The sequence below is a fragment of the Cupriavidus plantarum genome, assembly GCF_905397285.1.
GTDB classification, from domain to species: domain Bacteria; phylum Pseudomonadota; class Gammaproteobacteria; order Burkholderiales; family Burkholderiaceae; genus Cupriavidus; species Cupriavidus plantarum.
Genome location: NZ_CAJPUX010000008.1, coordinates 1 through 57,337 on the forward strand (window position 1 = coordinate 1; position 57,337 = coordinate 57,337).

General features: G+C 66.1%; 51 protein-coding genes (1 of these 51 cut by a window edge). 24 read left to right on the forward strand and 27 right to left on the reverse strand.

Features of this window, described 5'->3' with window-relative positions:
- Window positions 1–2,802 (reverse strand): DUF748 domain-containing protein (locus KHP16_RS24760; protein WP_211961344.1); only part of this gene is annotated, 2,802 nt, incomplete at its 3' end.
- Window positions 2,803–3,115: 313 nt separating this feature from the next.
- On the opposite strand from KHP16_RS24760, the gene KHP16_RS24765 reads away from it, so the two are divergent.
- Complete coding sequence (locus KHP16_RS24765) at window positions 3,116–4,417, forward strand: MFS transporter (RefSeq protein ID WP_109584952.1); 1,302 nt, start codon at window positions 3,116–3,118, stop codon at window positions 4,415–4,417.
- Between the two features lie 124 nt (window positions 4,418–4,541).
- Here KHP16_RS24765 and KHP16_RS24770 read toward each other — a convergent pair whose 3' ends face one another.
- The 5 genes from KHP16_RS24770 to KHP16_RS24790 all read right to left on the reverse strand — a co-directional run bounded on the left by KHP16_RS24770 (window position 4,542) and on the right by KHP16_RS24790 (window position 8,933).
- Window positions 4,542–5,657 (reverse strand): extracellular catalytic domain type 1 short-chain-length polyhydroxyalkanoate depolymerase, encoded by a 1,116-nt coding sequence (locus KHP16_RS24770; RefSeq protein WP_109584951.1) that lies wholly within the window; start codon window positions 5,655–5,657, stop codon window positions 4,542–4,544.
- A gap of 181 nt (window positions 5,658–5,838) precedes the next feature.
- Window positions 5,839–6,657, reverse strand: coding sequence for a DUF2950 family protein (locus KHP16_RS24775; RefSeq protein WP_121492246.1), 819 nt, complete (start codon window positions 6,655–6,657; stop codon window positions 5,839–5,841).
- 114 nt (window positions 6,658–6,771) lie between these two features.
- Entirely contained in the window at window positions 6,772–8,163 is a 1,392-nt protein-coding gene (locus KHP16_RS24780) for a DUF3300 domain-containing protein (RefSeq protein ID WP_179594394.1), read from the reverse strand.
- Window positions 8,164–8,236: 73 nt separating this feature from the next.
- Window positions 8,237–8,605 carry a hypothetical protein gene (locus KHP16_RS28475; RefSeq protein WP_244836027.1) on the reverse strand — a complete coding sequence of 123 codons (369 nt, stop codon included), beginning with the start codon at window positions 8,603–8,605 and terminating at the stop codon, window positions 8,237–8,239.
- Window positions 8,595–8,933, reverse strand: coding sequence for a transposase (locus KHP16_RS24790; RefSeq protein ID WP_211961345.1), 339 nt, complete (start codon window positions 8,931–8,933; stop codon window positions 8,595–8,597). Before KHP16_RS24790 ends, KHP16_RS28475 begins: the two co-directional genes overlap by 11 nt.
- A gap of 516 nt (window positions 8,934–9,449) precedes the next feature.
- Between KHP16_RS24790 and KHP16_RS24795 the strand changes: the two genes are divergently transcribed.
- From KHP16_RS24795 to KHP16_RS24805, 3 genes are all read left to right on the forward strand, one after another.
- Window positions 9,450–10,409 (forward strand): LysR family transcriptional regulator, encoded by a 960-nt coding sequence (locus KHP16_RS24795; protein ID WP_115954152.1) that lies wholly within the window; start codon window positions 9,450–9,452, stop codon window positions 10,407–10,409.
- A gap of 205 nt (window positions 10,410–10,614) precedes the next feature.
- Entirely contained in the window at window positions 10,615–11,400 is a 786-nt protein-coding gene (locus KHP16_RS24800) for a response regulator (RefSeq protein ID WP_115954151.1), read from the forward strand.
- A 139-nt stretch (window positions 11,401–11,539) separates the two neighbouring features.
- Complete coding sequence (locus KHP16_RS24805; RefSeq protein ID WP_244836028.1) at window positions 11,540–12,895, forward strand: cobyrinate a,c-diamide synthase; 1,356 nt, start codon at window positions 11,540–11,542, stop codon at window positions 12,893–12,895.
- Between the two features lie 28 nt (window positions 12,896–12,923).
- Here KHP16_RS24805 and KHP16_RS24810 read toward each other — a convergent pair whose 3' ends face one another.
- The 6 genes from KHP16_RS24810 to KHP16_RS24835 all read right to left on the reverse strand — a co-directional run bounded on the left by KHP16_RS24810 (window position 12,924) and on the right by KHP16_RS24835 (window position 23,424).
- Window positions 12,924–13,385, reverse strand: coding sequence for a MarR family winged helix-turn-helix transcriptional regulator (locus KHP16_RS24810; protein ID WP_109584945.1), 462 nt, complete (start codon window positions 13,383–13,385; stop codon window positions 12,924–12,926).
- Window positions 13,386–13,403: 18 nt separating this feature from the next.
- On the reverse strand, window positions 13,404–15,017 hold the full coding sequence (locus KHP16_RS24815; protein ID WP_415831413.1) for an MFS transporter: 1,614 nt from the start codon (window positions 15,015–15,017) through the stop codon (window positions 13,404–13,406).
- 162 nt (window positions 15,018–15,179) lie between these two features.
- Entirely contained in the window at window positions 15,180–17,471 is a 2,292-nt protein-coding gene (metE, locus tag KHP16_RS24820; RefSeq protein ID WP_211961346.1) for a 5-methyltetrahydropteroyltriglutamate--homocysteine S-methyltransferase, read from the reverse strand.
- A gap of 113 nt (window positions 17,472–17,584) precedes the next feature.
- On the reverse strand, window positions 17,585–19,042 hold the full coding sequence (locus KHP16_RS24825; RefSeq protein ID WP_211961347.1) for an efflux transporter outer membrane subunit: 1,458 nt from the start codon (window positions 19,040–19,042) through the stop codon (window positions 17,585–17,587).
- A 15-nt stretch (window positions 19,043–19,057) separates the two neighbouring features.
- Window positions 19,058–22,219, reverse strand: a complete 3,162-nt coding sequence (locus KHP16_RS24830) for an efflux RND transporter permease subunit (RefSeq protein ID WP_211961348.1) — start codon at window positions 22,217–22,219, stop codon at window positions 19,058–19,060.
- The gene (locus KHP16_RS24835; RefSeq protein ID WP_211961349.1) at window positions 22,219–23,424 is read right to left on the reverse strand and encodes an efflux RND transporter periplasmic adaptor subunit; all 1,206 of its coding nucleotides are present in this window, start codon (window positions 23,422–23,424) and stop codon (window positions 22,219–22,221) included. The genes KHP16_RS24830 and KHP16_RS24835 overlap by 1 nt, the downstream gene beginning before the upstream one ends.
- Window positions 23,425–23,646: 222 nt before the next feature.
- On the opposite strand from KHP16_RS24835, the gene KHP16_RS24840 reads away from it, so the two are divergent.
- Genes KHP16_RS24840 through KHP16_RS24850 form a run of 3 tightly spaced genes read left to right on the forward strand, consistent with a single transcriptional unit; the run spans window position 23,647 to window position 25,945 of the window.
- A complete protein-coding gene (locus tag KHP16_RS24840; protein ID WP_211961350.1) occupies window positions 23,647–24,360 on the forward strand; it encodes a response regulator transcription factor in 714 nt (237 codons plus the stop codon).
- A 4-nt stretch (window positions 24,361–24,364) separates the two neighbouring features.
- Window positions 24,365–25,693: an ATP-binding protein gene (locus KHP16_RS24845; RefSeq protein ID WP_179594114.1), complete on the forward strand. Its 1,329-nt coding sequence runs from the start codon at window positions 24,365–24,367 to the stop codon at window positions 25,691–25,693.
- A gap of 39 nt (window positions 25,694–25,732) precedes the next feature.
- On the forward strand, window positions 25,733–25,945 hold the full coding sequence (locus KHP16_RS24850; RefSeq protein WP_211961351.1) for a hypothetical protein: 213 nt from the start codon (window positions 25,733–25,735) through the stop codon (window positions 25,943–25,945).
- Window positions 25,946–26,625: 680 nt separating this feature from the next.
- On the opposite strand, the gene KHP16_RS24855 is transcribed toward KHP16_RS24850, so the two are convergent.
- Both KHP16_RS24855 and pcp read right to left on the reverse strand, forming a co-directional pair.
- Window positions 26,626–27,972 (reverse strand): YbfB/YjiJ family MFS transporter, encoded by a 1,347-nt coding sequence (locus KHP16_RS24855; protein WP_211961352.1) that lies wholly within the window; start codon window positions 27,970–27,972, stop codon window positions 26,626–26,628.
- On the reverse strand, window positions 27,972–28,619 hold the full coding sequence (gene pcp, locus KHP16_RS24860; protein WP_211961353.1) for a pyroglutamyl-peptidase I: 648 nt from the start codon (window positions 28,617–28,619) through the stop codon (window positions 27,972–27,974). Before pcp ends, KHP16_RS24855 begins: the two co-directional genes overlap by 1 nt.
- A gap of 94 nt (window positions 28,620–28,713) precedes the next feature.
- Here pcp and KHP16_RS24865 point away from each other — a divergent pair, with 94 nt between their 5' ends.
- On the forward strand, window positions 28,714–29,664 hold the full coding sequence (locus KHP16_RS24865; protein ID WP_211961354.1) for a LysR family transcriptional regulator: 951 nt from the start codon (window positions 28,714–28,716) through the stop codon (window positions 29,662–29,664).
- A gap of 35 nt (window positions 29,665–29,699) precedes the next feature.
- On the opposite strand, the gene KHP16_RS24870 is transcribed toward KHP16_RS24865, so the two are convergent.
- Window positions 29,700–30,884 (reverse strand): SGNH/GDSL hydrolase family protein, encoded by a 1,185-nt coding sequence (locus KHP16_RS24870; RefSeq protein ID WP_415831414.1) that lies wholly within the window; start codon window positions 30,882–30,884, stop codon window positions 29,700–29,702.
- Between the two features lie 197 nt (window positions 30,885–31,081).
- On the opposite strand from KHP16_RS24870, the gene KHP16_RS24875 reads away from it, so the two are divergent.
- Window positions 31,082–32,062 (forward strand): Bug family tripartite tricarboxylate transporter substrate binding protein, encoded by a 981-nt coding sequence (locus tag KHP16_RS24875; protein WP_109584937.1) that lies wholly within the window; start codon window positions 31,082–31,084, stop codon window positions 32,060–32,062.
- Window positions 32,063–32,390: 328 nt separating this feature from the next.
- Here KHP16_RS24875 and KHP16_RS24880 read toward each other — a convergent pair whose 3' ends face one another.
- From KHP16_RS24880 to KHP16_RS24890, 3 genes are all read right to left on the reverse strand, one after another.
- The gene (locus tag KHP16_RS24880) at window positions 32,391–32,723 is read right to left on the reverse strand and encodes a hypothetical protein (protein WP_415831412.1); all 333 of its coding nucleotides are present in this window, start codon (window positions 32,721–32,723) and stop codon (window positions 32,391–32,393) included.
- 155 nt (window positions 32,724–32,878) lie between these two features.
- Window positions 32,879–35,665 (reverse strand): M16 family metallopeptidase, encoded by a 2,787-nt coding sequence (locus tag KHP16_RS24885; protein WP_211961355.1) that lies wholly within the window; start codon window positions 35,663–35,665, stop codon window positions 32,879–32,881.
- Between the two features lie 149 nt (window positions 35,666–35,814).
- The gene (locus KHP16_RS24890; RefSeq protein WP_109584934.1) at window positions 35,815–36,573 is read right to left on the reverse strand and encodes an SDR family NAD(P)-dependent oxidoreductase; all 759 of its coding nucleotides are present in this window, start codon (window positions 36,571–36,573) and stop codon (window positions 35,815–35,817) included.
- A 169-nt stretch (window positions 36,574–36,742) separates the two neighbouring features.
- Between KHP16_RS24890 and KHP16_RS24895 the strand changes: the two genes are divergently transcribed.
- Window positions 36,743–37,363, forward strand: a complete 621-nt coding sequence (locus KHP16_RS24895; protein WP_115954142.1) for a TetR/AcrR family transcriptional regulator — start codon at window positions 36,743–36,745, stop codon at window positions 37,361–37,363.
- On the opposite strand, the gene KHP16_RS24900 is transcribed toward KHP16_RS24895, so the two are convergent.
- Window positions 37,364–37,588: a LysR substrate-binding domain-containing protein gene (locus tag KHP16_RS24900; protein WP_211961371.1), complete on the reverse strand. Its 225-nt coding sequence runs from the start codon at window positions 37,586–37,588 to the stop codon at window positions 37,364–37,366.
- A gap of 12 nt (window positions 37,589–37,600) precedes the next feature.
- Here KHP16_RS24900 and KHP16_RS24905 point away from each other — a divergent pair, with 12 nt between their 5' ends.
- The 7 genes from KHP16_RS24905 to dmeF all read left to right on the forward strand — a co-directional run bounded on the left by KHP16_RS24905 (window position 37,601) and on the right by dmeF (window position 42,644).
- The gene (locus KHP16_RS24905) at window positions 37,601–38,500 is read left to right on the forward strand and encodes a helix-turn-helix domain-containing protein (protein ID WP_244836029.1); all 900 of its coding nucleotides are present in this window, start codon (window positions 37,601–37,603) and stop codon (window positions 38,498–38,500) included.
- A gap of 152 nt (window positions 38,501–38,652) precedes the next feature.
- The gene (locus tag KHP16_RS24910; RefSeq protein WP_121492234.1) at window positions 38,653–39,627 is read left to right on the forward strand and encodes a Bug family tripartite tricarboxylate transporter substrate binding protein; all 975 of its coding nucleotides are present in this window, start codon (window positions 38,653–38,655) and stop codon (window positions 39,625–39,627) included.
- A 35-nt stretch (window positions 39,628–39,662) separates the two neighbouring features.
- Entirely contained in the window at window positions 39,663–39,980 is a 318-nt protein-coding gene (locus KHP16_RS24915) for an NIPSNAP family protein (RefSeq protein ID WP_109584930.1), read from the forward strand.
- A gap of 79 nt (window positions 39,981–40,059) precedes the next feature.
- Window positions 40,060–40,512, forward strand: a complete 453-nt coding sequence (locus KHP16_RS24920) for a MarR family winged helix-turn-helix transcriptional regulator (RefSeq protein ID WP_109584929.1) — start codon at window positions 40,060–40,062, stop codon at window positions 40,510–40,512.
- 90 nt (window positions 40,513–40,602) lie between these two features.
- Complete coding sequence (locus KHP16_RS24925; protein WP_109584928.1) at window positions 40,603–41,313, forward strand: hypothetical protein; 711 nt, start codon at window positions 40,603–40,605, stop codon at window positions 41,311–41,313.
- Between the two features lie 77 nt (window positions 41,314–41,390).
- Window positions 41,391–41,654 carry a metal/formaldehyde-sensitive transcriptional repressor gene (locus tag KHP16_RS24930; RefSeq protein WP_115954138.1) on the forward strand — a complete coding sequence of 88 codons (264 nt, stop codon included), beginning with the start codon at window positions 41,391–41,393 and terminating at the stop codon, window positions 41,652–41,654.
- A 15-nt stretch (window positions 41,655–41,669) separates the two neighbouring features.
- Window positions 41,670–42,644, forward strand: coding sequence for a CDF family Co(II)/Ni(II) efflux transporter DmeF (dmeF, locus tag KHP16_RS24935; protein WP_211961357.1), 975 nt, complete (start codon window positions 41,670–41,672; stop codon window positions 42,642–42,644).
- Between the two features lie 69 nt (window positions 42,645–42,713).
- Here dmeF and katG read toward each other — a convergent pair whose 3' ends face one another.
- The gene (gene katG / locus KHP16_RS24940) at window positions 42,714–44,969 is read right to left on the reverse strand and encodes a catalase/peroxidase HPI (protein WP_109584925.1); all 2,256 of its coding nucleotides are present in this window, start codon (window positions 44,967–44,969) and stop codon (window positions 42,714–42,716) included.
- A 298-nt stretch (window positions 44,970–45,267) separates the two neighbouring features.
- Here katG and KHP16_RS24945 point away from each other — a divergent pair, with 298 nt between their 5' ends.
- From KHP16_RS24945 to KHP16_RS24955, 3 genes are all read left to right on the forward strand, one after another.
- Window positions 45,268–45,750 (forward strand): aminoacyl-tRNA deacylase, encoded by a 483-nt coding sequence (locus KHP16_RS24945; RefSeq protein ID WP_109584924.1) that lies wholly within the window; start codon window positions 45,268–45,270, stop codon window positions 45,748–45,750.
- Window positions 45,751–45,843: 93 nt separating this feature from the next.
- Complete coding sequence (locus tag KHP16_RS24950) at window positions 45,844–46,479, forward strand: CGNR zinc finger domain-containing protein (protein ID WP_109584923.1); 636 nt, start codon at window positions 45,844–45,846, stop codon at window positions 46,477–46,479.
- A 138-nt stretch (window positions 46,480–46,617) separates the two neighbouring features.
- A complete protein-coding gene (locus KHP16_RS24955) occupies window positions 46,618–47,496 on the forward strand; it encodes an alpha/beta fold hydrolase (RefSeq protein ID WP_121492229.1) in 879 nt (292 codons plus the stop codon).
- 32 nt (window positions 47,497–47,528) lie between these two features.
- Here the strand turns inward: KHP16_RS24955 and KHP16_RS24960 are convergent, their stop codons facing one another.
- A complete protein-coding gene (locus KHP16_RS24960; protein WP_115954133.1) occupies window positions 47,529–48,197 on the reverse strand; it encodes a dihydrofolate reductase family protein in 669 nt (222 codons plus the stop codon).
- A 273-nt stretch (window positions 48,198–48,470) separates the two neighbouring features.
- Window positions 48,471–48,935: a RidA family protein gene (locus KHP16_RS24965; protein ID WP_109584920.1), complete on the reverse strand. Its 465-nt coding sequence runs from the start codon at window positions 48,933–48,935 to the stop codon at window positions 48,471–48,473.
- Window positions 48,936–49,190: 255 nt separating this feature from the next.
- Here KHP16_RS24965 and KHP16_RS24970 point away from each other — a divergent pair, with 255 nt between their 5' ends.
- Together KHP16_RS24970 and KHP16_RS24975 are read left to right on the forward strand one after the other, a co-directional pair.
- Window positions 49,191–49,430, forward strand: coding sequence for a hypothetical protein (locus KHP16_RS24970; RefSeq protein WP_109584919.1), 240 nt, complete (start codon window positions 49,191–49,193; stop codon window positions 49,428–49,430).
- Window positions 49,431–49,600: 170 nt separating this feature from the next.
- On the forward strand, window positions 49,601–50,539 hold the full coding sequence (locus tag KHP16_RS24975; protein WP_115954131.1) for a transcriptional regulator GcvA: 939 nt from the start codon (window positions 49,601–49,603) through the stop codon (window positions 50,537–50,539).
- A 27-nt stretch (window positions 50,540–50,566) separates the two neighbouring features.
- Here KHP16_RS24975 and KHP16_RS24980 read toward each other — a convergent pair whose 3' ends face one another.
- From KHP16_RS24980 to KHP16_RS25000, 5 genes are all read right to left on the reverse strand, one after another.
- Complete coding sequence (locus KHP16_RS24980; RefSeq protein ID WP_167468482.1) at window positions 50,567–50,974, reverse strand: thioesterase family protein; 408 nt, start codon at window positions 50,972–50,974, stop codon at window positions 50,567–50,569.
- A 25-nt stretch (window positions 50,975–50,999) separates the two neighbouring features.
- Window positions 51,000–51,911 carry an amidohydrolase family protein gene (locus KHP16_RS24985; RefSeq protein WP_115954130.1) on the reverse strand — a complete coding sequence of 304 codons (912 nt, stop codon included), beginning with the start codon at window positions 51,909–51,911 and terminating at the stop codon, window positions 51,000–51,002.
- Window positions 51,912–51,922: 11 nt separating this feature from the next.
- Entirely contained in the window at window positions 51,923–52,921 is a 999-nt protein-coding gene (locus KHP16_RS24990) for a tripartite tricarboxylate transporter substrate binding protein (RefSeq protein ID WP_211961358.1), read from the reverse strand.
- Window positions 52,922–52,988: 67 nt separating this feature from the next.
- Window positions 52,989–54,245 (reverse strand): CaiB/BaiF CoA transferase family protein, encoded by a 1,257-nt coding sequence (locus KHP16_RS24995; RefSeq protein ID WP_244836031.1) that lies wholly within the window; start codon window positions 54,243–54,245, stop codon window positions 52,989–52,991.
- A 31-nt stretch (window positions 54,246–54,276) separates the two neighbouring features.
- The gene (locus KHP16_RS25000) at window positions 54,277–55,056 is read right to left on the reverse strand and encodes an enoyl-CoA hydratase/isomerase family protein (RefSeq protein WP_109584915.1); all 780 of its coding nucleotides are present in this window, start codon (window positions 55,054–55,056) and stop codon (window positions 54,277–54,279) included.
- Window positions 55,057–55,311: 255 nt separating this feature from the next.
- Between KHP16_RS25000 and KHP16_RS25005 the strand changes: the two genes are divergently transcribed.
- Both KHP16_RS25005 and KHP16_RS25010 read left to right on the forward strand, forming a co-directional pair.
- Window positions 55,312–56,451, forward strand: a complete 1,140-nt coding sequence (locus KHP16_RS25005) for an iron-containing alcohol dehydrogenase (protein WP_211961359.1) — start codon at window positions 55,312–55,314, stop codon at window positions 56,449–56,451.
- Between the two features lie 104 nt (window positions 56,452–56,555).
- Window positions 56,556–57,337, forward strand: partial view of a Bug family tripartite tricarboxylate transporter substrate binding protein gene (locus tag KHP16_RS25010; RefSeq protein WP_115954128.1) — the 5' portion only. The gene runs 202 nt beyond the window's last position; 782 of the gene's 984 nt are visible here — the first part of the coding sequence; its start codon is at window positions 56,556–56,558; its stop codon lies beyond the right edge, outside the window.

Consider the following 57,337-nt stretch of genomic DNA (forward strand, 5'->3'; position numbering starts at 1 on the left):
GGGGGCGGGGGCGGGCCCGGGCGCCGCCGCCGCGGGAGCGGACGCTGCGCCCGGACTCGCCTGCGTGAGGCTCGTCGACGGCGCGGGCTGGCCGCGTTCGCTGCCGCCCGCCATGACGTCCTGCAGGTTCAGGCGGCCGTTCGCATTCAGGATCACACGCGCATAGAAGTCCGACAGCGCGACGTTGTTGATGCCGACGCGCATGGGTCCCTTCGCCTCGTCCATCGCGAAGTCGATGCCCGTTACGGCAAGCGAGCGCCAACGCAGGAAATCGTCGCCCGTGATGCGATCCACCGTGCGCACGTTGCCCGCCAGCGCATTGCCCGCGAAACGCGCGACGATCGGCTTGCCGGCCGGGGCATTGAAGTCCAGCTTGCCTTTGACCGTCATCGTGCCGCCGCGCAGCGCCGCATTGAAGCGATCGGCGATATACGGCTGCAGCGGCGCGATGTCGATGTCGCGCAGATCGAGCTGCATTTGCGCGCCGGGCGCCGCTGGCATCAGGCTGCCCTCGAGGCCGATCACGCCCCGGCGGCCGGACTCCGCGTGCAGCGTCACGGGGATGGCCGCGTTGGCGAGCGGCCACGTCACCGTGCCGCCGGTAAAGCCGATATTGCGATACTGGTGAATCACGGGCCGGCCGCGATTCGCTTCCGCCGGCTCGTAGTCCGCCAGCCGCGCGGTGCCGCCCGCGACGTTGATCTTGCCGAGGCGGACTTTCCACCCGGGCGGGGCCGCGCCGTTTGCTGCCCCGTTCGCCGTCCCGTTTGCCACCCCGTTAGCACTCGCGCGTGCCGTCCCGTTCGCCCGCGCGGGCGCGGTCTTCTCCTGTGCCGACTGCACGGCCCAGATGCGCGCCGTCTCGAGCAACTGCCCTTTGCGATCCCGCGTCGCCGCGATCTGCGGCTGCACGAGCGACACACCGCTCGCCTCGAACGTCTGCTTCGCGAGATCGAGGTTGATGTCCTCGAGCACGAGCTTCTCCGCGCGCACGAGCGGCAGCCGCGCCCCCTCGGTGTCCGCCACGCGCCGCTGCGAAGCGTCCGCCCGCTTGCCCGCTTCGATCCGCACACCATTGCGCTGCGCCCGCGCGGCCACCCGCGAACTACCACGGCCATCCTCACGCGCGCGCTCGCCCACGCGGTCACCCGCGGCCGCGTCATCGGCCTGCGTGCCCGACGACGCTGGCAACGCGATGGGCTCACGCGTCGCCACATACACCGGCGACAATTCGAGCCGAGACTTTTCGAGCACGAACTGGAACACGGGCTGCGTCCACGCCATACGATAATTCAGCTCGGCATTGACGCCCGTATCGCCGAACTGGCTCTGCAGTTCCCGCGGCCACCACGCGGAAAACCCCTGGGGACGCAGGCCCGTGGTCTTCAGCGTGCCCACGAGCGTCCCCTGCCGCAGCGCAAGCTGACCGGTGTGGTCGAGCGTCTGCCCATTGGCGATCGTCACCCTGGCATTCAACTGCGCAGGTTTGTCCCCGGCGCTCGCCAGATCCGCGATTTCCACGTTCACGGGTCCGATGTCGAGCTTTCCCGGCCCCGAGGGCGCGAGTTCGTCCTGAAAACCGACCTTCGCGTCCTTTAGCGTAATGCGCTGGATCGCATAACTGAACGGCTCCGCTGGCGCCGCAGCCGGTGCCGGGGCCGCCGCCGGTGCGGATGCCGCCGCGGCAGGCGCTGCCGCCGGGCCGGCCTTGGGCACCGGCGCGCTCTCTGGCAGAAACGCCGTCGCAAGGTTCAGCGACCCATCCGCGCGCCGTAGCGCCTGCAACACGAGCCCCTCGAGATCGATGCCGCGGATCGCCGCGCGATTGGCCAGCGGCTCCACGCGTTCGAGGTCGACCGCGAGCCGCCCCGCCTTGACGATCGGCGCTCCCGCATGGGTCACCACATCGGCATCGCGCAGGACCACGGTGCCCGAGACGAACAGGTCCTGCTTGTCCTTGTCCTGCCGAAAGCCCACGACCAGCCGCGTGTCGACGAGCCCGCCCTTGACCTCGGCATCCTTGAGGCGCGGCACGAAGGCCATGTACGTCGGCACCTCGAGCGCATCGAGATTGACATTGAGGTTCGTCTCGCGCGTGTCGGCAAACGGTTGCGACGTGCCGTCGAGCGACAGAGGCGAGCCATTGATCTTCGCGAACAACGTCGGACGCGTGTTGATCGTCGCGTCGTGCGGCAGGTTCGACAGGAACGGCAGCGTCAGCGTGAAATTCTCGACGCGCTGCGTGGTATTGCGTGGCTTGTCCTCGTAGACGAAAGTCGAGTTCGTCACCGCGATATTGCTGATCGAGAACCGCGCCGGCTTGCTGTCGGCTGGCTTCGGCGGCGCCGCCGCGAAGCGCTCCTCGACGTCGGCGAAGTTCATGCGGCCCTGCGCGTCGCGCACCACGCGCACGGAGAGCTTGTCCACGTGCAGGCTGTGGACCACCGGCGCGAGATGCCACAGCGAGGCCATCGAGGCGTCGGCATCCACCTCGCCTAGCGTCAACATCGGCGTGGTGCCATCGGGTTCGAAAATCGTCAGGTCATTGAGCGTGGCCGCGAGTTCGAATGGCCGCACCTGCGCCGCCCCGAGCGTGACCTTGCGTCCCAGCGCCTCGGTCGCCTGCTTTTCGACGAGATACTTGACGAGCGGCGGACCGCCGAAATATCCCGCCAGCCCGAACAGCGCCACGGCGATCACGATGCCGCCGAGCACGCGCAATGCGAGTCTCCTGCGCGGCGTCGCCTGCGCCCGCTCGCCGGCCATCCTGGCGGCAGCCCCGATGGAATCCTTGAATGACATGGTTACCCAGAAAAGAAGACCCCTGTGCGTCGAAAATCACTAGAGCGTGGTGTGCCCCGGATTTCACTTTTTTTTAGCATTATGGCAACGGATTATGGCAAGGCAAAGGACCATTTCAAAACATTCCGGCATTACCAAAAAGCGGGGGCGGCGGTTCTGGTATCGTTACGCCTTTCGCGAAGCGACCCATATTCAGGCCGGCCGGCATATCCGCCGCCGCGCGCCTGGCTCGGCACGCCATCCTCCGTGCCCCTCCGCCCCACGCCATCCGTGTAGCGCGCTTCGTGTGTGAATTCACTATGCGAGCTTTTTCATGTCTACCACCAGCAGCACTGCCGGGGCAGTGGGCGCGGCCGGTCATTCCGCGCGTCCCCTGACCGGGCAGGATTACAAGACGCTTGCGCTTGCCGCCCTCGGCGGTGCGCTCGAGTTCTACGACTTCATCATCTTCGTCTTCTTCGCCACGGTCATCGGCCAGCTGTTCTTCCCGCCGTCGATGCCCGACTGGCTCCGCCAGTTCCAGACCTTCGGCATTTTCGCCGCAGGCTACCTGGCCCGCCCGCTTGGCGGCATCATCATGGCGCACTTCGGCGACCTGCTCGGCCGCAAGAAGATGTTCACGCTGTCCATTCTGCTGATGTCGGTGCCGACGCTGGCGATGGGCCTGCTGCCCACTTACCACTCGATCGGCCTGCTTGCGCCGCTCGCGCTGCTGCTGCTGCGCGTGCTGCAGGGCGCGGCGGTCGGCGGTGAAGTGCCGGGAGCATGGGTGTTCGTGTCCGAGCACGTGCCCAATCGGCATGTGGGCTATGCGTGCGGCACGCTGACGGCGGGTCTGACCGCCGGCATCCTGCTGGGCTCGCTGGTTGCCACGGGCATGAACTCGCTGTTCACGCCCGCCGAGCTCACCGACTGGGCGTGGCGTGTGCCGTTCCTGCTGGGTGGGGTGTTCGGGATTGCGTCGATGTACCTGCGGCAGTGGCTGCATGAGACGCCCGTCTTCGCCGAGCTCCAGCAGCGCAAGGCGCTGGCCGCCGAAATGCCGCTGAAGTCCGTGGTACGCGACCATCGGGGCGCGGTGGCCATCTCGATGCTGCTGACGTGGATGCTGTCCGCGGGCATCGTGGTGGTGATCCTGATGACGCCGACGTTCCTGCAGAAGCTGTTCGGCTTCGACGGCCGCACGGCGCTGATCGCCAACAGCTTCGCCACGCTGACACTGTCCATCGGCTGCGTGGTCGCGGGCATTCTTGCGGACCGCTTCGGCGCGCGGCGGACACTGTTCGTTGGGGGGCTGCTTCTGGCGGGTACGGCGTATCTGCTGTACACCACGGTGGGGACGCACCCGCATCTGCTGATTCCGCTGTACGCGCTGGCGGGCTTCATGGTCGGCACGGTCGGGGCGGTGCCCTACGTGCTGGTGAACGCCTTCCCGGCACAGGTCCGCTTCTCGGGGCTTTCGTTCTCGTACAACGTGTCCTATGCGATCTTCGGCGGTCTGACGCCGATGATCGTGACGCTGATGCTCAAGAACAACCCGCTGGCACCGGCCCACTACGTCATCGCGGTCTGCCTGATCGGCATCGTCACGGCGTTGTTCGTAAAGAAGGCCTGAAGGGGGCCGGAATAAGGAACCCGGGGGACTTGGCGATCAGCCCCGGCGGGGGCGCAGCGCCTTCATGACTTTCCCCTCTCCCCGGGGGAGAGGGGTCAGGGGAGGGGGCGGTATTCCCCCCTCTTCAAACTTTCCCTCTATGGTGCCCCCGAAAGAACTCCCACATCATCGCACTCGCATCCGGCCCCGTGCCGCTGTGATACTCCACGCGCTCGTCGCCGCCGCTCCAGGCGTGATCGAGCCCCGCGACCTCCACCAGCTTCACCAGATCCCGGTTCCACCGCCCGAACCGCGCCTCGCGATAGTTGCCGCGGGGTAGCGAGGCACCGTCGTTGCCCGCCGCCTCCCCCGCCGGCACCGCGACCGACAGGCGGTCGTCCATCCCGTTGTAAGCCAGGAACTGCCGCGCCAGCAGCCGCCCGTTGACCGGGTGCACCGCCTTGTCCTCCAAGCCATGCATGATGATCGCCGGCATCGTCGGCCCACGAGGCGTCACCCCCGCGGCATCCAGCAACACCAGCGGATCGGTCGCCGAGCCGTGCTCCATCGCCCGCAACCCCGCCCGCGGCGAATCGGCAGCCCCCACCACCACCCCGGAATGCAGCCCAACGGCCGCGACCTTCTCCGGATAGCGCAACGCCACCAGCGCCGCCATCGTGGCCCCGGCGGACAACCCTGCCAGATAGATCTCGCCGGCTCGCACATCGGGCCGCGCGGCAAGCTCGTCGATCAGCGCGGCTACGGCCTGCGCTTCACGTCCGCCCTCCTCGGCCCCAAGGTCGAACCACTGCCAGCACCGATGCACCGACCGCCGCAACGGCTGCTGCGGATACGCCACCATGAAGCCTTCCCGTTCGGCGAGCGCGTTCATGCGCGTGCCCTCGGCCAGCGCCTCGGGCGTTTGCCGGCAGCCATGGAGCATCACAACCACGGGCATCGGGCCGTTCGTGCGCGACAAGGCGCCGGACGGAATGTAGAGACGGTACGAGAGCTGCGGCACGAGTTCGCCAGGCAGCGGCGCCAGGCCGAGCCGGTGGGATTCCCATGCACCGGGCAGCGACTCGGGTGCATGCTCGCCGACTGGCGGGACCGGCCGGAGCGGGGGGGTGGGCTGGAACGCATCGAAGCGACGCAGCCAGGTTTTGAAATGCTTCGCGGCCTGGGATTGCACGTTGCCGATTGGCGCATGGCCGATCTGGCGCCATTGCGTTTCCCAGTCCGAGGACAGGCTTTTGGCCATTAGAGACTCCTGCTCGACTTTGGAACGGATCTCCTCCTATCTTTGTGCGATGCAGCATAACACAAGCGCGGCGGCGGATTGCTCACTCGAGCGCGGCAATGTCTGCACGATACAACATTAAAAGACCCGCGAGAAAATGCCTCGCGGGTCACGTCGCCACTGGTGATAGTGGCGATAACGGCTATTTATCGGCCACCCGGCGCCACCCCGTCGTCGAAAACGCCCGCATTCCCGCCGCGCGAGCCGCCGTCGAGGGACCGAGATCGCGTTCGTAAAAATTCTTTTCAGCGTCGATCAAAAAGGTGTGTACGCCACTTTCGCCGTAACGAGCCGGCCACGCGATGAATGCAAAGCGGGGATTGACCGGGCCCGTGCCCGGGTGGAGGACGCGAAACCGGTAGCCGTAATAGGCGTCTTCGGGCGGCACGTCGGGCCCCATCACGAGCGCGTCGGGACCGATCGGGCTGGCATCGGCATCCGTGTCGGCGGGCCAGTAGAGGCCATCGGTGCGGCCGCGCGAGCTTACGATCCGCATGGCGAACCTGCCGCCGCCGACCTGTTGCGCATACCGCTGCTGGGCGTCCGCCAGCTGCAGTAGCGATTCCATGGCCACCAGTTCGTTGCGCGCGATGCGGCGGTCGCGCACCGCCCGCTGACCAGCCTGGATGTCGAACTGCCAGCCGGCCGCGCGTTTGACGATCGGCACCGGAAAGGTCCAGCCGCTGTCGCCCACGGCGATGCGCGTCGTGCCGTCAGTCCCGGGCTCGAGCGCGTGGTGCGCGGCCCACGCGCCGAGGAAGTCGTAGATATCGTCCTGCGTGATGCCTTCGGGTGGGAGCAACGTTCGATACTGGTTGCCGAGCACCTTGCGAAGCGCGTCCTGGTCGCTGCGCGCGATCGCATCGCCGAGCGCGGTCGAGGCGGCTTCGGCGCTGGGGTAGATCTGCTGCGCGGTGGCCGGCGGTGCGAGGGTCAGGCACACGCCCAAGATGAGCGCCATGGCCGTCGTGGCCGGCCTGCTATCCGCGGTCCTCGTCCGTGCCGCGAGCGTCCCGCCGAACGGAAACGTTCCCGCCCGCGCGCCGCCGCGCCTCATTGTCGCTCCGAACATCGCTCACCTCCGCCCGTGTCCGCCATGCCCCATCACCGCGCCGTGCGCGGGCGCGCCGCCGGTCCGCTGGAAGCCGCCTTGCTGCTGGCCCATGCGCGCGCCCTGCTGCTGCAACCGCTGGCCGTTCCCCGCGTCACGCAGCGCGCTGTCGCGGTTGGCGATCTGCGAACGGTTCCGCGCCGTGGCCGCATCGGCCCGCTGCCGATCCGCACCCGCCGGGCGCGGGTCGGCGGTCATCCCACCGCCGTGGCCGGCGATCGATTGACCGGTATGCCCTTGAAACGACTGCGCCGCCCGGTCTCGCGCACTGTCTCGCGCACTGTCTCGCGTCCCATCGCGCGCCCCCGGCTGCGCCTGCATACCGCCCCCGCCCGCGCCAAGCCGTTGCTGCCCGCTGGCCGGTTGTTGCCCCGCGCCGCCCTGCCCGAGCTGGCGCCCGGCTTGCTGTCCCGCCTGCTGTCCGGCCCCGCCCTGGCCCAGCCGCTGCCCAGCCTGCTGCCCGCCGCCGCCTTCACCGAGCCGTTGCCCCGCCTGCTGCCCAGCCTGCCCCCGGTTCGCCAGCGCCTGCTGACGCTGCCCGTCATAGCGATTCGCCACGGCCGGGTTGCTGTACGGAACGTTGCCGCGCGCCGCAGGGTTGTGCTGCCAGTTCACGTTTGACCGGTTGACATCGAGCTGCCGGTTCACGTTGATGTTGTTGTACCGGTTCACATTGATATTCACGTCATGGTGACCCCAGTCACACCCGCCCCATAACGAATTCACCGCCGCCACCCCGAGCCCAAACCCGATGCCGGCCACCAGCGACGTCGCGAATACGGACCCCGGCGGCGGCGGGTAATACGCAGGCGGATACGCCGGATACGGCCACGTCCCATACACGACCGTCGGGTTATACGACGGCACATACACCACCTGCGGATCCGCGGGCTCGATCTGCACGATCGTCGTCCCGCCACTCTGCTGCGTCACCACCTTCTGCTGGGGTGTCGTCTTCAGCGAGCCGGCCTTCTGCGCCTGCACCCGCAGCCGCTGCACGCCATTCATGACATCGTCCGGCTGCGCCAGAAACGCGTCGCCGACGGACTGCACCCATTGCGGCTGCCGTCCCATCATGTCGATGACCGAGGGAAAGGCCACGAGCGACTGCACGCTCGGATCCCACGTCTCGCCCTGCACCGCCTTGACTGCCGCATCCCCCGACAGCGACGCATTGGACTTCGACCATTGCGCCGCCGCCGCGACGTCCGACGGATAGGTCGAGGCCATCAGCACCTGCGACAGCAGCGCATCGGGATAGAGCGCGATCGGCGCCAGCAGTTGATCGATCTGCCCGTTGTCGAGCTTCGCCTGCGCATGCGCAGGCCCCACGGCCAACGACACCGCCATCGACATCAGCAGCGGCAACACGACACGCATCAGACGATGTGACATCTCCGGTCCCCCAGCAAAGCGGTCAGCGCATGCGTCATCGAGCCGCCTGCGCGCACTCCTTTCGATACGTCTCTTCCACGCGGCTCCGATCTGGCGCCGCCGCCGGCAATGCCTCGATGCGTTGCATAAGGCCAAGGCAATACTCGCGCTGCGAGGTCGCCGGCCTGCCGTCCCCTTCGGCCGAAGCCGTGCCGGGCTCGAGCATGCGTGGCGGCGGCGGAATATCGGGCAGCCCGCCCGGCGCATTCCCCCGGCCGCCGCCGTACACTGGCGGCGCGGATGGGGACGGCGCGGCCACCTGCGCCGCCGCATCGCCTGCCGAGATGGCGGATATCGCCGTCACGACGGCAATGCCAGCCATCATCGGCGCCCCCCACCGGGCACGCGCGACACTAGTCGTCATTCTCGCTGCCCACTTCCCGCACTTCCCTGTTTTCCCGTTCGTCATGATGTCTGCCGCTGCGCTGGCGGGTCGTGCGGTGGCGCAGTAATTCGAGCCTGAGCAACGCATCCGCAAGCAGGTTTCTGAGTCGTGCGTTCTCTTCCTCGAGTTCCCGCAACCTGCGGCGTTCCGACCCCGCCGGCACGCCGGGCGCGCCATAACGGGCGCGCCATCCGTAGAACGAAGCATCGCTGAAACCATAGCGCGCGCACAGCTCTCGTACGGGGACTCCCCGGGCGGCCTCGGCGAGGTACATGCGGATCTGCTCTTCCGAATACCGTCTGTTCACGCTCCGCCTCCTCCCGCCCGAGATGGCGCAGGCTCGCGCCCGACCTGTGCCGTACGTTAACCACCCCCCGCGCGGAAGGCAATTCAGTGTGTTCGCACCGCGAGTTAAGCAATTTGATGCGCCTAAAAAAATTCTAATTTCGTTGTTCCAAATTGGAAAAATCCAAGGACCAGCATCTGCCGAAGCAGTGTCGAACCGGGAAATCTCGTGCAAAATAAAATGCCGAGCGGTTCACGCCGCCAAAGCTTCATTCGCCGGAAAGCCGCCTCCACGCTGGCCTGCCGGGCGACAGGTCTGTCCGTACATTGTCACGATACCGCCCCCCGCATTGTGATAATCCGCACCTCCTTCCTAGGAAGTTTCAAATTCATGTATTAACATGGCTCGGACAAACTAAATTTAGAAGAAGCTTTGCCGCCGCGCGTGAGGTCCTTTGCGTTCGCGCAGTGCGCAGGCCGTGTGCCCCAAACCATAAAAAACAAAGAACGGAACGATCATGGACAGGGAGAATTCAGCATGCGGCACGTCAGCACCAAGCTATTGCACGTCTTCGTGCTTTTGATGGAGTATCGCGATCTCAATGCCGTGGCCGCATGTACGCAAGGACGGGTCCCCACCGTGGCGTACGGTCTGGCAAGGTTGCGAGAAATCACCGGCGACCCGCTGTTCATCAAGCGCAATGGCCGGCTCGAACCCACTCCGCATGCGTTGAGACTCGAACACACCGCGCGACAGATTCTGACCCGGTGGAATCAACTCGTGCGGCCCCAGCGCGCCACAGCGACGCGCCGGGCCCAGGGCCGCCGCATCTCGATCGGCTTCTCTTCTTCGATCGGCGATCCCGTCATCACCGAGATCCTCACCACGCTGTGCGAGCAGTTTCCGCGCGACAGCTTCATTACGCGCCCCGTTATCGCGGACGCGTCGCTTGCGAGCCGGCTTTCCGCGGGCGAGCTCGACTGCGCCTTCGTCGTCGATGGCGCGCAGGTGCCCGACGGCGTGATCCCGCACAGCCTGCTGGCCACGCAGCGCAGGCTGGTCGGCGCGCTGCGCGCCGACGGCCACGACGATACGGAGACGGACTGGATCCTGCTGCAGGAGGATTGCGAAGCCGGCAGCCCGCTGCACACGTTCCTCGCGCGTCAGGCGAATGCTCCCGGCCATCGCGCGACCGTGGTGCCGTCGTGGCATACGCAGATCACGCTGCTGCATGCGACGGGCGGCATCTGCCCGGTGCTCGACTTCAATGTGCCGCTGGTCACACGGCATCGCAAGGCGCGGCTGCTGGCACCGCCGGCCAACTTCCCCGGCTGGGCCGCATTGCATTTCTGGATGCCCGAGCAGACCTCGGACGCGCGCGGCGAAGGTGTGCTGCGCGACGTGATGGACGTCGGCGCGGCGGTGTTGCGCGACCCGCTCAAGGCGCTCGACGATCGCCGGCATCATCAGGAAAGCGCGCGCCCCGTCGCCGCGTAGCCGCATACGATTCAGCGCAAGGCTTCCGCGATTCGTCATTTTGTTCTCATTGGGCATGACGTAGTGCCTGAATTTGGCACACGTTTTGCGAATCGTCTCACTCCCGTGGCAACGCTACGCCGGTATGCTCGGCGGGCATTGCCGTGATCCGTGTCCCCGTGGGGCGGCATGCCGCACAGGGGAACCACCGGATAGGAGTGACCGGATGTCATCGACGACTGCGAGAGATGTGAACTGCGATGTAACGAACGCCGCGCGGGAGATCGACGCGACCCGCAATGCGGCCACCTCGGCTTCTCCGACGCGTTTCACGTCGCTGCCGGCATCGCCCAATTTGAGAATTCTGCTGGCCGACGATCATCCCGTCATTACGGCGGCCATCGGGGCGAGGCTGCAGACGCAGACGGGATGGGAGGTCTGCGGCGAGGTCAACAGCGCCACCGAGTTGCTCCACGCGGTGGATCGCCTCGCGCCTAACGTCATCGTCACCGATTACCACATGCCCGGCGTGGCGGCCCTCGATGGCGCGCGTCTGCTGCTGGCGTTGCGGCGCCGCTATCCCACGATCGCCGTCGTCGTGCTGACGATGATCACGAACCCGTTCGTGCTGCGCGCGATTCTCGATGCGCGCGTGCATGGGCTGCTGCTCAAGGACTGTCCGCTGTCGGAAGTGGTGGTGGCGATCTCTCGCGCGCAGCGGGGCTTCACCTACATCGGCAAGTCCGCATTGCGCGCGCTCGCGCCCACGGATCCGCATACGACGCTGCCGTTCGGCCGCATCGGCACGCAGCCCCTCTCGCTGCGGGAGATGGAAGTGTTGCGCCTTTACCTGACGGGCCGCACGGTCACCGAGATCGCCGCGACGCTGTGCCGCAGCGTCAAGACCATCAGCCGGCAGAAGAACAGCGCGATGGGCAAGCTCGGCGTGGGCAATGACCGCGAGCTATTCGAATGCGCGGCGCTGCAGGGCATGGTGTTGCCGCGCCGGTGAATGCCGGCGTGATCCGAGCCGATATAATCGAGCCCTCATCGCACCCCTCGCCGCACCACGCACCGCATCCCTCATTGCGCCTCATTGCGCCTCATTGCGCCTAACCTTATTGCGCCCCCTCCCCACCCCTGCCTCCTCCATGTCCGCAACGCTCAATCAAGACGCCATCGCCGCTGCGTCCCTGCCGTCCGCCCCCTCAGTGCCCGCGATGATGATCACCGCCTCGGCATCGGGCCAGGGCAAGACGACCGTCACGGCCGCGCTCGCGCGGCTGCACGCGCGGCAGGGCCGCACCGTGCGGGTCTTCAAATCGGGCCCCGACTTCCTCGATCCCACGTGGCTCGCCGCGGCAAGCGGCGCGCCCGTGCATTCGCTGGACCTCTGGATGACGGGAGCCGACGACGCCCGCCAGCGTCTCGCCGAGGCGGCCCGCACCGCGGACGTGATCCTCGTCGAGGGCGTGATGGGTCTGCACGATGGCGAACCCAGCAGCGCCGATATCGCGCGCCGCTTCCAGCTGCCCGTGCTCACCGTGATCCAGGCCAGCGCGATGGCGCAGACGTTCGGCGCGATTGCCTATGGGCTCGCGCACTATGGAGACCCGTTCGCCGACATGCGCGTGCTCGCGAACGGCGTCGGGTCCGCGCGCCACGCCGACATGCTGCGCACGAGCCTGCGCGAGCCTGGCCAATGGGCGGGCGCGCTCGCGCGCGATCCTTCGGTATCGCTGCCCGAGCGGCATCTCGGTCTTTACAGCGCCAACGAACTGCCCGACGTCATGGCGCGCCTGGACAAGCTCGCCGATCTGCTGGCGCCACTGCCGGCAGCACAGTTACCGCCTGCAGTGCGTTTCGAGGACGTACCCGCAGTGGCACCGTTGCCGCGGCGGCTGGAGGGCAAGACCATCGCGGTCGCCTGCGACGATGCCTTCCGTTTCATCTACCCCGCGAACGTGGACACGCTGGAGGCGCTCGGCGCGCGCGTGGTGTTGTTCTCGCCGTTGCGCGATGCCGATCTGCCCGCGTGCGATGCCATATGGCTGCCCGGCGGCTATCCCGAACTCCATGCGGCGACACTGGCGGCGAACACGGCGATGCAGGAGGCGCTGCGGCGCGCCCGCGCGAGCGGCATGCCGATGCTGGCCGAATGCGGCGGGATGATGGCCCTGTTCGACACGCTCGTCGACAAGGAAGGCCGCGCGCACGAGATGGCGCGCGTGCTGCCCGGCACGGTGCGTATGCAGGGGCGGCTGGCCGCGCTCGGGCATCAGGCGGTGGCGCTGCCGTGGGTCGATGGGGCTCCGCAGACGGTACGCGGCCACACGTTCCACTACTCGCAGACCGAAACGCCCCTCGAGCCGGCCACGCGCGCAGTTTCCCCGCGCGATGGCAAACCCGGCGAGGCGGTCTACCGCGTGGGTGCCCTTACGGCGTCATACGTGCATTTGTATTTTCCGTCGAATCCCGAAGCCATCGCGTGCCTGTTTGGCGGATGACGGCGGCGGCGGCGGCTAACGATGCCGATCAGGCGGCGTCACGTTGCGCCTGCGTGCGGGCGACGGCTTCGGCGATGCCGGCCTCGAGTTCGCCCAGCCCCTTCGACAGGTTGTGCATGGTCGTCTCCGACACGTTCGTCAGCACGTCCTGCAGGAATTCCGCGCGGCGCGGCAGCGCTTCGTCGACGATCTGGCGGCCCAGCGGCGATAGCGTGACATTGGTCATGCGATTGTCACGCTCGCTCGTCGCCCGCTCGACCCACCCGAGTTCCTGCAATGCCTTGAGCTGACGCGTGAGCGCGCCCGGGTCCATGCCGACCCGGTCCGCCAACGGCTTCTGGGCGATCGCGCCCTCGTGCCCGTACAACGCGTACAGGATGCGCCAGCGCGGCATGGGAAGGCCGATGCGCGCCTCGAACGCCGATGCCCACGCGCGGTAGGTGCGTCCGAATTGCTGCAGTACGGCCAGGCTTTGTCGCTCCAGTTCCAATCCACTCTCCAGTCGGGGTCAGTCCGCCGCCATCACGGGCTCGTGCACGCGCACGAGCTTGACGGGCGGCACGCGGCGCGAGCGCCAGATGCCGATCACGGCGATCACCGCCGCCAGCGCCATGCCCAGATGGATGGCGCCGACCAGCGACAACCGCGCCTGCTCGAGCAGCAGGGCTCCATTGTGCCCTGCCTGCTGCAGTTGAGTCAGCAATGTACCCTGCGCGGCGCGGTCGATCAGGATCTGCGGGTCGCTCATGCGCGACGCCCAGTCCATCGCGCCGGCCGAATGCAGCGCGCGCTCCACGCCGCCGGTATAGCTGCGCGTCACCAGCGTGCCTACCATCGCCGTGCCGATCATCCCGCCGACCATGCGCAGCGACTGCAACATCGCCGTGGAGATGCCCAGTTGCGCGCGGCCGGCTGTCTGCTGCGCGAACACCGTCAGGTTCGGCATGATAAAGCCAAGGCCCAGTCCGCCGAACAACATGATCGCCAGCAGCAGGTTATGGTCCATGCCCCGCGTGGCCTGCGTCAGGCCGAGACAGGCCAATGCCAGCAGTGCGAAACCGGCATACAGCATGCTGTTCGGTAACGGAATGCGCGTGATGATACGGCCGTTGACGATGCTGCCGATGGTGATGCAGACCACGAGCGGCGTGACCAGCAGGCCGGCATCCTTCGGCGAATACCCGAATCCGCCCTGGAACAGCAGCGGCGCGTACAACAACAGCGAGAACATCACGAAGCCGGACAGCACGGCAAGCAGGAACAGCGGCGCGAGCCCCGGATTACGGAACATGTCGAGCGGCAGGATCGGATTCGGGCAGCGTAGCGACCAGCGCCAGAGCGCCACGAACGATGCCGCCGACAGCAGGAGCAGGCCGACGGTCACGAGGTCGAGCCCGCGCTCGGGCAGCCATTCCACCGACAGCTGCATCGTCCCGAGGCCGGCGGCGATCAGGAATGCGCCGACCCAGTCGACACGGGTGGAACCGGTATGCGTCTGCTGACGCAGATGGGGCAGATAGCGCCAGGCAAACCACAGGCCGAGCAGGCCGACGGGCAGGTTGACGTAGAACACCGCGCGCCAGCCATACCACTCGGTGAGGATGCCGCCGAGCGACGGCCCGACCGCGTTGGCCAGGCCGAAGGCCGTGCTCATCATCACCTGCCAGCGCAGGCGGATATGGGCATCGGGAAACAGGTCGGGAATACACGCGAACGCGGTACCGACGAGCATCCCGCCGCCGATCCCCTGCAGCGCGCGGGCCACGACCAGAAACTGCATGCTGTTGGCCATGCCGCACAGCGCGGACGCCGCGATGAATACGATGATCGAGGCCAGCACGAACGGCTTTCGCCCGTAATAGTCGCCAAGCCGCCCGAAGATCGGCACGGTGATCACGGAGGTCAGCAAATAGGCGGTGGCCACCCACGCGTAAAACTCGAACCCTTGCAGTTCGGCAACGACGGTAGGCAAGGCGGTACCGACGACAGTCTGGTCGAGCGCCACCAGCATGACGACGAACGCGATCCCCAGCATCGCCATCAGCGATTCCCGGAACGGCAGCACCTGCCCAGCATGCACCACGGCGCCGCCGTCCTGCCCTTCCCGTGACTCGGAGGTCATTTTATTGCCCAATCAATAGTTGCAATGTCAATGATTATAGGGCAATTAAAAGGGGTTTGCTGCGACGTCGACGGGCGCCGGTGTGCGGCGCCACAGCAGACGCCACGCCAGCGCCCGGCACCGCCGGTGGGCTGCCGAGCGCCTTGTCGTTCCTTCGCGCCGTTACGCGGCTGCCCGCAGCGTCCGCGCCGCCGCCACCATGTTCGTCAGCGCCGGCAGCACCTCCGCCCACTGCCGCGTCTTGAGGCCGCAGTCAGGATTGACCCAGAGCCGCTCGCCGGGCACGCGCTCTGCGGCCTTGCGCATCAGTTGCACGATATGCTCCTGCGTCGGGATGTTCGGCGAGTGGATGTCGTACACGCCCGGCCCGATCTCGTTCGGGTAGTTGAAGTCGTCGAATGCATCGAGCAGCTCCATGTCCGAGCGCGACGTTTCGATCGTGATCACGTCGGCATCCATGTCGGCGATCGACGCGATGATGTCGTTGAACTCCGAATAGCACATATGCGTGTGGATCTGCGTTTCGTCGCGCACGCCGTTGGCGGTGATGCGGAACGACTCCACGGCCCAGTCGAGATATTCCTTCCATTGCGCGCGGCGCAGCGGCAGGCCTTCGCGGAGGGCGGCTTCGTCGATCTGGATCACGTTGATGCCGGCGCGCTCGAGGTCGAGCACTTCCTCGCGGATAGCCAGCGCCAGCTGGTAGCACGACACCGACCGCGGCTGGTCGTCGCGGACGAACGACCAGTTGAGGATCGTCACCGGACCGGTCAGCATGCCCTTCATCGGCTTGCTCGTCAGCGATTGCGCAAACTGGATCCACGCCACGGTCATCGCCTTCGGGCGGCTGATATCGCCGAACAGGATGGGCGGCTTGACGCAGCGCGAGCCATACGATTGCACCCAGCCGAACTGGCTGAACGCATAACCATCGAGTTGTTCGCCGAAGTACTCCACCATGTCGTTGCGCTCCGCTTCGCCGTGCACGAGCACGTCCAGACCGAGTGCTTCCTGCTCGCGTACGCTCCGTGCGATCTCCGCTTCCATCGCTGCCTGGTAGCGCGCCGCGTCGAGCGCGCCGGCCTTGTACTGGCTGCGCGCATGGCGAATGGCCGCCGTTTGCGGGAACGAGCCGATCGTCGTGGTCGGGTACAAAGGCAGCTTCAGGTGCGCCGCCTGCTTCGGCGCGCGATCCGCATACGGGCGTTGGCGCTTGCCCAGCGCGGCGTCGATGCGGGCCACGGCCGCCTTCACGGCCGGATTGTTCACGCGCGGCGACTGGCGGCGTGCGTCGATGGCTGCGCGATTGGCGGCCAGCGCGGCGGCCACGCTATCGCGGCCATCGCGCAGCGCGCCAGCGAGCACCTGCAGTTCGTCGAGCTTCTGCAGCGCGAAGGCGAGCCACGACTTCACGTCGGCATCGAGCTTCTGCTCGCTCGCCAGATCCACCGGCACGTGCAGCAGCGAGCAGGACGGCGCGATCCAGAGGCGATCGCCCAGCGCCTTCGCGACCGGTTCGAGCCAATCCAGCACGGCCCCGAGGTCCGACTTCCAGATATTGCGGCCGTTGATCACGCCTAGCGAGATCACGCGGTCAGCGGGAAGACCGCCGATGAGCGCGCGCACTTCCTCACGCGCGTTGACGGCATCGAGATGCACGCCCTGCACGGGCAGTTCGCACACGAGTGGCAGATTGTCGAGCAACTGTCCGAAGTATGTCGCCAGCAGCAGCTTGACGGGCGTGCCGGCCAGCGTTGCGTAGGCCGTGCGGAATGCCTGACGCCACGCGTCGTCGAGTTCCGTGACGAGGATCGGCTCGTCGATCTGCACCCATTCGACGCCCTGCGCCGCGAGCGTCGCGAGCAGTTCCGCATACGCGGGCAGCAGGCGCGGTAGCAGCGCCAGCTTGTCGGAGTCATCCTTGGCTTTACCCAACGCCAGGTACGTGACCGGACCGACGATCACCGGCTTGGCCTGCACCCCTGTGGCACGCGCTTCGGCGAGATGGGCGAGCAAGCGCGACGCATCGAGCCGGAACGTCGTGGCCGACGAGAATTCCGGCACGATGTAGTGGTAGTTCGTGTCGAACCACTTGGTCATCTCGCCCGCGGCCACGCCGCCGCAGCATTCCGCATGGGCTTCGGCCGACTGCGCCGAGCGGCCGCGCGCGACACGAAAATAGTTGTCGAGCGCATCGCCATGAAAGCCCTGGACGCGCTCCGGCAGATTGCCGAGCGTGAAGCTCATGTCGAGTACCTGGTCGTAGAACGCAAAATCGCCGACAGGCACGAGGTCCAGTCCCTTCTGGTCGTTCCAGTGCCGTTGCCGCAGTTCGGCGCCGACACGCTTCAGCTCGTCGCGCGAGGACTCGCCCTTCCAGTAGGACTCGAGGGCGAACTTGAGCTCGCGCTTCGCGCCGATGCGCGGAAAGCCGAGGTTATGGATCTTGGTCATGGCAGGTCATCCGTATTCAGGTCAGAGCCCGATTCTAGAAATCACCCACCATGAAGTAAAATGGTCATTTTTCAGAAACGTATGAATCTCGTTCATACGAATCCGCGCTTGACCTATGCATCGGCACCGCCGCCGAGCACCTTGTACAGCGTGACCAGGTTCTCCTGCCACGTCAGCCGCAGGGTGACGAGGTCCTGCTGCGCGCCATATAGCGAGCGCTGCGCCACCAGCACGCTGAGGTAGCTGTCCACGCCCTTCCGATACCGCGCGAGCGACAGGTCATACGCAGCCTGATACGCATCGGTCAGCGACTGCTGCGCCGCCAGTCGTTCATCGATGGTCCCGTGCGTGGCGAGGGCATCCGCTACCTCCCGGAACGCGGTCTGAATCGCCTTCTGGTAGTTGGCTACCTCGATCCTCTCGCTCACCTTCGCGGCATCGAGATTGGCCCGGTTGGCGCCGCCATCGAACAGGGGCAGGCTGACCGACGGCGCAAACGCCCATGCGCCGCTGCCCGCCTTGAACAACCCCGACAAGTCCCCGCTGGCCGTGCCCGCGCTGGCCGTCAGCGTGATGCGGGGGAACAGCGCCGCGCGCGCCGCGCCGATATTGGCGTTGGCCGCCTGCAGCGTATGCTCGGCCTCCCGCACGTCGGGACGGTCGAGCAGCACCGATGACGACACGCCAGCGGACACCTCGCGGATTACGCCCTGCGTCAGATCCGTCATGGGCGCGAGGTCCTCGGGAAGGGTCGTGCCAAGCAGCAGCGCGAGCGCGTGGCGGTCCTGCTCGATCTGCGCCGTATAACGGGCCACGTCCACGCGCGCACTGTCGACACTCGTCTGCGCCTGCTTGAGATCGAGGGCCGATGCGGTGCCAAGCTCGAAGCTTTTCCGCGTGATGTCGAAGCTGCTGCGCTGGGCGGCCAGTGTCTGCTGCGCCAACTGGTAAAGCGCGGTATCGCTGCTCCATGTGAGGTACGCCGTGGCGACTTCCGCCACCAGCGCAATCTGCGCCGCGCGCCGTGCCTGCTCGGTGCCAAGGTAGCTTTGCAGCGCTTGGTCGCGCAGGCTGCGCACACGGCCGAAAAGATCGAGCTCGTAGCTGGCCGCGCCGACGCCCACGCTGTACTGGTGCGATGTCATCGCCTGCGTGGTGCCGCCGTACGTGCTCGTTGACCGAGAGGCCGACTGGTCGGCCGTCGCGTCGATCGTCGGGAACAACGCCGCCCGATTGACCTGATACTGCGCGCGCGCCTTCTCGACGTTGAGGATGCTCACGCGCAGGTCGCGGTTGTTGTCGAGTGCGATGGCGATCAGGCGTTGCACCGTGGCGTTGGTGAACGCGTCCTGCCACGGGATGTCGGAAACATTAGCGGCCTGCGCGTGGCTGCCAGCGGCCGCCGTCGGACTTGATGTCGGCCCTGTTGCCGGCCCTGTTGCCGGCCATGTTGCAGGAGTGGCGCTGTCGGGCCGCTCGTAGCGCGGCGCCATCGTGCCGCAACCCGCCAGCGTCAGAAGCGCCACCAGCGCCAGCGCGCTCAGCGCGCCCACCGGGGATCGGTCAGTCATGAGTTGTCTCATCATTCAGCCTCCATGGCGAGCGGCGGCAACGCCCCCTTGCGTCCCGGCGGGACGTGACGTGAGGTCGGTAATCGTATGGAACAGCAGCGGCGCGTAGAAGATGCCGAGCAGCGTGGCCGCGAGCATGCCGCCCGCCACCCCCGTCCCGAGCGCATTCTGGCTGCCCGCGCCCGCCCCTGTGCTCATTGCCAGCGGCAACACACCAAGGATGAACGCGAACGAGGTCATCAGGATCGGCCGCAGCCGCATGCGCACCGCCTGTAGCGTCGCGCTCGTGAGGTCCACGCCGTCCTCGTACAGCTGCTTCGCGAACTCGACGATCAGAATGGCATTCTTGGCGGACAGGCCGATGGTCGTCAGCAGGCCGACCTGAAAATAGATGTCGTTGTCGAGGCCCCGCAGCGTGGCGGCGACCAGCGCGCCAAGCACGCCCAGCGGCACCACGAGCATCACGGAGAAGGGAATCGACCAGCTCTCGTACAGGGCAGCCAGGCACAGGAACACGAACAGCACCGAGATCGCATAGAGCGTCGGTGCCTGCGCGCCCGACATGCGCTCCTGATCGGACAGGCCCGTCCACTCATGGCCGATGCCGTCCGGCAGCGTCTTCAGGATTCGCTCGATCGCGGCCATCGCCTCGCCCGAGCTATGCCCCGGCGCGGCCTCGCCGATGATCTCCAGGGAGGACACGCCGTTGTAGCGCTCCAGCCGCGGCGGCCCCTGGGTCCATGAAGCGGTGGCGAACGAGGAAAACGGCACCATCTCGCCATCGGCGTTGCGCACATACCAGTGGTCGAGATCCTCGGACTTCATGCGGCTTGACGCGATGCCCTGCACATAGACCTTCTTGACGCGGCCCTGATGGAGGAAGTCGTTCACATAGGTGCCGCCCCAGGCGGTCGACAGCACATCGTTGATATCGGCCACGCTCACACCGAGCGCGCCCGCCTTCGCATGGTCGATATGGAGGCTGACCTGCGGCGTATCGTCCTGCCCATTGGCGCGAACGCCCATGAGCGCGGGATCCTTCGCGGCTGCCGCCAGCAACGCATCGCGCGCGGCCATCAGCTTGTCGTGGCCACCACCGCCTTCGTCCTTGAGTTCGAAGTCGAAGCCCGACGAATTCCCCATGCCCATGACGGCGGGAGGAACCATCGGGAACACGTTCGCCTCCCTGATCTTGCCGAACGCACCGCGTGCGCGCGCCACAATGGCCGACGCGTGCAGCCCGGCCTTGTCACGCACGCTCCAGTCCTTCAACTGCGTGAAGACCATCGCATTGTTCTGGCCGCTGCCACCGAAGCTGAAGCCGACCACGGCGAACGCCGAGGCGACGGCATCCTTCTCGTTCTCGAGGTAATACCGTTCCACCTGCTTGATCACCTCGAGCGTGCGCTCCTGCGTGGCCCCCGCGGGCAGCTGCACCTGCGTCATCACGATGCCCTGGTCCTCGTCGGGCAGAAACGAACTGGGCATGCGCGCCAGCAGCAGCGCCATGACGATGCCGAGCGCGACGTACACGGCAAGATAACGTCGGCGGCGGCCCAGCATGCCGCGAACCGCGCCCTCGTAGCGCACGGCATTGCGGTCGAACGCGCGGTTGAACCAGCCGAGCAGCCCGCGCGACGACGTCGCCACCGCGTGTCCCGCCCCGTTGCCCGACGCGTGCGGCTTGAGGAGCGAGGCGCAGAGCGCGGGGGTCAGCACCATCGCCACGACCACGGACAGCGCCATCGCCGAGACGATCGTTACCGAGAACTGGCGATAGATCACGCCCGTGGAACCGCCGAAGAAAGCCATCGGCACGAACACCGCCGACAGCACGAGCGCGATGCCTATCAGCGCGCCCGTGATCTGCGACATCGACTTGCGTGTGGCGTCCCTGGGCGAGAGTCCGTCCTCCGCCATCACGCGCTCGACGTTCTCCACGACCACGATGGCATCGTCCACCAGCAGGCCGATGGCGAGGACCACACCGAACATCGTGAGCGTGTTGATCGAGAATCCGAGCGCGGCGAGCACGCCGAACGTCCCCAGCAGTACCACGGGTACGGCGATCGTCGGGATCAGCGTCGCGCGCAGGTTCTGCAGGAACACGTACATGACGAGGAACACGAGCACTACCGCCTCGAGCAGCGTCTTCACGACCTCGCGGATCGACAGCGTCACGAACGGGGTCGTGTCGTACGGATAGACGGCCTTGACGCCCGCGGGCAGCGAGGCGGACAGCTCCGCCACCTTCGCCTTTACCGCTGTCGCGGTGCTCAGCGCGTTGGCGCCGGTGGCCAGCTTGATGCCGAGACCGGTCGCCGCCATGCCGTTGTACCGCGACGTCGCGTCGTAGCTCTCGCTGCCGATCTCGATCTTCGCCACGTCGCGCAGGCGCACGGAGGCGCCATCGGTCGTGGTCTTCAGCAGGATGGCCTCGAATTCGGCGGGCGTCTGCAGGCGGCTCTGCGCGGTCACCGTCGCGTTGAGCTGCTGCCCCGCCACCGCCGGCGTGCCGCCGATCTGGCCGGACGACACCTGCGTGTTCTGGGCCTCGATCGCGCTCTTGATATCGGCGGGCACGAGCTTGTAGTTGCGCAGCTTGTCAGGGTCCAGCCAGATGCGCATTGCATACTGCGCGCCGAATACCTGCACGTCGCCGACGCCGTCGACCCGGCTGACCGGATCCTGGATGCTCGATACCGCGTAGTTGGACAGGTCGGCCTGCGTCATCTTGCCGTCTTCGGAGACGAAGCCCACGATCAGCAGGAAGTCCGACGACGACTTGGTCACCGACACGCCCAGCTGCTGCACCATCGCGGGCAGCAGCGACATGGCCAGTTGCAGCTTGTTTTGCACCTGCACCTGCGCGATATCGGGATCCGTTCCCGCATTGAACGTCAGACGGATGGACGCGCTGCCGGACGAATCGCTCGACGAGGACATGTAGCGCAGATTGTCGATGCCCTTCATCTTCTGCTCGATGATCTGCGTGACGCTGTCCTCGATCGTCTTGGCCGATGCGCCCGGATAGCTCGCCGAGATGCTGACGGACGGCAGCGCGATATTGGGGTACTGCGACACCGGCAGCGTGTTGATCGCGAGTCCGCCGGCCAGCATGATCACGATGGCGATCACCCACGCGAAGATGGGGCGGTCGATAAAGAATCGCGACATCAGCGGGCCTCCTCAACCGTCTTGCCATCCGAAACGTTCGGGCGCGATGCCACCACGGGCCCCTTCGCCTCGCCCGAGACCGGCGTAACGGTCATCCCGTCGCGCACCTTCTGCAGGCCGTCCACCACCACGCGGTCGCCCGCGGCGACGCCGGACGCCACGATCCAGTTGCCCCCCGTGCTCCCCGATGTGGTCACCTCGCGCACATGAACGCGGTTCTGGGCATCGAGCAGCATCACGGTCGGATTGCCCTTGCTGTCGCGGCTGACGCCTTTTTGCGGCACGAGCAACGCCTTGTTGTCGACGCCTTCCTCCAGTACCGCCCGCACGTACATGCCGGGCAGTAGCTTGTAGTCGCGGTTAGGGAAGGTCGCGCGCAGCGTCACCGCGCCCGTGGTCGCATCGACGGTCACGTCCGTGAACTGGAGCTTGCCGGTCTGCGCATAGGTACTACCGTCCTCCAGCACGAGCTTCACGTCGCTGGCCGCTGCGCCGCCATGCTCGATCGAGCCGCTGGCAAGGCGGTTGCGCAGGCGCAGCAGTTCCGCGCTCGATTGAACGACGTCGACATAGACGGTATCGAACTGCTGCACCGTGGCGAGCGCCGTGGTCTGGCTGGCCGTCACCAGCGCGCCGGCGGTCACGCTGGACTTGCCGATGCGGCCCGAGATCGGCGACGTGATGCGCGTGCGCTGGAGGTCGATGCGCGCGCTCCGCAGCGCGGCCTCGTTGGCGACGACGTCGGCCTCGTAGGCTTCGAGCGATGCCTTGGCGTCGTCGTAGTCCTGCTGGCTCACGCCCCTGATGTCCAGCAATTCCTTGTACCGCTGCGCCTTGAGCCTTGCCGCCGCGAGCGAAGCGCGGGACTTGGCCACCGCGCCACGCGCGTTGTCGTAGGCGGCCTGATACGACGCGGGGTCGATCTGGTAGAGCACGTCGCCCGCCTTGACCTCGCTGCCTTCGGTGAACAGACGCTTCTGCACGATGCCGGCCACCTGCGGCCGCACCTCGGCAACGAGCGCGGCCGAGACGCGGCCGGGGAGTTCGGTCATCAGCGTGGTGCTGGCCGGCTGGACGGTGACCACGCCCACTTCGGGCGCACCCGTCGCGGGCATCATGTCCTTGCTGCTGTTGCAGGCCACCAGCATCGTGGCGGCGAGCGCCGCGCCCGCGAGCGGCAGTGCGCGGCAGATTCCTGTACGCATGGATTCCTTTTCCGGGACCGGCGGGGGCGCGTGCGGGCTATCCTTCGGAAGTGGCCCGCAGTCGACACCCGTCCGGTCGATTGGCATGGGATCCATTCTCCGGAGCGGGCGCCGCCTCAGGGGTAAGCGATCGCAAAGGAAATCGTAAAGAAGGTGTAAAGGTCGGCTTTTCGATGTCGAACGCCGCATGACATCGCCGATAATGCGGCATCGGAGCGCGCCATGAAGGTTGCGACTACAAGCGTGGAAATTCTGTTGATCGATGATGACGCGGACCTGTGCGAGATGCTGGGCGAGTACCTGGCCGGCGAAGGGTTCGCCGTGACGGCCTGCGCGAACGGCGAGGCGGCCGCGGACATGGCCGCGTCGGGGCGCTATGCCGCCGTGCTGCTGGACATCATGCTCCCGCGCGTGAGCGGTATCGACGTGCTGCGCCAGATTCGCGCGCGCTGCGGGGTGCCGGTGATCATGCTGACCGCCAAGGGAAGCGATATCGATCGCGTGATCGGGCTCGAGCTGGGCGCCGATGACTACGTGCCCAAACCCTGCTATCCGCGCGAGCTCGTGGCCCGGTTGCGGGCGGTGCTGCGGCGCACGCAGGGCGGTGCCGTGGCGGAACGCGGCGATGAACTCGCGGCGGGACCCGTTTCGATCGTGCCATCCCAGCGAACCGCGCGGGTCGGGGCGCAGGCCGTCGACCTGACGGTCACCGAATTCAATCTGCTCGAGTACCTGCTGCGCAATGCGGACCGTGCCGTCTCCAAGGACGACCTGTCATTGCAGGTACTGGGCCGGCCGCGGATGCCCTACGACCGCAGCCTCGACGTACATGTGGGCAACCTCCGGCAGAAGCTCTCCGCCGCGGGGGCGCCCGAATCGATGATCGCGACGGTCTGGGGCTTCGGCTACCGGCTCGACGCGCAACAGGCGGAATGACCGGATGCCGACGCATAGCAAGTGGCTGCCCGCGGGTGGGTTGTTCTGGAAGATCATGGCGGGCTTCTGCCTGACGGTAGCGGCCGTGTCTTTCGGGATCTGGCTCTGGTTCTCGGTGTTGCGCAACGATGCGCCGCACGTCCGGCTGATCCTGGATATCCAGTCCGCGTCTGCCGCGACGACGCTGCGCGCGGCGCGGGCGTTGATGGAGACCGGAGGGCCTGTGGCGATCGAACGGTTGCGCGAGGACCTTGGGGATCAGGGGACAATCGTCTGGACACGGGTGGCGGGGACGCCGTCTTCCGCCGCCTCGGCACGATCGCCTTCGCGCATGGAAGCGGAGGCCGTTACCCGCAGCCCCGACGGTCAGCTCTGGCGCATTCAGTACACCCCTTCCGACGTCCTCGGCAAGCTCCCGCGCGACAACGGGCCGCCGCCGGTCGTCATCGGTCTGTTCCTGTTGTGCGGCCTCGCCTACAGCGCGGCCCTTGCCTGGTATCTGACCGCTCCGCTGCAACGCCTGCGCCGCGCCTTCGACAGCTTCGGCGCCGGCAACCTCGCCGTACGCACGGCAGCCGGTGTGAAGGGCCGCCGCGACGAAATCGCGGAACTCTCACGCGATTTCGACGCGATGGCCGCGCGCATCGCCCAGCTGATGGAAGGCCGCGAACGCCTGCTGCACGACGTCTCCCACGAACTCCGTTCGCCGCTGGCCCGCCTGCACGTGGCGGTCGGGCTGGCCCGGCAGGACCCCGCCCGCACCGCACAGACGCTGACGCGCGTCGAACGCGAGGCAGCGCGACTGAACGAACTGGTCTCGGGCCTGCTCACGCTCTCGCGCATCGAATATGGCGACCACACCGGCCGCCTGACGCGGGCTGACCACTTCGACCTCTGCGCGCTATGCGAGGCGGTCGCCGAGGACGCCAACTTCGAAGGCTCCCACCGCGGCGTCCGCATCCGCTTCGTCGCGGCGTCCACGGCGCCGGCTCCGATGCATGGCAACCTGGAACTGATCCGCCGCGCCGTCGAGAACGTCGTCCGCAACGCGCTACGGGTATCTACTTCGGGCCAGCAGGTGACGGTCCACTTCTCGACGGACACAACCCGCCAACGCTACCGCATCGAGGTCACCGACCAGGGCCCCGGCGTCCCCAACACCCTGCTCGGCACGATGTTCGAACCGTTCGTCCAGGCCCAATCCAACCAGGGCGGCTTCGGCCTCGGCCTCTCCATCACCCAACGCGCCATCGCCGCCCACGGCGGCACGGCAACGGCGTCCAACCGGCCTGAGGGCGGCCTGTCGGTAGACATCGAACTGCCGATGGCTTAGCCGTCAAGGTCTGGCACGGATGAGGGAAAGCGCTTGTTGATGACCGAGCATCCAGCTCGTCGTCACATCGCATTTCATTCGTACCAGTCCAACGATGCGCTGGAAATCTCTATCCAGATCCCGCATGAAAATGGGTTCGTGGTGCGCAATGCGATTGCGGAGTTTGCGGACCTGCTCGAGGTCTCCGTAAATGGCCTGCCGGTGATGACATACCGGCTGGGTAGCATCGAGGTTCGGAAACACTCTCAATAGATGTGGCTGCCAGATCCGGACATCGTAGCGACTCGTGAACATGCGCTGCCAGAAATGAAAGGAAAGCTCCGGGATGACCTTGCATGCCGAGGAACAGCCGTCGCGCGCCTGCCGGAGCGTCGAGACCATCGGCCCGGCGGGCAAGCTTCGTTCGAAGGTTGCGGACCACGGCCAGAGTGGCCATAGAGGGCCTCCAACGCGTCCGCTACCGCATTACGTACCGTCACCTCGCAAACCTGAAGCGGGGTCATCAATGCGCCCGAAACTTTTGCATTCCATGCATACAACTCCAGCGCCGCAAGACTTTCTTCCCCAATGATCTTGCAAGCCGCCTCATAGGTCTCCATGCGCGCCGCAGAGATGGCGCGCTTCACCGCTTGAATCGTGTCTCTCGTGGTTGACGTCATACGCTGCATACCTTAAAGTCGGCTTCGTGAGCTTTGGGACTCGCGGGCGCAAGCCTCCCCCCAGGGACATAGGTATGAAGATGTACAAGCGCATAGCAAAAGCCCGCCTGTTGGCGGGCTTTTGCTATTTTTGGCGGGCCTTCCCTATTCTTGGCGGGCCTTCCCTATTCTTGGCGGGCCTTCCCTATTCTTGGCGGGCCTTCCCTATTCTTGGCGGGCCTTCCCTATTCTTGGCGGGCCTTCGCTATGTTGGTGGGCCTTCGCTATGAACGCCTATCGCGCTTCCTCTCCACACTTCCGGCCAGTGTGCAGCCATCCACGCACCCCCGCCTTGTCCTTGAGCAAATCCAGCTGGCCTATCCCCCCCTCCACTCGCACGCCGCTTGCACGCCCACGCTTCCGCCTGCGCATCGCCAGGCAGATCATCCCACCCACAGTCAGCGCTCCCGCAGCAATACCTAGCGACCCGCCGAAGCTCCCGGTGCGTGCCACCGTGGCCGCGGCCAGCGGTGGGCCAGCGATCTGGCCGAGGGCGTAGAGGGCGGTCATCAGGCTGATGAGCTTTGGCGCGCGTGGGCCCGCGAGGTGGTGGGCTTCGCGCATCGAGAGGGCGATCAGCGCGGTGAAGGGAAGGCCCACCAGCACACTGCTGAGGGCAAGGCCGAAAGCCGATTGCCATGCGGCGGCCGATCCGACGCCGGCTGCCTGCATAAGGTAGAGCGCTGCGAGCAGGCGCCAGTTGTCGCGAGGGCTGCCGATGCGTGTGACGAGAGCCGCGCCGATGGTTACGCCGATGCCGAACAGAGGCCAGAACAGGTCGGCCCAGACGCTGCCGGGCATCGTCTGCCGGGCGATGACTGGCAGGAATGTGGCGGTGATGATGTAGCCGAAGCCCGCGAGGCCGTACGCCGCCGACAAGCCGATCGTCTGCGTGGCGGGCCATGGTGCCGGGCTTGCGTCGCCGCGCCGAGCGGCCGCGCTCGCGGGCAACGGCGTCAACAACCGCCAGATCGCAGCCACCAGCACCGCGCCGACCGCCGCGAAGAGCGCCCACCCTTCCCTTGCACTCCACCCCATCGCCGTCATGGCAAACGCCGGCATACCCGTCAGCACGATGCCAATGCCGGTGCCGCAGAACATGAGCCCGATCCACGTCGGGCGGCCGAGCGCCGTCAGCCGCTGCATGCACCAGGCGGTCGCGTGAATCATGACCAGTGCGCTCACCATACCGGCCAGCGCGCGCCAAGTCATCCACAGCGCAAAGCTGCCCGGCAACGCCATCGCGACCGTCAGCAGAACGGTCAGCACCAATGCATGACGTGCCGCGCGCGACGAGTCCGTGCGCCAGACGAGGCCGAGGAGCGAGCCGGCCAGATAACCAGCATAGTTTGCGGTCGCCAGCGCCCCGCCCTGCGCGAGGTTCACGGTGCCATCGTGCAGCATCATCGGCAGCAGCGGCGTGAACGCGAAGCGGCCAATGCCGAGCGACACGGCCAGGCAGACGAGGCCGGTGATCGCCACCACCGAGGCGCGCCCCGAAGCAGCGGCCGACGCACCGGCCGACGCATCTGCCGTGACTCGCGCCTCGCCCGCGCCATGCGTCGGCTTGGCGATGTCCATCAGTGCGTGGCCCCGGCCGCGTATCGGACGTCCCGCGTCGTGGCAAGCGAGGTGGCCACCATCACCTCGATCGCGGCGATCAGCGTCCTCACGTCGAGGCTCGGCGCGCCGGGATGATGCGCGGCCATCTCCGGCAGATACGGCACATGGACAAACCCGCCGCGCAACGCCGGCCGCTCCGTCGCGATGTAATGCGACAGCGAGTAGAAGATCGCGTTGCAGTTGTAGGTGCCCGCCGTCTGCGACACCGACGCGGGGATACCTGCCTCGCGCAGCGCGCGTACCAGCGCCTTGATCGGCAGCGTAGAGAAATAGCCAACCGGTCCCCCCGTGACGATGGGCTCGTCCACCGGCTGCCGCCCCGCATTGTCCGGAATCCGCGCATCCACGATGTTGATCGCCACGCGCTCGATGGACACGTCGGGACGGCCTCCCGCCTGCCCTAGGCACAGTACGAGCACGGGATTCACCGCCTCGATATGGCGGATCAGCGCCTGCCGCACCTCGCCGATCACACAGGGCAACTGCCGCGCGACGATCCGCGCCCCGCCCACGACCCGCCCATCCACCGCGCGAACCGACTCCCATGACGGATTCAGCGTCTCGCCATCGAACGGCTCGATGCCGGTAACCAATACAGTGTCCACAAACGCTCCCGTGCACGAAGTCATCGAAACCGTTATCGTAGGCACCCGCACGGCATTCCGGAAATGGATATTCGATATCCATGACATTCACGACATGAATCTATCCCGCGTCGATCTGAACCTGCTGGTCACGTTTGAAGCGCTCTACCAAACCCGCAACGTCACGCTCGCGGGCCAGCGCCTCAACCGCGCGCAGCCGTCGGTGAGCAATGCACTGACGCGCCTGCGTGTTCTGTTCGGTGACGACCTGTTCGTGCGCGGCACCGCGGGCATGCAACCCACCGAACTGGCGCATGCGCTGATGCCGGCCATCACGCTCGCGCTCGACCACGTGCGTCAGGCCATGGGGCAATCCGTGGCTTTCGACCCCGCAGTCCCAGCGGGCCGCCGGTTCACCATCGCGGCGAGCGACTATGCGGACATCGTGCTGCTGCCGCGTGTCATCGCCCGTCTCCGAAAGCAGGCACCCGACATCGACCTCCGCGTCATGGCGCTCGATCGCACGACCATCCACGATCAACTCGACCACGGCGTAGCGGACGTGGCCATCAGCGGCCATCTGGCCACGCCGAAGCGTATGGTGCGCACCACGCTGTATCGGGAAGACTTCGTGTGCATCGCGCATCGCGACCACCCCGTGCTGAGCGGGACGCGCCCACGCAGGACCATCGACCTTGCGACATATCTCCGCCTTCCGCACGCCCTCTTCGTCCCCAGCGACGACGGCTCGCGGCGCGGCGTCATCGACGGCAAGCTCGAGAAACTCGGCCAGCAGCGCCGTGTGGCCGCAACCTTCTCCCATATCGTGGCCCTGCCACTCGCCGTCGCGAGCAGCGACCTCGTGGCGACCATGGCAAGACGCGCGGCGCAACGCCTGGCCACGCCCGACATCAGAATCTATGAATTGCCGAAGGCGCTGACCGATACCGCATTCGATATCGACCTGATCCACACCCGCAGGGCGCAGGCGGACGCGGGCGTCACGTGGCTACGTCAGGAAATCGCCGCCGCCGTGGCGGAAATCACCAGCGAGGTCAATCGCTGAGTCTTGGGTGGGGCGAACGGCCCGGTCCGAGCCTCTCAGCCCGCCTTGGCAAACGGCCCGCCGGCGCCGAAGACCGCTGCCGCGAAGCGCTCCCCCATCCGCCGATGCGTGGGCCCGTCCGGGTGCAGGGTGTCGGGCAGCGGCATCGCCTCCATGTCGCCTTCACCATAGAGCGCGAGGCCGTCCAGGTAATACAGGTGGGGATCGCTGGCCGCGCGTTGCGCCACGATCCCGCGCAACACATCGCGAATGACGGTGAGCGTCAGCTTCCCCTGCGCGACGTCCGCCGCGTCTCCGCCCGCCAGGAACGACAGCCGGCCTTCCGCAAGCGCCGCCGTGTCGAACAGGCTGGGGCCCGGTGTGTGCTCGTGGATCGGGCAGTAAATCGGAGAGACCACCAGCAACGGCGTATGGGGATGTCCCTCTCGGATCGTGTCGAGGAATCCGTGCACGGCTGGCACGAAGGCACGGCGCCGCATGAGGTCGAAGTTCACGATGTTGATGCCGATCTTGACGCTAATGAGATCGGCACGCGTGTCGCGCATCGTTCGCGCGGTGAAAGGATCGAGCAGCGCACTGCCGCCGAGCCCGAGGTTGATCAGATCCACATGGCTTTGCAACGCCGCCACCGCGGGCCAGATGGTCGTCGGACTGTCGGCATTGGACCCATGGCTGATCGAACTGCCATGATGCAGCCACACCCGCCGGCCATCGTTACCCACCGGCGCCACGGGCGCCGACACACGCAGCGCGACGAGTTCCGTGATCTCGTTATACGGCAACCAGATCTCGACACGCTTGTCGCGGGCGGGCAACTGCGTGAACGCCAGCGTGGCCACGGCGCCGGCCTGCGTGGACGATGTCCCAGTGGCCATATCGAACGTCACGACGTCCCCGCCGTCCGCACTGCATTGGCGCACGAGCTCCCCGTCGACGAGCAGGTCATACACCCCCACAGGCCGCGGCGGCATTCCCGCATAGACCCGCCGCCTCGGAAACACGTCGAGCTCGATATCGGTAGCGGTCGTCCGGAAGGCAAGCCGAATCCCCGCAGGCTGCGCCTCCACCATCGCCAGTTGCGGATCGTCGCATTGCCCCCGCGCCCAGGCAGGCAGCCGATGCGGCAAGACTCCCCGCGCCGTCGCCTCGATCTCGCGGGCACCCCGAAGGATCGATGGGGAAACGGGCACGGTCACCCAGGCGGATTGGTCGTTCATGATTGTGGAAGTAGAAAGCACGGCGCGGCGCAGTCCGCCATGATATCGCGCCCCAAATCGGCACCATCGCCACACATCAAGGAAACCGCCAATATGGAAACGTAAGGTTTCCCCGTACGCTTGTCTGCCACAGGGCGTCGTTCCCGGAGCGATTCCACGTTAACCCGAGCAAACAAACCGTACATCGGAGGAGACTTGTCATGCCGTATCGCCACCCCATTCTCGCAGGCGCCCTTGGTGTCTGTACCGCATTCAGCGCACCGATTGCGGGGGCGCAGCCGGCTGCTTTTCCCACCAAGCCCATTTCGATCGTCGTGCCGAACCCGCCGGGCGGCGTCGTCGATACCTCGGCGCGGCTGATTGCCGATTCGTTGGCCAAGGAGATCGGCCAGGCCGTGGTCATCGACAACCGTGCGGGCGGCAGCGGCAACATCGCCTATCAGCTCGTCGCGCGCGCGCCGAAGGACGGGTACACGTTGCTGGCCTCCTATTCGGCCTATCACGTGGGCAACCCCTCGATGTTCTCCAAGCTGCCGTGGAGCCAGAAGGATCTGGCGCCCGTGGCGCTGATCTCGGTGGCGACGAACGTCATCACGGTCAATCCTTCGTTGCCGGCGAATAACCTCAAGGAGTTCATCGCGTATCTGAAGCAGAACCCCGGCAAGGTCAACTACGCTTCGCAGGGCAATGGCTCGCTGTCCCACGTCGGGACGGAACTGTTCGATCAGGTCACCGATACGCGCATGGTGCACGTCCCCTACAAGGGATCGGGCCCCGCCATTCAGGATGTGCTCGCGGGTCAGGTACAGGTGTTCATCACGACGCCGCCGTCGGTCATCGGGCATATCCAGACCGGCAAGCTGAAGGCGCTGGCCGTCACCAGCAAGACGCGGCATCCGATGCTGCCGAATGTCCCGACCACGGCCGAAGCCGGATTGCCCGGTTTCGAACTGGAGGCATGGGTCGCGCTGTTCGCGCCGGCCGGTACGCCGCCCGAGGTCGTGAACAAGCTCTCGGCGAGCGTGAAGACCGTGCTGGAGCAGTCGGAAACGAAGAAGCGCGCCGAGGGTGTCGGCATCGAAGCGCGTTATCTCGACCCGGCCGGTCTGTCCGCGCTGGTGGCCAAGGACACCGAGTACTGGGGAAAGATCATCAAGGCCAAGAACATCACGGCCGATTGAGAAAGAAACCGAGCGAAAAACTAAGCGGCACCTTCCCGCAACAGCGCCCAGCCCTGGTCGTCTCCCCCCTTGGCTTCACGATACCGCCAGTCCGCACCGCACTGCGCGCAGTGAAACAGGCTGATCGTTTCCGAATAGGATCCGGGGAGCTTCCGGCGCTGGGTATCCGTGATGCGCAACGCGGGATGCCCGGGGGCACCAAGTGTGTCGCGCTGAATCGAGAGACAGTTTTCGCAGAGTGGCATTCCGGTCTCGATAACGAGGGGAAGGCCACTGTAGCATCCTTCACGCGATGCGGCAGGATCTTTCGCCGCCGATTGCGCGGCCTTCATGCGGCGCGGAGTTTCTGGATCGTCGCGGCACCCGCCTTGATCCCCGCACGAATCGCGTCACGCTCCGTCGAATGCGTGGACGCACGCATCGTCACGTTAGCGACCACACGCTCGATACCGGCGGCATAACGGCGAATCAGGTACGTCGGAAACCATACGCCGGGTTCCTGCTGGATGGGATATACGGCAACGGTATAGGGTGAAGCGGGTGAAGTCGGAAAGAATGTCGTCATATTGGTTTTATAAGGATGAGCGCGCGCATTGCCATAAAACATGGCGTCGAAGCGAAGCTTGCGATGCGAGGCGATATTGGAGGATGCCCGTGGCACGCGGATGACACGCGCGGATGACACACGCGGAGCGAGCGGACGGGAGGTAGTCAGGGGCAAAAAGCGGCGAACTTTTTAATGTAATGTGTCGCCGGCCCGTCATTCCGAAGCAGGAATGACAGCCACTGTAACACACAGTGCGGAAGCCGCCCGCCCTACGGCCGTGCAGGCGTCGACAGCGCGCCCGCGAACACCGTCGTCACGCGCTGGGGATCGATGTACTTGCGAATCGCCGCGTTGACCGACGCCACGGTCGCATTGCGCACGCGCTGTTCCTGCGATGCGGCGAACGCCATCGTATGGCCGGCATCGAGCTGATCCGCCATGATCTGCGCCAGCACGCTGTCCCGCGTGAGACTCACGGTGGTCTGCTCCAGCAGGCCGCGTTTGGCATCGGCGAGCTCCTGCTCCGTGATGCCGTCGCGCACAAAGCGCGACAGCTCTTCCGCGGCCGCCTGCTTCACACGATCGAGATTGCGCGGCGCGAACGAGGCCCGCACCGTAAAGCTGCTCGCGGTGTCGATCGCCCCTACCTGCAGGCGACTCCCCGCCGAATAGCTGATGCCGTCGCGCTGCCGGATCCGCTCGGACAGCCTGCCGCGCAGCGGATTGCCGCCATATACGCGATTGGCGATCGCCAGATCCGGAAAGTCGGGAGAGGACGTGGTCATGTCCATCGCGACCCGTGCGAGGTAGATCGCACTGGCATTCTCCGCCGTCGGCACAGTCAAGGTGGCCGGTGCGATCCGGCGGGACGGCCGATCGATCCGCACGTAGGGCTCGGGCGCGTTCCAGTCGCCGAATAGCGCCTCCAGCTGCCGCTTCGCCGCCTCGGCATCGACGTCGCCCACGAGCGCCACCTGTGCATGGCTCGCGCCATAGAAGCGCCGGTGAAACTCGCGAACATCTTCCACACGCACGGCGCCGATGCCGGCGATGCTCTCCTGCTGGCTCGGCGTGTACCGCGGATCGCCGGCCGGATAGGGATTGCCATGCCGATCCATCGCGATCGATGCGACCGCATCCGGCGCATTGCCAAGGCGCTCGCGCTCCGCGACGCTGCCGTGCCGGACGTCATCGAACTCGGTGGCATTCAGTGTCGGCGCGCGCAGGATATCGCGCAACATCGGCAGGAACGCCGCCAGGTGCTCGCGCCGCGTTTCGAACTGCACGATCGCGCGGTCCGCTTGCGCGCTGATGCGCACCGTGGCGCCAAGGGCCGCCAGCGCATCGGCAAGCTGCTGTCGATCGAGGCCGCCCGCGCCACGCGCCAGCGTGGCCGCCGTGAGCGCCGCCACGTACGCGCGGCCTCTCAGGCGTTCGGCCGACCCCATGTTGAGGACCATCACGCCCGTCACCGCGTTGCCCCGCGTCGGGCGGCTCAGCACAGCGAGCTTCATGCCATTGGCGATGGCGAAACGCTGGGTATGCTTCTCGATGTTGTCGGGCGATGGATCGAACGGCGGCGGCGGCGGGGGTACGGGCCTGCCGCGATAGCCCTCGACTTCGCGCGCAAGATCCACGGGCGTCGGCATCTCCACGCGTTGGGATTGCGCCGCGGGAATCAACCGGCCCTCCGTACGATTGGCCGGGCGAAGGTATTGCGTGGCAACGCGCTGCACGTCCTGCACCCGCACGGCATCTACCCGATCCCGCAGCAGGAACAGCAATCGCCAGTCGCCCCACGCCACGGCCTCGGACAACTGCATGGTCAGCGTGTCAGGATTCTTGAACAGCGTCTCGATGGCGTTGCGCGCTTCCACCCGGACGCGCTCCAGTTCCTTCTCCGTGATGGGATGCGACGCAAGTCCCTCGATCTGCCCGACCAGCGCCGCGCGGGCGGGTTCGATCGATTGCCCCTTTGGAATCTCGGCCAGAAACAGCACGGTACCCGGATCATGCATGGCATCGATCGACGCCGACGCACTGGTCGCCACTCTGGTTTCGACGAGGCTCCGGTACAGGCGTCCACCCGACGGTCCGGCCATCACCTGCAGGAGCATCCATAGCGGCACCGCATCGGGATGCGCGGCCTGCGGCACGTGATACATCTCGCCGAGCAATTGCGTATCGCCAGCGCGCCGGAGTGTCACGAGCCGCTCGCCCTCCTGCGCGGGCTCGACCGTCACGGCGGGCAGCGGCGTTCGCTCGGGACGCGGGATCGGACCGAAGTAGGTCGAGATCGTCTCGAGTACCCACGTGGGATCGAACTTGCCGCCGATCAGCAGCACGGCGTTATCGGGCTGGTAGTAGCGCCGATAGAACGCGCGCAGCATGGGAATGGAAACGCGCTCTACGTCCTGGCGCGTGCCGATATTGGCCTTGCCGTACGGATGCCATTCGTAGGCGGTGGCATTCAACGCCTGATACAGGACACGATCGGGCCGCGTCTGCCCGATCTCCATCTCGTTGAGCACGACAGGCATCTCGCTGCGGAGGTCGTTCGCCTCGATGCGGCTGTTGACCATGCGGTCCGCTTCCAGGCTCAACAACCATTCGAGGTTGTCCTCGCTGGATGGGAACGTCGCGAAGTAGTTCGTGCGGTCGGGCGCGGTGGTGCCATTGGCGAGCATGCCGCGGCGCGCAAACTCCTCGCGCAGCGCCGTCGCCGTCCACCGGGCGGTGCCCTTGAACTGCATGTGTTCCAGCAGATGCGCCATGCCGGCTTCGCCACGGCCTTCATCGCGGCTGCCGACCAGATACGTGATGTTCACCGTCGTGCGCGGCACCGCATCGTCCGGCGCGAGCAGCACGCGCAGGCCGTTGGGCAAGCGGTACTCGCTCACGCCTTCGACCGTGGTGACGAACGTATAGGCAGCGGTGGCCGATGCCGGGGCAGAGGCAGAGGCAGAGGTCGATGGCGGTGGCGGCGCGGCGAGCGAAGGGCCCGCCGCACCCAGTGCGAGGACGCAGGCAGACAGCAGGCTGATCGCTCGGCACACGATGACACGACTCCACGGAATCACGCTCCATCAGAGTGTGGTGGCAGCCCCGCGCAAAGGGAATTCAGTTTTTTCGACGGCGTGTTAACCGATTTTCCCGATGCCTTGCGTCCCGTCTGCCCGCGCAACCTGTCATGACGATCGCTCCGTCACACGCCGAGACCACCGGCGATGTTGATGACCTCGCCCGTGATGTAGCCCGCATGGGGTCCCGCAAGAAAACACGCGGTCGCGGCGACCTCTTCGAGCGTCGCGATGCGCCGAATGGGATGCAGGTTCATCAGCGCCTCGGGCACGCCATCTCCGAGCACATCGGCCGCCATGTCCGTCGGCATGACCCCGGGCTGGATGACGTTGGCGGTGATGTTCCGCCCGCCCAGGTCGCGGGCGACGCCCTTCGCGTAGCCGATCAGCGCGGCCTTGCTGCCCGCATAGTCGGCCGCGCCGGCAAACGGCACGTGAGTGCCCAGCAGCGAGCCAATAAACACGATGCGACCGCCATCGGAGAGCACTGGCGCCGCCGCGCGCGTGACCGAAACGGTGCCCATGACATTGATCTGCCACTGCCGGTCGAGGTTCGGCACGTCGAGATCGCGATCGTCGACGGTCTTCCCCTGCACAGCGATTGCCGCGTTGTTGACGAGGATATCGAGCCGTCCAAAATGCGCCACGACACGATCGATCAGCGGACTGGCCGCCGCCATGTCGGCCTGATCGCTGCGGATGGCGAGGGCACGAACGCCTTTCGCGCGCAGCGTGTCCGCCACCGCCTCCGCCTTGTCGGCGGACGCGACATACGTAATGGCCACGTCCGCCCCCTCGTTCGCGAACGTTTCGGCGATCCGCGCGCCAAGGCCGCGGGAACCGCCCGTGACCAGCGCGACCTTTCCTTTCAATGATCCCTGCATGAATACGCCTCCGGTTGAGATGTCAAACTTTTCGTAACGGCCATTACGTTAACGAACGTTACGTTATCGGCAAAAGGCATGTCAAGGGAGCGGGACTAAAAAAACATAACGAGTGTTACGATACGGCTTTGCGGAAAGCACAATCGAGGCACTGGAGAGCACTGCAGGTATGGGACGTCATCGCGAATTCGATGTCGAGCAGGCGCTGGACGCGGCGCTATGCGTGTTCTGGCGGAAGGGATACGAGGGCGCGTCCTACGCCGATCTGACGCAGGCCACGGGCGTGGAACGCCCGGCGCTCTACGCAGCGTTCGGCAACAAGGAAGCCTTGTTCCGCCGCGCGCTGGAGCGCTATTACGCCCACTACCTCGACTTCTTCCCGGCCGCCCTTGAACTCCCCACCTCGCGCGAGGTGGCGACAGCCATCCTGCGAGGGACCGCCGAAGTCAACACGCGCTACCCGGACCGCACCGGTTGTCTCGGCGTGCATGGCGCGCTCGCCGTCTCCAGTGAATCGGAATCCGTACGCTGCGCCGTCACGGAGGCGCGTGCGAACGGCCAGGCGCTGCTGCAGGCAAGACTCGAGCGCGCGCGCGCGGAAGGCGATCTTCCCGCATCGGCAGACTGCGCCGCATTGGCGGCCTACGTTTGCGCCGTGGCGCATGGCATGGCGGTTCAGGCCAAGGCAGGCTTCAGCCGCCAGACACTGGAAGCGGTCGCCGAACAGGCGCTGGCGACGTGGCCTGCGGGCACCGCGCGCGCCAGGAAGCGCAGGACAGCCGCCGCCTGATCAGCTACCCGAGCCACTACCCGAGCCACCAATCTCTTCGAGCAGCCACGCCTTGAACGCGAGCACCGCCGGCTGCTGGCGGCTCTGCTTGCGGTAGACCAGGTAATACGCCAGCTCGCAGCCCTGCACTTCGGCGAACGGCTTTACCAGCCGCCCCTCGGCGAGGTCGCGCTGGACGAGCACGGTTTTTCCGCTACGATGGCGCTTCGCCCACGGACACTTCAAGGACTTCCGCCCTTGCCCGACGCCCTGCCCGCCTCCGCGCCCGGTGAATTCCCTACCTTCGAGACATCGGATTTCGCGGGCGAGGGGTCGTTCTACTTCGACCTCGTGCGACTGGAAGATCGGGACGACATCCCGCGCGGCTTCCTGCATCGGCACAACTACTACCACCTGCTCTGGATGACGCGCGCGAGCGGCACGCACATGCTCGATTTCGCGCACTTCGAAGTACGCGACCACGCCGTGTTCTTTTTGTCGCCGGGACAGGTCCATGCATGGACGTCGTCGGTCAAGCCGTATGGCTACGTGCTGAACTTCAGCACCGACTTCTTCGCGCGGATGTTCCCGCGCGCCGACGATGTGGCCAAGTTCCCGTTCTTCCATCCCACGCGCGGCAACAGCGCGCTCTACCTCAGTCAGGACCAGCACGACGGCATGCTGCCGTTGCTCGACGAAATGGAACGGGAGGCGCGAGACCGGCAACCGGGCTCGACCGATGTCGTGCAGGCCTGCCTGCTGATACTGCTCACGCGCCTGCGCCGGCTATGCGCGGACGAGGAGCCCGCGGGCGGCGCCGGCCCCCATCAGGCCCTCACGCGACGGTTCGCCATGCTCGTGGAGACGCACTACCTCACCTTCGGCACCATCGGCCAGTACGCCGAAGCGCTGTGCGTGAGCGAGCGGCAGCTCAACGACGCGGTCAAGCGAACGCTCGCGCGGACCGCGAGCCAGGTGGTGCAGGAGCGCGTCGTGCTGGAAGCGAAGCGCTGGCTCAGCAATACGGAGACAGGCATCGCGGAGATTGCGTTCCGTCTCAACATCGAAGATCCCGCCTACTTCGCGCGCTTCTTCAAGAAGCAGACCGGCCTGACGCCGGGCGACTTCCGCAAGAAGCACTGCCGCCCGCTTTCCTGAAGCCGGGCCGCGGGAACGGCCCGCAAAAAAGTCCAATCGTTCGTCCGATCCGTCCTAACGCTTCGATAGCGTGCCTGCGTAAAGTGCAAGGCAAGCAGCAAGCCGGACCCACGTCCGTTTTGCCATAAGAACCAGAAGCACAGGAGACAGACATGTTCAGCGCCATCGCTCCCATGCGGCGCTTTGCCGTGGCCGCGGCATTGGCCATCACCACGTTCAACGCCATGGCCGAGTATCCCGACAAGCCCCTGCGCGTCATCGTCCCGTTCGCGGCGGGCGGCGCCACCGACGTAATCGCGCGCACCGTCGCGCAGTCGATGTCCGCGCGCCTCGGCCAGTCGATCGTGGTGGAGAACAAGGCCGGCGCCAACGGCAATATCGGCGCGGTATCGGCGGCACGCGCGGCGCCGGACGGCTATACGCTGCTGATGGCCACGTCGAGCCATGCCATCAACGCGTCGCTGTACCAGAAGCTCGACTACAGCCTGACGAAAGACTTCGTCGGCCTGTCCAACCTCGCCTCCGTGCCGTTGCTGCTGGTGGTGAACCCGTCTGTTCCGGCCAGGTCCGCGAGCGAGCTTGCCGCCTATGCCAAGGCCAATGCGGGCCGCGTCAACTACGCGTCGGGCGGCACCGGTACCGCATCGCATCTGGCAGGCGAGCAGTTCAGCACGCTAACCGGCGCAAAGATGACGCACGTCGCCTACAAGGGCGGCTCGCAGGCGCTCAACGACGTCATGGGCGGCCAGGTGCAGGTCATGTTCGCGAACCTGCCGGAGGTGCTGTCGCAGGTCCAGGGCGGCAAGCTCCGGGCGCTCGCCGTCACCGGCAACAAGCGCCACGCCGCGCTGCCCGACGTGCCCGCGTTCTCGGAAACGCCTTATGCGGGCATGACCGCGCGCTCCTGGTTCGGCCTGTTCGTCCCCGCCGGCACACCGCCGGCGGTGGTCGAAAAGCTCTCGCAGGCCATCGTGCAGAGCGTCGCCGATCCCGCCGTCAAGGAGCGCCTCAAAGGCCTCGGCGCCGATCCTGTCGGCGACGATCAGCCCGCGTTCCAGAAGTACGTGAATCAAGAGGTGTCGCGTTGGGCCGTGCTCGTGAAGCAGTCCGGCGCGACCGTTGACTGACCCGGTTAAATCCCCGCCATTCTTCGAGGAAACTCATGCTGTACGACGTCCGCACCTACACCTGCCGTCCCGGCACGATCAAGAAACACCTGGCGCTGTACGCCGAGCACGGCTACGCGATCCAGAGCCGTCATCTGGGCAAGCCGCTCGCGTACATGCAGACTGACACCGGCAACGTCAACAGCTATACGCATATCTGGGTGTACGAGAGCGCCGCGGACCGTGAAGCCAGGCGGCAGTCCCTGCAGAAAGACCCGGCGTGGGTCGAGTACCTCAAGCTCAGCGCGGAGGCCGCCTATCTCGTCAGCCAGGAAAACAAGCTGATGACGCCGGTATCGTTCTTCCAGCCCTAATGCGCGGGTATCAGTATCTGTTCATCGACTGAGGGATCAGATACATTGGCGGTTCCAGTCCTTCTCGACGGGGACCGCCGTGAAACACTACACCCGCAAGAATTACGAGCTGACGGAGAGCATCGGCTTCCTCCTGAACAAGGCCCGCAACGGCATGCTCATGGAAGTGGATGCGGCACTGCGTCCGCTCGAGATCACGGGCCAGCAGATGGGTATCCTGCTGGCGCTGGTGCGCGGAGAAGTCTCGACGCCGCTCGAGATCAGCCGCGCGCTCGGCATCGACACGGGCCTGACCACGCGCATGCTCGACAAGCTCGAGAACAAGGACCTGGTGCAGCGCCGGCGCTGTGAGGAAGACCGGCGCGTCGTGCACGTCCTGCTCACGCAGAAAGGCACCGAAGTCGCCCGCCGCATCCCCGATGTCACGCCGGACGTGCTCAATCGCCGGCTCGAAGACTTCACGATCGACGAATTCAACGAGCTGTTGCGCCTGCTGAAGAAATTCACCGGGGACGACCTGCATCCCGGATAGGCGCTACACCGCGCCGCCGCGCCGCCGCCATGACACGTTTTACAATCGCCGGCGATGCCACACACCATTCCCGCCTCGACGCCACCCGGCATGCCCGACGCCCTCGTTTGTCACTACTGGCATGGCGAAACGCCGCGCAGCCGCTCCATCGGCGATACCATCATCACCGGCATGGTGGATATCCCGCCGCCGCCATCGCGCCTGCGGGCGGACTGGGCCCGCGAACTCGCCCACCACATGGACCTCGAGGCCGGCGACGTCGACAGCCTGCCACTGGCGCGGGCACGCACACGCTGGCCCGAGTACGCAAGCTGCGTCCGCGCGGCCGCCGACTGGACCGCGCGCGTCGGTTTGCCGGGTGTTCTGACGGGTCGCGACGTCGCGCTCATGGTTTGCCGCGGCGCGCGGTATCACCATGACGGCGAGCAGTACGGCGGCATGGCGTTCTGCAACCTGTTCTTGAGCGAGGACAGCGAGCAGGACGTGCATTTCCCCTGGCTCGATCTGCGCGTGCCATTGGGGCGTGGCACGCTGCTCGTGTTCGACACCTGCCAGCCCCACGCCGTGATCCCGCGCGGCGCCAGCCGATTTGCCGACCGCGACTTCCCCGCGGACCGCGACAACACCCAAGTCTTCCTGACCTGGGAGCTGCCGATCGAAGATCCGCGGGTCGCGCAGGCCTTGCATATCGCCGTCGACGCCGTCCCGCCTGGCGCGCCGCTTCCCGATGACGGTCAACTGCGACAACGCGGCCGGCGCGTTTCGGTGCATCCCGAGACCGCACAGTTGGTTCTCTCCTGACAGACAACGCCTGAGCGCCATCGCGTCCGCTGTGACGCTTCTGATAGTATACCCCCCTATACTATCTGGATCGTTTTATGAGTCACACCATCCACGACAAGCAGAAGCTGCTGAACCGCGTCCGCCGCATCCGCGGGCAGATCGATGCCATCGAGCGGGCACTCGAACAGGAGAAGGGCTGCATGGAAGTGCTCCAGCAGATCACCAGCTGTCGCGGCGCGATGAACGGCCTGCTGACGGTCGTTCTGGAGGATCATATTCGGACGCACCTGGCCGACGCGGATGGCGAGCCGGAGGCACGTGAGCAGCTGATCGACGTCGTCCGCAGTTATTTCAAGTAGATCGGGAGTATCGACATGCATACGCACGACCTGTCTCCGTGGACGCACTCGCACGTCTTCGACACCGGCAATCAGGCGGCCGAGCGCGGCACGCGCATCGTCATGGCCATTACCGCGATCACGATGTTCGTGGAGATCGCCGCTGGCCTGTGGTTCAACTCGATGGCGCTCCTGGCCGATGGCTGGCACATGAGTTCCCACGCGCTGGCCATCGGCCTCAGCGCCTTTGCCTACGCGGCCGCGCGCCGCTATGCCAATGATGAGCGCTTCTCCTTCGGCACCTGGAAAATCGAAGTGCTCGCGGGCTTCGCCAGCGCCATCGTATTGATGGGTATTGCCGCACTGATGGTCTATGGCTCCGTCGAACGCATGATCAGTCCGCAGGCGATCCATTATCAGGAAGCGATGGCCGTCACGGCCGTCGGGCTCGTCGTCAACCTCGCATGCGCGATGATCCTCGGCGGCGCGCATGGCCACGATCATCACCACGGTCACGATCATCATCACCATGGCCACGGCCACCATCATCACGATGCGGGCGGCCACGCGCACGACCTCAACCTGCGCTCGGCTTACGTCCACGTGCTTGCCGACGCCGCGACCTCGGTCCTCGCCCTGCTTGCCCTCGCGGGCGGCTGGATGTTCGGCTGGGGCTGGCTCGATCCGGCGATGGGCATCGTCGGCGCGATGCTCGTCGGCATCTGGGCATTCGGCCTGATGCGGCAGACGGGCGTCGTCCTGCTGGACCGCGAAATGGATCATCCCGTGGTCGGCGAAATCCGCGAGGTGCTGGACACCTTCAATACGGGTGCCGAGGGGACGCAGGTCGCGGACCTGCATGTCTGGCGCGTGGGCAAGAACAAGTTCTCCTGCGCGATCAGCCTCGTCACACATGACGCGGCGTTGACGCCCGAGCGCGTGCGCAAGGCGCTCCGCATCCATGACGAGATCGTCCACGTCACGGTGGAGATCCATCGCTGTCAGGACTAAGGGCCAAACAACATGGCCCGTCACGCATGACGGGCCATCGACACGACAAGCAAAACTACCGCAACGCCATCACGTCCGGAGATCGAACCTGTCGAGGTCCATCACCTTGGCCCAGGCGCCCACGAAGTCCTTGACGAACTTGGCGGCACCGTCCTCGCTCGCATAGACCTCGCTCAACGCGCGCAACTGCGCGTGCGAACCGAAGACCAGATCCACACGCGAGCCCGTCCAGCGGACGTTGCCCGTCTTGCGATCGCGGCCTTCGAACACGTCGCGCGACACAGGCTTCCACTCCACGCTCATGTCCAGCAGGTTTCGGAAGAAGTCATTGGTCAGCGTCCCCGGGCGATCGGTGAGCACGCCGTGCCGGTCCTTGCCGGTATGCACGTCGAGCACGCGCAGGCCGCCGATCAGCGCCGTCATCTCGGGCGCGGTGAGCGTCAGCAACTGCGCCTTGTCGATCATCAGATGCTCCGCCTCGACACGCACGCGCGGATTGATGTAATTGCGGAACGCGTCGGCCACCGGCTCCAGCGCGCCCATCGACTTGACGTCAGTCTTCTCCTGCGACGCGTCCATGCGGCCGGGCGAGAAAGGCACCGTGACCTTCGTGCCTGCGCTCTCCGCGGCTTTCTCGATGCCCGCCGCGCCGGCGAGCACGATCAGATCGGCCAGCGAGATCTTCTTGCCGCCCGATTGTGCGCCATTGAAGTCGCGTTGCACGCCTTCGAGCGTCTCCAGTACCGTCGCCAGCTCAGCGGGATCGTTGGCCACCCAGTCCTTCTGCGGCGCAAGCCGAATACGGGCACCGTTGGCGCCGCCGCGCTTGTCGGAACCCCGGAACGTCGAGGCCGACGCCCATGCGGTCTTCACGAGCTGCGAAACCGGCAGTCCCGTCGCAAGGATCTTCTGCTTGAGCGCCGCCACGTCGGCATCGTTGACGAGTGGATGGTCCACCGGAGGGATCGGGTCCTGCCACAGCATTTCCTCGGCGGGCACTTCCGGCCCGAGATACCGCGCGCGCGGTCCCATGTCGCGGTGCGTCAGTTTGAACCACGCACGGGCGAACGCATCGGCAAAGGCCGCGGGATCGTCCTTGAACTTGCGCGAGATCGGCTCGTAGACCGGATCGAAACGCAGCGACAGGTCGGTCGTCAGCATCGTCGGCTTGAGCTTCTTCGACGGGTCGTACGCATGCGGCACGACTTCGGGCCCGTCCTTGGCCACCCACTGGTGGGCGCCCGCCGGGCTTTTCGTGAGTTCGTAGTCGAACCCGAAAAGGTTCTCGAAGAAGCCGTTGCCCCATTTCGTGGGCGTGGTCGTCCACGTGACCTCGAGCCCGCTCGTGATCGTGTCCGCGCCCTTGCCGGTGCCGAATGAACTCTGCCAGCCGAGCCCCTGCAACTCGAGCGCGGCGCCCGCGGGTTCTGCGCCAACGTTGCTCGCCGGACCGGCACCGTGCGTCTTGCCGAACGTGTGGCCGCCCGCGATCAGCGCGACGGTCTCCTCGTCGTCCATCGCCATGCGTCCGAAGGTTTCGCGAATGTCATGCGCGGCCGCCACGGGGTCGGGATTGCCGTCGGGCCCTTCCGGGTTGACGTAGATCAGGCCCATCTGCACGGCACCGAGCGGGTTCTCGAGATGACGTCCCGGATCGGTGCGGCTCTGCTCCTGGCCATGCATGTCCTCGTCGGCCACGAGCACGCCCGCGTCGTCATACTTGCCCGCAGCGCCCTTGCCATACCGCACGTCGCCGCCGAGCCACGTTTTCTCGTTGCCCCAGTAAACGTCCTGATCGGGTTCCCACGTATCCTCGCGTCCGCCGGCAAACCCGAGCGTCTTGAAGCCCATCGACTCCAGCGCCACGTTGCCGGTGAGGATCATCAGGTCCGCCCAGGAGATCTTCTGCCCGTACTTCTGCTTGATGGGCCATAGCAGACGCCGCGCCTTGTCCAGGCTCACGTTGTCCGGCCAGCTGTTGAGCGGCGCAAAGCGCTGCTGGCCGCGTCCACCGCCTCCCCGGCCATCTCCGATGCGATAGGTACCGGCACTGTGCCATGCCATGCGAATGAACAGGCCGCCGTAGTGGCCGAAGTCGGCGGGCCACCATTCCTGCGAATCGGTCATCAGTGCCGTGAGGTCCTTCTTCACGGCGGCCAGGTCGAGGCTCTTGAATGCCTCGGCGTAGTTGAATTCCTTGTCCAGGGGATTGGACTTGTCGGAATGCTGGCTCAGCAGATCCAGCCGCAACTGTTTTGGCCACCAATCCCTGTTGGTGGTGCCGCCACCGGCGGCATGGTTGAAGGGACACTTTTCATCAGACATGCTTTCTCCTTTGGGGACTACACGCACGTATTCTTCTGAGCTTTCCGCGTCAACACAGTGAGGTCTGGCCAGCGAGGCCGGACCGCCGCACACGAAATATAGTCAAGACGCTGCGTCAACAACATGTGAGGATAGCAATCGCATCGATAGTGCATTGCTATGACGGCTGTATGAACTGGCGCAGGGCATCCGATGGTCGGGTTAGTCCCGACTGTCGTAGCGTCCGCGTGCGTCCGATGCCGACCTATAGTGGGCATACGCAAAGACAACTGCAGCGAACACGCTCGGAGGTTGCGTCATGACAATGGCCACTACGCTGGCGCGGAGCCTGACCCGCAAACAGGTCCGCTTTGAAACCGTGCGCCGCGTCCGCGGCCCGGCTTCCACTCACCCGGAATCTCCCGCTCCCGACACGTACATTCCGGGCGATCGGCTGGCCCGGACCGTACTGCTGGAGGACGATCGCGGATACGTCATCGCGGTCCTGCCCTCCACGCATCGCCTGCGCCTGTCGGAGATCTGCGCGCAGAGCGGCCGCGCGCTCAAACGCGTACACGGCGACGGCGTGCGGGAGGTGTTTCGTGACTGCGCATTCGATGCGCTGCCGCCCATCGGCATGCTGCACGACACGCCGACGTGGATCGACGATAGCCTGCTGTTGCACGGCGACGTCTATTTCGAGTCCGGCGATCGGGAAGAAGTCGTGCATATGACCACCGCCGAGTTCGGCGCGCTGTTCGCCGACGCGCGTCACGGGCACTTCTCTCATCGCATGATGTAGACCGCGCAACACACCGTAACTTTCAATTTTTATAATTGAAGGTTACGCACCGAGGTATCGGGAATACAATGGTGTGCTCTTTCTGGAGGCACCATGGCGTCCCATACCCATTCCGATCCGCACGCATCCGCATCCGCGCCCCGCGACGACGTGCATACCCTGCCGCGCGTGCTCGCGGACCACGTCGCGCTGGACCTCGTCAATACGGTGGGCCTCGTGGACGGCGAATCCGTCGACTACTGGCAGTCCGATGCCGATGTCCTGGCCTGGCTCGGCCGCACCGGTCTCATCCCGGAAGGCGCGCCCGCGAAGACGCCGCCGAAGGGCCTGCTCGACGCCGCGCGCGCGCTGCGCGATCCGCTCCGCCAGACCGTTGCGCGCCGCAAGGCGGGCAAGAAGCTCGACCTCGGCTGGCTCAACGATGCGCTGGCAGCGGGCGGCAGCCACCTCGCCACCCAGATCGGCCCGGACGGCAACGTGATCATGACCCGCGTCTATCCAGTGGAGACGGCCGCGCATTACCTCGTGCCCCTCGCGGAAGCCATCGCGGACCTGCTTGTCCATGGAGACTTCGACCTCGTCAGAAAATGCGAGAGCGACGACTGCATTCTCTGGTTCTACGATCGCACCCGCTCACATCGCCGGCGCTGGTGCAGCATGGCGCTCTGCGGCAATCGCCACAAGGTGGCAGCGTTCCGGCGGCGTGAGGCCGCCGACGACACGGCATAGCGCGACATCGAATCGTCCGCTCCCCGCGCTTATTTTTGGTAACCTTATAAATACTGTTTGACAGGTTACCAAAAACCGATAGAATTCGTTCCCAAGCGGCGGCCACGCCGTTCCACGAACTGATTCCGGAGCCATGTCATGCGCGCAACCGCACAACCCGATTCAACCGTGCAGTACCGATTCGCCGACGCCGACGGCGTCCGCGTGTTCTATCGTGAAGCTGGCGACCCCAGCCTGCCCGTGATGCTGTTGCTGCATGGGTATCCGAGTTCGTCGCACCAGTTTCGCCACCTGATCCCTCAACTTGCACATCGCTTCCACGTGATCGCGCCGGATCTGCCAGGCTTCGGTTTCACTGAAGTGCCCGCCGCGCGCGAATACCGCTACACGTTCGACAATCTCGCCACGACGCTGGAAGCCTTCGTCGACACCCTGGGCCTGCAACGCTATGCCATGTACGTGTTCGACTACGGCGCACCGACGGGCCTGCGCCTCGCGGTGGCGCATCCGGAGCGCGTGACGGGCCTGGTATCGCAAAACGGCAATGCGTATCTGGAAGGGTTGGGCGATGCATGGGCGCCGATCCGCAACTACTGGGCGGACCCGAGTGCGGCCAATCGCAAGGTGGTCGCGGACGCGGTACTGCATCTGGAGGGGACGAAGTGGCAGTACGTGCACGGCGTCGCGAATCCTGATAGCGTCGCGCCGGAGGGCTATACGCTCGACGCGGCACTGCTGGAGCGGCCGGGCAACAAGGACATCCAGCTCGATCTGTTCCTCGACTACGCGAACAACCTCAAGCAGTATCCGGCGTTCCAGGCCTTCTTCCGCGACGCACAAATTCCCACGCTGGTCATCTGGGGCAAGAACGATCCGTTCTTCATTCCGCCCGGCGCGGAAGCCTACAAGCGTGACAATGCTAACGCTGTGGTCGAACTGCTGGACACGGGGCACTTCGCACTGGAAACGCACGGCGAGTACATCGGCCAGCGGATCATCGAGGTGCTAGGCGCTTGAATTAAATCGCCCTCTTCTCGGCGCCGTCTCGCTCAGGCGCCGTCCCGCGCCATGCGGGCGCGGCGAGCCAGTTCCTTCTCGCTGGGCGCGATGGTTTCGAACGTGCCGATCTTCACGCCACCGGCCGGCTCGTAGGTGCTCATCACCACGCCGGTCGTCGACGCCTGCGAATGCACGAGCCGGAGGCCGGCGGGTGCCGCCGTCGATTCGAACAGGCGTTTGCCGCGTCCGAGCACCACGGGGAAGGTCCAGACGTTGTACTCGTCGATCAGATTCGCCGCCTGCAGGGTCTGGATCAGGTTGCCGCTGCCGATGATCTGCAGGTCCTGCCCCGCTTCCGCCTTGAGCGCGGCGACTGCAGCCGCCGCATCGCCGCGCAGCAGCGTGGCGTTGTTCCAGGTGACTTCTGTGAGCGTGCGGGACGCGACGTGCTTGCGCGTCGCGTTGAAGGTGCGCGCAATGGGATCTTCCGCCGATTGATAGGGCCAGTAGCCGTCGAATATCTCGTAAGTCTTGCGGCCGAGCAGCAACTCGCGGTCCTTGCCGTCGAAGCCGCGCATGTCGCGGCCCATGACTTCATCCCAGAACGGGAAGGTCCAGCCTCCGAAGGCAAACCCGCCCGTGGGGTCCTCCTCGGGACCGCCCGGCGCCTGCATGACGCCGTCCAGCGAGACGAAAGTGGATGCGATGAGTCTTCTCATGGTGCGGCTCCGCTTCGATCGAAGAGCGCACCATTCTACGCGTCCCGCGTGTGGGCGCGAGCGGCTTATTGCAACAACGCGAGCAGGGCGTCGATGTCCTGCTTGCACGCCTTGGCCGCTCCGAAGCGCCAGCGTCGCCAGCTTTGTCGAGTTAGTGGCTAGACTCTGGAGAGTCTGCAGAATCTGCAGACACTGAATACATCGGTGCATTGGCACCATGCGCTGCTCACCTTCGACTATGGCGGCCGTCCCGCGGCGATGCCACGCCTGAACCTATGCGGTCTTGACCTGCGCAATGACCACCAGAATCACGGCCGCATTGCCCGGTTGCTGCGTCTGCGAGTAGGCGGCGCGCGCATGCCCTGCCTTCTCGCCCAGCACGTCGGCAAACAGATCGGACGCGCCATCGAGCACCGCCGGCTGGTCTAAGGACCCCTGCGCGCTGGTCACGTGGCCTTCGAGCCGGACGATATGGTCAAGCTGCTCGAACCCGCCGAGATGCGCGTGGATCTGCGCGAGGACGTTCAGCGCTGCCAGCTGGGCCGCCTGTTTGCCCTGTTCGATGGTCAGGTCGCGGCCCACCTGCCCCTGCCAGACCACCTTGCCATCGCGCAACGGCAGTTGCCCGGAGATGAACAGCAGATCGCCGGCGCGGCTGACGGCGGTGTAGCTGCCGAGCGGCTGTGGGGGTGCGGGCAGCGTCAGTCCGCGCGCCGCGAGTTTCGATTCGACCGACATGATGACTCCTCGGGAAGTGAGTGGCTTTCGCCTTGTCTCGCACTATAGAAGCAGAGCCCGATGCCGATAAATGGGCATGCACGCACAGGAATTGATACACCGCGGAACAACTCCGGTCCGGTGCCGCATAGCCGGACCCATACCAAAGTGTGTGCGGTATGCCCCGCAGAGATCATTTCGCGCCGGCCGCCGATAGCCTACATTGGCTATAACGCGCGGTAACGGCGCGGGCGTCTACATTTGTCGAGGATCACCATGCAGGAGCTTGCAAACATCGGTACCCGCCGCGTACGCGCGGGCGCCACCGCCAATATCCAGGACGCGGCCCTCTGGCGCTGGTATGCGGACCTGATGGAAGACAATCGCGTCGCCTGCGTGCGCAAGGAAGGCATGTGGTCCGTGTGGGTCGATGGCCGTCTGCTCGCCAGCGACCAGTCGTATGACCTGACACTGCGCACTGCCTTCGTGATGCAACGCGCGCTGAAGGCGATCTGATCCAAACGGTCCGGCGTCCCGGAACCAGCGCGTCGGGAACGCACCTATTCTCGGGCCGCCGCTTTGCTGATATGTTCGGAACGTCGCGCCGCACCCCGGTGTGGCGCATGGCGTGTGCGCTGCCTCCGTGCGACACCGGAGGCGGCCACAGCACGCGAGACGAACCGGACATGTCGAGACAGATCCCTCCCCTGAATCCCCTTAGGGCGTTCGAGGTCGCCGCCCGCCACCTCAGCTTCACGCGCGCCGCGGAAGAACTGTTCGTGACGCCGTCGGCGGTGAGCCATCAGGTGAAAACGCTCGAGGAGAACCTGGGCGTCCAGTTGTTCATCCGCGAGGCCAAGGCACTCGTCCTCACGCCGGCAGGCACCACCTATCTTCCCAGCGTCCAGCTCGCATTCAAGCAGCTCGCCGAGGCGACCCAGCGCCTGCAGAGCAAGGACCGGCCTTCGCTGAAGATCAACATGCCGCCGACCTTCGCGGTCAAATGGCTGATTCCGCGCATGGACAGCTTCATGCGCGCGTATCCGGACATCGACCTGAAAGTCTCGACGTCGAACCATCGCATCGATTTCGAGCGCGACGACTTCGACATGGCCATCCGCTATGGACGCGGCGATTATCCGGGACTGCATGCCGAGCTGTGCCTGCCGGTAGAAGTGATTCCCGTGTGCGCGCCGTCGCTGCTGAACGGCGAGCGGCCGCTGGAGACGCCGTCCGACCTGCGCCACCACACGCTGCTGCACGACGACAGCACCTACACCGATGTCAGTAACCCCGACTGGGCGATGTGGCTCGAACACGCGGGCGTGACAGACGTCGACGCGACGCGCGGCCCCTCGTTCTGGCCGAGCCACCTGGTGATCAACGCGGCCATCAGCGGACTGGGTGTCGCGCTGATCAAGAAGAACTGGATCGAACAGGATCTGGCCGAGGGCCGGCTCGTTCGGCTGTTCGAGTCGATCCGCCTGCCGGTGGAGTTCTCCTACTTCGTGGTGTTCCCCACCGACCGGCTCGACGATCGCCGCATCCGCTGCTTCACCGAATGGATTCGCGCGGAAACCGCGGCAACGCGGCAGCCCGCCATGCCGGCCGCCGCGCCCGCATAACGCCCCCTCAGGCCGCCTCAGGCCGCCTCAGGCCGCCGCGCGCACCGCGTCGGTCTTCTTCTGCACGCGTGCCGCCAGCTTGGCGATATCGACCACGAAGCGCTTGTGCGTGCCCGTGCAAATCGTCTCCACGCTGTCCGCCGCGCTCACCCGGAAGGTCACGCTGCGGCCATCGACGGCCGTGATCTCGGCATCGATGCGCACATCGCCACCCAGCGGCGTCGCGCCGGTATGGGCAATCGATACCTCGGTGCCCACCGAGCTTTCGCCCTCGCCAAGGAACGTCTGCAGCTGCGCGAGGCAGGTCTCCTCGATATCGCGCACGAGCTCGGGCGTGGCATAGATCCGCAGCGACTCACCCAGGAAGTCGATGGTCCGCGCGCGATCCACGGTCAGCGCGCGGGAGAAAACGGTACCGGTCTTGATTGCATCCACGTGTCTTGCTCCGAAAGGAAAGAAGTCATGCCATGCGATAGATGCGCACGGCGTTGTCATGCAGCAGGCCGCGCCGCTGCGAGGGACCATAGCGATCGATCGCGGCGAGAAAGCCGGCCAGGATCGTGTCGTAGGAAGCCACGAGACTGTCCACCGGGTAGTTGCTCGCGAACATGCAGCGCTCCGGCCCGAAAATGTCGATCGCATCGCGAATCACCGGCACGTTGTCCTCCTGCGTCCATGCACGGCCCGGCTGCCCGAGGCCGGAAATCTTGACGGCCACGTTGGGCTCTCGCGCCAGCCGCGACATCGCATCGCGCCACGCCTGCAATCCCGCTTCGCTACGATCGGAGGGCAGTCCCGTATGGTTGAGGATCAACTGCGTCCGCGGGAAATCGCGAGCAAGATCCGCGGCCTGGTCGAGGTGCCACCATGGCGCCTGCAGGTCGAACGACATGCCATGGCGTGCCAGCAGCGCATAGCCACGGCGCCATTGCGCGTCATCCATCGAGCCGCGCGCGCCCCGCCGCGCATCTTCGCGGCGCGCGACGGTAGCGGGCTTGTTGCGAATGCCCCGCATCCGTGGCGAGGCGGCATGCCCGGCCAGCACCTCCGCCACGTCCTCGCGGTCCAGTTGCGCATGGCCCACGACTACCGTGGGACGCCCATGCGCTTCGGCCACTTCCATCAGCCAGCGTGTCTCGGCGACGGGATCCTCGCGCGCCCATTCCGCCTCGATGTGCACGGTCATCGCCGGCGGGCACCGCGCCGTATCCCGTGCATAGTCCTCGGGCAGATAGTTGCGGCGCAGCGCGCTGTAGTCGCCGTAGCGGAAGTTGGGCACCGTCTCGCCCTGCAGCCACGGATACGGATGCAGGTCGAGATTCCAGAAATGCTGATGCGCGTCGACGAACGGCTCGTTGAGAATGGCGCTCATGGGCATGCGGCTCACTGTTGCGCGGCAATGCGGCTGGCCAGCTGCCGGAACTGCGCGGATTCGCGCACCATCTGCGCCTGCAGCGCGGCATCGTCGGCATACGTGTCCGTGCTGAAGTGGAGCTTCTCGAGCGTCTGGACCATGATCGGTTCGCGCGCGGACCTGGCGATGGCGGTCTTGAGCACGGCCAGCACCTCGGGCGGCGTCCCCTTCGGTGCGGAAATCCCCCGCCAGATGCCGATCGACAGATCGATATTGCGTTCCTTGAGCGTCGGCACCTTGTCGAATGCCGGTACGCGCTGGTCCGCCATCACGGCAAGGACCTTGAGCTTGCCCGCCTCCACATGCGTGGCCACTTCGGCGGTGCTCACCGTGACCGCATCGATATGACCGCCGAGCAAGGCCAGCGTCGCCGGCGCCCCACCCGCGTACGGAATGTAGTTGAAGCGCGCGCCGGTCTTCTCCGCGAGCGCCGCGGATGCCATGTGCCACGTCGAGCCCTGCCCCGCGTTCCCCACGCGGATATTACTGTCTGGCTTGCGCGCGTCGGCGATGAACTCCTCGATGGTCTTCCACGGCGCGTCGGCGCGCACCGCGACCGCGGCCGGATCCGCATTGAGCCGCGCGATCGGCACGAGGTCCTGGTACGTGAACTTGGCGAGCCCCATGTAGTTGAGGAAGGTGAGTTCGCTCGACGACAGCACGAGCTTGTAGCCATCGGGCTTCGCATGCACGACCTCGCCAAGGCCCACCGCGCCGGTGGCGCCGGGCTTGTTGATCACGACGATCGGCTGCGGCAGATGCCTGGCGGCCGCCGCGGATAGCGCGCGCGCCACCACGTCGGCACCGCCGCCGGCCTGCCACGGCACGACGAGCTCGATGCGCTTGTTCGGATACGTGCCCGCATTCGCGTCGGCGGCGTTCGCCGACTGCGCGCACGGCATCAGCGCCAGCGCGGCGAGCCCCACGGACGCGGCGACGGACCGCCACGGCATGTTTGCGTAGTGCATGTTGTCTCCAGCGTTGCCTCTCCGGCAATCGTTATGGCCTTCAGCGTCGATATCTTCAGCGTCGATGTCAAGCCGTCTTGCGCTGCGGCGCCGGCGGGGTCTGCGCTGCCTGCGACGTCTGCTGCGGGCTACGTCCGAATGCCCCCTGCTCGCGCAGCTTCGCAATCGTCGTGGCATCGAAGCCGAACTCGCCGAGCACCTGCTCGGTATGCTGGCCGAGCAGCGGTGCCGGATGGCGAACCTGCTGCGGCGTGCCATGCAGTTTCACGGGGAAGCCGAGCACCTTCACCGGGCCTTCCACAGGATGGTCGATATCGAGCACCATCTCGCGCGCCACGGCCTGTTCGCTCACCAACGCCTCGTCGTACGTGTAGATGGGCGCCGCCGGCACACCGGCCGCGAGCAGCGCCTCGACCCACTCGTCCGCATTCTTGCGCGCGAACTCGGTCTCGATGGCCTCGATCAACACATCGCGATGCCTGATACGCGCGGCATTGTCGACGAAACGCGGGTCGGCAACGAGTTCGGGGCGGCCGATGACGTCGCACAGCGCCGTCCACAGCTTGGGATTCGCAGCGCCGATCACGAAGTGGCGATCCGCCGCGCGCACGGCCTGATAGGGCGCGCTCATGCGGTTGGCGCTGCCGATTGGCACCGGCACCTTGCCCGTGCCCCAGTACTCCGCGGACTCCCACACGGACAGCCCAAGCGCGGTCTCGAACAGCGAGGCATCGACATACTGGCCTTGTCCCGAGTGCTCGCGCCCCATCAGCGCGCTCAGCACGCCATAGGCGGTGAACAGTCCCGCGCCGAGATCGGCGATCGGCACGCTCGACTTGACCGGCGGCGCATCGGGATGCCCCATGACGCTCATCACGCCCGACATGGCCTGCGCGATGAGATCGAGCCCCGGGCGGCGCGACCACGGTCCCGTCTGCCCAAAGCCCGAGATGCTCGCGTACACGAGCCGAGGATTGATCTCTCGCAGCGTCGCGTAATCGATCTTCAGCCGCGCGGCCACGCCGGGACGATTGTTCTCGACGAGCACGTCGGCACCGCGCACGAGTTCGTAGAATGCTTCGAGCCCCGCGGGATTCTTGAGGTCGATCTCGACGCTGCGCTTGTTGCGATTGAGCGCGAGAAAGCCGCCACTATCGTCGCCCTTTAGCCGGAAACCCATCGCCTTGCGGGTCTGGTCGCCGACGCCCGGCGTTTCCACCTTGATCACATCGGCGCCCATGTCGCCCAGCAGCATGCAGCAGAACGGGCCGGCCATGATCTGGCTGACATCGAGCACCTTGATTTTCGACAACGGCAAAGTCATGAATACACCTTTAGGTTAGCGCTCGGGAAGATCAGCGTCCGGAGAACTGCGGCTTCGTCTTGCCAACGAAGGCATTGAAGCCAATCTGGAAGTCTTCGGTATCGAAGCACGCATAAGCTTCGTCCGCTTCCTCGGGACGCAGCGGCGTCGGATCCAGCAGACGGCGCACGAACTGCTTGTGCCAGCGCGCGACCAGCGGCGCGCCTTGTGCAATGCGACGAGCGGTGGCGTAGGCCTCCTCCGGCACATCGGCATCCGCGACGACGCGCGTGACGAGGCCCTTCTCGCGCGCCTCGCTGGCATCGAACACGCGGCCTTCGAGCACGATCTCCAGCGCGGCGGCAGGGCCGGTCAGGGCCATCAGGCCACCGAGCTCGCCATAGGACATGACAAGCCCGAGCCGGTTGACGGGAACGCCGAACCGGCTCGATTGCCCGCAGATGCGCAGGTCGCACATCGAGGCGATTTCCAGTCCGCCCCCCACGCACGCGCCCTGGATCAACGCGATGGTCGGATGCCGGCAGTCCTGAATCGCCCGCATCGTGGTATGGGTGATCTCCCCATACTCGCGCGCCTGGTCGCGGGTAAAGCGCCGCGTGCGGAATTCCTCGATATCGGCGCCGGCCGCAAACGCCCTGTCGCCGGCGCCGCGCAGCACCACGCATCGCACGGCATCGTCGGCGGAGAGCGCCTTCATGGTCTCGGTCAGGCCTTGCCACATGCCGAGGTCCAGCGCGTTGAGCTTCTCGGGATTGTTCAGCGTGACGGTGGCGATCTGCCCCTCGCGCTCGGTCAGGATCGGTTGTCTCATGGTTATCGTTGGTATCGGTGGCGCCGGTGGCACCGTGGATAAAGTCCCGGCGGAGCCCGCCCGGCATCGAAAGTCTAGGGCCGGCGCCGTCCGCGGCAAAACGAGAAAATCTCGGGCGCCCTTCAAGAAAAACTGAGCCGTGGCTGCTGTGAGAATTTTTCGGTGGAGCTTCAAGTAAATCCACGTTGTGACGCGCCGCAGTTGTTTCCTAGACTTCGTCACCAATTCCCCATATAGAAAAGGCGTGGAGACAGCATGGCCCTGATCAACTACATCACCCAGATCCAGATCGACTTCGGCGCCGTGGCGCTGCTGGGGCAGGAGTGCGAGCGCATCGGGATTACCCGACCTCTGGTTGTCACGGATGCGGGCGTCAAGGCTGCGGGCATCGCAAAGCGCGTGCTCGAACAACTGCCGCCCGGCATGGAAGCCGTGGTCTACGACGGCACGCCGTCCAATCCAACCGAGCGCGCGATGCGCGAGGCCGTCGCGCTGTACCGCGCCTGTCACTGCGACGGCATCATTGCCGTGGGCGGCGGCTCGCCGATCGACCTGGCCAAGGGTGTCGCCGTTTGTGCAACGCACGATGGCCCGCTGCGCCAGTTCGCGGCGATCGAAGGCGGCGTGACACGCATCACCGCCGCCACCGCGCCCGTCATCGCGATTCCCACCACGGCGGGCACCGGCAGCGAAGTTGGGCGCGGTGCCGTCCTGATTCTCGACGATGGCCGCAAGGTCGGCGTGCTGTCGCCGCATATCGTGCCGCGCGTCGCCATCTGCGATCCGGAACTGACCTTCGGCCTGCCACGCTCGCTGACCGCCGCCACGGGCATGGACGCCATTGCGCATTGCATGGAAACGTTCATGGCGCCCGCGTTCAATCCACCCGCCGACGGCATCGCGCTCGATGGCCTGCGCCGGGCGTGGCGGCACATCGAACGCGCGGTCAACGAACCGCAGGACCGCCAGGCGCGCCTGTCGATGATGAGCGCCTCGATGCAGGGCGCGCTCGCATTCCAGAAGGGCCTCGGCTGCGTGCACAGCCTGAGCCATGCGCTGGGCGGCCTGATGCCGACGCTGCACCACGGCACGCTGAACGCGGTACTGTTGCCCGCCGTCATCCGCTTCAACGCGGAAGCGCCCTCGGTGCGCGACGACGAACGGCTGGAACGCATGGCGCAGGCGATGGACCTGCCGCGTGGAGAAGACCCCGGCGCGGCGATCGCGGACATGAGCCAGCGGCTCGGCCTCCCCTCGGGTCTCGGTGCAATGGGCGTCGATCCGGAGATCTTCCCCCGCGTCATCGAGTACGCGCTGGCCGATCACTGCCACAAGACCAACCCGCGCATCGCAGGCCCGGAGGATTACCTCGCCATGCTGACAACGTCGATGTAGTCGCAACAAGCTAGTCGCAATAAGTTAGCCGCGATAAGTTAGCCGCAAAAAGCAGGACGCAGGGGGCGACGCAGATCGCCATCACCATACAAGAGGAGACCACCATGCAACGTCGCACCTTCCTGCGCGCGGGCACCGCCACGCTCGCTGGCGCCATTCCCGCAGCCTTCTCCACGCGCCTGTTCGCGCAGGACCTGCCCACACAGCCCATCCGCATCGTCGTCGGCTTCCCGCCGGGCGGTGGCACCGACGTCATGGCGCGCGTGCTGGCGGAGAAGCTCTCCACGCTATGGCAGACGACCGTGCTCGTCGAGAACCGCCCCGGCGCGGCGGGCGTCGTCGCCGCCGAATACGCGGCCCGCCAGCCCGCGGACGGCACCACGCTGCTGATGACCAATATCAGCAACCATGCCATCGCGCCGAGCCTGTATCCCAAGATCAGCTACTCGGTGGAGAAGGACTTCACGCCGATCATGCTCGTCGGCGTCACGCCCAACCTGCTGATCTGCCGCACGGGCGGCCCCGCCAAGACGGTAGCGGACGTCATCGCGCTATGCCGCGCCAATCCCGGCAAGATCACGTTCGGCTCCTCGGGCGCCGGCGCCTCGCAGCACCTCACGCTCGAAATGTTCAAGCTGCGCGCGGGCGTGGACGCCCTGCATGTTCCGTACCGCGGCTCGGCACCGCTGCTGACCGACCTCATCGGGGGGCAGATCGACCTGTGCTTCGAGACCATGACCTCCGCCACGCCGCAGGTGCAGGGCGGCAAGGTGGTGCCCATCGCGCAGACGCGCACGCACCGCGCGAAGAACTTCCCGAACGTGCCTACGCTCGCGGAGTCCGGATTCCCCGGCTTCGACGCTGGCACATGGTACGGCCTCGTCGG

Bases quoted from the DNA above. Each gene is read 5' to 3' on its own strand.
- KHP16_RS24765 (WP_109584952.1), top strand. From the start codon at position 3,116: ATGTCTACCACCAGCAGCACTGCCGGGGCAGTGGGCGCGGCCGGTCAT.
- KHP16_RS24770 (WP_109584951.1), bottom strand. From the start codon at position 5,657: ATGGCCAAAAGCCTGTCCTCGGACTGGGAAACGCAATGGCGCCAGATC.
- KHP16_RS24775 (WP_121492246.1), bottom strand. From the start codon at position 6,657: ATGGCGCTCATCTTGGGCGTGTGCCTGACCCTCGCACCGCCGGCCACC.
- KHP16_RS24780 (WP_179594394.1), bottom strand. From the start codon at position 8,163: ATGTCGATGGCGGTGTCGTTGGCCGTGGGGCCTGCGCATGCGCAGGCG.
- KHP16_RS28475 (WP_244836027.1), bottom strand. From the start codon at position 8,605: ATGACGACTAGTGTCGCGCGTGCCCGGTGGGGGGCGCCGATGATGGCT.
- KHP16_RS24795 (WP_115954152.1), top strand. From the start codon at position 9,450: ATGCGGCACGTCAGCACCAAGCTATTGCACGTCTTCGTGCTTTTGATG.
- KHP16_RS24800 (WP_115954151.1), top strand. From the start codon at position 10,615: ATGTCATCGACGACTGCGAGAGATGTGAACTGCGATGTAACGAACGCC.
- KHP16_RS24805 (WP_244836028.1), top strand. From the start codon at position 11,540: ATGTCCGCAACGCTCAATCAAGACGCCATCGCCGCTGCGTCCCTGCCG.
- KHP16_RS24815 (WP_415831413.1), bottom strand. From the start codon at position 15,017: ATGACCTCCGAGTCACGGGAAGGGCAGGACGGCGGCGCCGTGGTGCAT.
- metE (WP_211961346.1), bottom strand. From the start codon at position 17,471: ATGACCAAGATCCATAACCTCGGCTTTCCGCGCATCGGCGCGAAGCGC.
- KHP16_RS24825 (WP_211961347.1), bottom strand. From the start codon at position 19,042: ATGACTGACCGATCCCCGGTGGGCGCGCTGAGCGCGCTGGCGCTGGTG.
- KHP16_RS24830 (WP_211961348.1), bottom strand. From the start codon at position 22,219: ATGTCGCGATTCTTTATCGACCGCCCCATCTTCGCGTGGGTGATCGCC.
- KHP16_RS24835 (WP_211961349.1), bottom strand. From the start codon at position 23,424: ATGCGTACAGGAATCTGCCGCGCACTGCCGCTCGCGGGCGCGGCGCTC.
- KHP16_RS24840 (WP_211961350.1), top strand. From the start codon at position 23,647: ATGAAGGTTGCGACTACAAGCGTGGAAATTCTGTTGATCGATGATGAC.
- KHP16_RS24845 (WP_179594114.1), top strand. From the start codon at position 24,365: ATGCCGACGCATAGCAAGTGGCTGCCCGCGGGTGGGTTGTTCTGGAAG.
- KHP16_RS24850 (WP_211961351.1), top strand. From the start codon at position 25,733: ATGACCGAGCATCCAGCTCGTCGTCACATCGCATTTCATTCGTACCAG.
- KHP16_RS24855 (WP_211961352.1), bottom strand. From the start codon at position 27,972: ATGGACATCGCCAAGCCGACGCATGGCGCGGGCGAGGCGCGAGTCACG.
- KHP16_RS24865 (WP_211961354.1), top strand. From the start codon at position 28,714: ATGAATCTATCCCGCGTCGATCTGAACCTGCTGGTCACGTTTGAAGCG.
- KHP16_RS24875 (WP_109584937.1), top strand. From the start codon at position 31,082: ATGCCGTATCGCCACCCCATTCTCGCAGGCGCCCTTGGTGTCTGTACC.
- KHP16_RS24890 (WP_109584934.1), bottom strand. From the start codon at position 36,573: ATGCAGGGATCATTGAAAGGAAAGGTCGCGCTGGTCACGGGCGGTTCC.
- KHP16_RS24895 (WP_115954142.1), top strand. From the start codon at position 36,743: ATGGGACGTCATCGCGAATTCGATGTCGAGCAGGCGCTGGACGCGGCG.
- KHP16_RS24910 (WP_121492234.1), top strand. From the start codon at position 38,653: ATGTTCAGCGCCATCGCTCCCATGCGGCGCTTTGCCGTGGCCGCGGCA.
- KHP16_RS24915 (WP_109584930.1), top strand. From the start codon at position 39,663: ATGCTGTACGACGTCCGCACCTACACCTGCCGTCCCGGCACGATCAAG.
- KHP16_RS24925 (WP_109584928.1), top strand. From the start codon at position 40,603: ATGCCCGACGCCCTCGTTTGTCACTACTGGCATGGCGAAACGCCGCGC.
- KHP16_RS24930 (WP_115954138.1), top strand. From the start codon at position 41,391: ATGAGTCACACCATCCACGACAAGCAGAAGCTGCTGAACCGCGTCCGC.
- dmeF (WP_211961357.1), top strand. From the start codon at position 41,670: ATGCATACGCACGACCTGTCTCCGTGGACGCACTCGCACGTCTTCGAC.
- katG (WP_109584925.1), bottom strand. From the start codon at position 44,969: ATGTCTGATGAAAAGTGTCCCTTCAACCATGCCGCCGGTGGCGGCACC.
- KHP16_RS24945 (WP_109584924.1), top strand. From the start codon at position 45,268: ATGACAATGGCCACTACGCTGGCGCGGAGCCTGACCCGCAAACAGGTC.
- KHP16_RS24950 (WP_109584923.1), top strand. From the start codon at position 45,844: ATGGCGTCCCATACCCATTCCGATCCGCACGCATCCGCATCCGCGCCC.
- KHP16_RS24955 (WP_121492229.1), top strand. From the start codon at position 46,618: ATGCGCGCAACCGCACAACCCGATTCAACCGTGCAGTACCGATTCGCC.
- KHP16_RS24960 (WP_115954133.1), bottom strand. From the start codon at position 48,197: ATGAGAAGACTCATCGCATCCACTTTCGTCTCGCTGGACGGCGTCATG.
- KHP16_RS24965 (WP_109584920.1), bottom strand. From the start codon at position 48,935: ATGTCGGTCGAATCGAAACTCGCGGCGCGCGGACTGACGCTGCCCGCA.
- KHP16_RS24970 (WP_109584919.1), top strand. From the start codon at position 49,191: ATGCAGGAGCTTGCAAACATCGGTACCCGCCGCGTACGCGCGGGCGCC.
- KHP16_RS24975 (WP_115954131.1), top strand. From the start codon at position 49,601: ATGTCGAGACAGATCCCTCCCCTGAATCCCCTTAGGGCGTTCGAGGTC.
- KHP16_RS24985 (WP_115954130.1), bottom strand. From the start codon at position 51,911: ATGAGCGCCATTCTCAACGAGCCGTTCGTCGACGCGCATCAGCATTTC.
- KHP16_RS24990 (WP_211961358.1), bottom strand. From the start codon at position 52,921: ATGCACTACGCAAACATGCCGTGGCGGTCCGTCGCCGCGTCCGTGGGG.
- KHP16_RS24995 (WP_244836031.1), bottom strand. From the start codon at position 54,245: ATGACTTTGCCGTTGTCGAAAATCAAGGTGCTCGATGTCAGCCAGATC.
- KHP16_RS25000 (WP_109584915.1), bottom strand. From the start codon at position 55,056: ATGAGACAACCGATCCTGACCGAGCGCGAGGGGCAGATCGCCACCGTC.
- KHP16_RS25005 (WP_211961359.1), top strand. From the start codon at position 55,312: ATGGCCCTGATCAACTACATCACCCAGATCCAGATCGACTTCGGCGCC.